Source organism: Sinorhizobium saheli (genome assembly GCF_001651875.1).
In the GTDB taxonomy this organism is placed as follows: domain Bacteria; phylum Pseudomonadota; class Alphaproteobacteria; order Rhizobiales; family Rhizobiaceae; genus Sinorhizobium; species Sinorhizobium saheli.
The window spans coordinates 1-55,024 of record NZ_LNQB01000096.1; the positions used below are offsets into that span (position 1 = coordinate 1).

A 55,024-nucleotide genomic window follows, 5' to 3' on the forward strand; every position below is an offset into this window, starting at 1 on the left:
CGCTTTTCTTGCAACACCGTGCCGCAGAAAACCGAAATTATATCGCACTATCAAAGACGTGCGGATAGTTCACGGGCGACGATACTGCAAACTACCTCAGGGCCGCACCGAATGGTCGCGTAGCGCAGCCTCGTGCGACGTCCGCAGGTCAACCGAATTTCGGAGTAATTATTGCGATAATGGCAACTCATTCGCAAGCAATATTGCAATTTTGCACAAGCGCAAATCACGCTACGTTTCCTTTCAGCAGCCGAGGCAACGAGTGATTGAAAGCATCGGTTTCGACCTACTCAGGGCCTTATGAGCCGTGTTCCAGGACATGGTGTCCGTCCGACAGGTCCTGCCCAGTTTATAACCCGCCGCATTCGCGGTCCAAACAACCGAAGAGGAAAATCTCATGTCCAAGCTCGAAGTTCTCACTCCCGCCAACAGCCAGCTCATCTTCATTGATCAGCAGCCGCAGATGGCCTTTGGTGTCCAATCGATCGACCGCCAGACGCTGAAGAACAACGTCGTCGGCCTCGCCAAGGCTGCCAAGATCTTCAATATTCCGACCACGATCACTACGGTCGAGACGCAATCCTTCTCTGGCAACACCTATCCCGAGCTGCTTGCCGTTTACCCGGAGAACGATATTCTCGAGCGCACCTCGATGAACTCCTGGGACGACCAGAATGTCCGTGACGCGCTGGCGAAGAACGCCGCCGAGGGCCGCAAGAAGATCGTCGTCTCCGGTCTCTGGACCGAGGTCTGCAACACCACCTTCGCACTCTCGGCCCTGCATGATGTTCCAGATTATGAGATCTACATGGTCGCGGATGCTTCCGGCGGCACGTCCTCCGACGCACACAAATACGCGATGGACCGGATGGTTCAGGCAGGCGTGATCCCGGTCACCTGGCAGCAGGTCCTGCTCGAGTGGCAGCGCGACTGGGCTCGCAGGGAGACCTACGATGCTGTCACCACCCTCGTGAAGGAGCATTCCGGCGCATACGGCATGGGCATCGACTACGCCTACACGATGGTTCACGGCGCAGAGGAACGCGTCAAGCACGGCAAGCGCATCGGACCGAACCCCGCCAAGTAAGGGGCTTGATCAGGCCGCTCCGATAACCCCGTCGGAGCGGCCTTTCTCTGACCGTGGAGGACATCCCGTGAAAATCTATCTTCTTTCTCTCGGTGCAGGTCTGCTTGTGGGCATCGTCTACAGCCTCCTGAACGTCCGCTCGCCGGCGCCGCCTATCATCGCCCTGCTCGGCCTTTTCGGCATTCTCGTCGGCGAACAGATTTGGAGCAGGGAGCCAGCAGCCGTCTCATGGCTTCATCAGATCAAGCCGCACATGTTCGGCCACCTGCCTAAAGGCGGCGATCTTATCGACCTCGCCCATCAGGCGGGGGCGAAAGCGGAGGAGCGGAGCTGATGACGACTCGTCGATCCTTTCTTGGGGGCGCGTCGAGTCTGGCGTTCTCGATCCTCTTCTCCCCCGCGAAAGCCGCCGATCCCAACCAGACCGGAGTAGACACCATGCATCCCGACCTGATCCTCCACAACGGCCGCGTGACGACCCTCGACCGAACCAATCCGAACGCCACGGCGATCGCCATCAAGGATGGCCTGTTTCTCGAAGTCGGATCCGACAGCGAGATCATGGCGCTGGCTGGTTCTGGCACTAAGATCGTCGACCTCAGGGGCAAGCGTGTTCTGCCTGGCTTGATCGACAACCACACCCACGTCGTTCGGGGTGGCCTGAACTACAACATGGAGCTGCGCTGGGATGGCGTTCGGTCGCTCGCCGATGCGATGGACATGCTGAAGCGCCAGGTGGCGATCACGCCCGCGCCGCAATGGGTGCGCGTCGTCGGCGGCTTCACCGAACACCAGTTCGCGGAAAAGCGCCTCCCGACAATCGAGGAGATCAACGCTGTCGCGCCCGACACGCCCGTGTTCCTTCTGCACCTTTACGACCGTGCGCTGCTCAACGGCGCCGCTCTCCGCGCAGTCGGCTACACCCGGGACACCCCGAACCCGCCCGGAGGCGAAATCATGCGCGATGCCAACGGCAACCCGACAGGCATGCTGCTGGCCAAGCCGAATGCGGGCATTCTCTATTCGACTCTTGCCAAGGGCCCGAAGCTGCCTTTCGACTATCAGGTCAACTCGACCCGCCACTTCATGCGCGAACTGAACCGCCTTGGAGTGACAGGCGTGATCGACGCGGGTGGCGGGTTCCAGAACTATCCTGACGACTACGCGGTCATTCAGAAGCTGTCCGACGAGAACCAGATGACGGTGCGGCTGGCCTACAACCTCTTCACCCAGAAGCCGAAGGAAGAGAAGCAGGACTTCCTGAACTGGACGCAGTCGGTCAAATACAAGCAGGGCAACGACTACTTCCGCCATAACGGTGCCGGCGAGATGCTCGTCTTCTCCGCTGCCGATTTCGAGGATTTCCGCCAGCCCCGTCCTGAGATGGCCCCGGAAATGGAAGGCGAGCTGGAAGAGGTCGTCCGCGTGCTTGCGGAGAACCGCTGGCCCTGGCGTCTGCATGCCACCTACGACGAGACGATCTCCCGTGCGCTCGACGTTTTCGAGAAGGTCAACAAGGACATCCCGCTCGAAGGACTGAACTGGTTCTTCGATCATGCGGAAACCATTTCGGATCGCTCGATCGACCGTATAGCCGCACTTGGTGGCGGCATCGCCACGCAGCACCGCATGGCTTATCAGGGCGAGTACTTCGTCGAGCGCTACGGCCATGGCGTTGCGGAAGCAACACCACCAATCAGGAAGATGCTCGAAAAGGGCGTGAATGTCTCGGCCGGCACGGATGCGACCCGCGTTGCCTCCTACAATCCGTGGGTCTCGCTGTCTTGGATGGTGACTGGCAAGACGGTCGGCGGCATGCAGCTCTATCCCCGCGCCAACTGCCTCGACCGTGAAACCGCGCTTCGCATGTGGACGGAAAAGGTCACGTGGTTCTCCAACGAGGAGGGCAAGAAGGGCCGCATCGAAAAGGGCCAGTTCGCCGACCTCGTCGTACCGGACAAGGACTTCTTCTCGTGCGCCGAGGACGAGATCTCCTTCCTTACCTCCGAACTGACCATGGTCGGCGGCAAGATCGTCTATGGCGCGGGAGACTTCAAGACACTCGACGAGAACGACATCCCGCCCGCGATGCCCGACTGGTCTCCCGTACGCAAGTTCGGCGGCTACGCGGCCTGGGGCGAACCGGAGGGCGCGGGCGCTCGATCCTTGCGCCGCACCGCCATCTCCACATGCGGATGCGCCAGCGATTGCGGCGTGCACGGCCACGACCATGCCGGAGCCTGGACATCCAAGCTTCCGATCGCCGACCTCAAGGGGTTCTTTGGCGCACTCGGTTGCTCCTGCTGGGCCGTCTGACGAGCCTTAGCTCGGGTGGGATCCAGTCACCCGAGCATCACTTCATAATTGCTCATTTTGCAATTAAATCGAAACTATTGCTGCAATTGTTGGTGCCGCTGCAACCAGTCAAGATCGCTCCATCAAAAGCAGCCGCTCGCGGCGAACATGCAGGAGCAGATTGTGACCCACCTATCCCCCGCGACGAACCCGATCCTAAGCGGCCTGACGCGCATCATGGCCTCTCCGATCACGCGAACCGTTTCACTGCTCGCACTCTGCGCTGCCTACATACAAGGTCCGCTTACCAAGATCTTCGACTTCAACGGCGCACTGGCTGAGATGGATCATTTCGGTCTTCATCCTACCGCGTTCTTTGCGGTCGCCGTCATCGTGTTCGAGCTGACGGCTTCAGCCATGGTGGTATCGGGCTTGTTTCGCTGGATCGGAGCGCTGGCGCTCGCTGGCTTCACGCTCATGGCAACGTTCATCGCCCTCCGTTTCTGGGAGATGGCTCCCGGCATGGACCGCATGATGGCGACCAACGCCTTCTTTGAACATGTTGGCCTCGCTGGCGCATTCCTGTTCGTCGCCGCATTCGACCTCACCAGGGGAGCAGGCAAATGAGCGCTGCAAAAGCATCCGGCGGAACATTCGCGCCACTCGCACAGCCTGTGTTTGCGGTTCTCTGGATCGCCACCGTCCTTGGCAATACCGGAAGCTTCATGCGCGACGTCGCAAGCTCCTGGCTGATGACGGATCTTTCGGCATCGCCGGCCGCGGTCGCCATGGTCCAGGCGGCCGGAACCCTGCCGATCTTCCTGCTTGCCATTCCTGCGGGCGTTCTCACCGACATCCTTGATCGCCGCAAGTTCCTGATCGCCGTCCAGCTCCTGCTGGCATCCGTCAGCATCTCGCTTATGGTCCTGTCCGAGACGGGCATGCTGTCGATCAGCGCGCTGATCGGTCTGACATTCCTCGGCGGCATTGGCGCTGCTCTGATGGGACCGACATGGCAGGCCATTGTTCCCGAACTGGTCAAACGCGAGGATGTCAGGAGCGCCGTGGCGCTGAACTCGCTCGGCATCAACATTGCCCGCTCCATCGGGCCTGCCGCAGGCGGCCTGCTTCTGGCAGCCTTTGGAGCCGGGATCACCTACGGCGCGGATGTCGCGAGCTACGCCGTGGTGATCGCAGCTCTGGTCTGGTGGCCACGGGCGAAGAATGCAAACGACGCGCTTCAGGAGAACTTCTTCGGTGCCTTCCGGGCCGGGCTTCGCTACACCCGCTCAAGCACACCGCTCCACGTCGTCCTCCTGCGCGCCGCGATCTTCTTCGCCTTCGCCAGCGCCGTCTGGGCGCTCCTCCCGCTCGTCGCGCGGCAGTTGCTGGGTGGTGATGCCAGCTTCTACGGCATCCTGCTCGGTGCAGTCGGTGCAGGCGCGATTGGTGGCGCCTTGGTCATGCCGAAGCTGCGCGAACGGCTGAGTTCCGACGGCCTGCTTCTCGGTGCCGCGCTGATCACCGCTGCCGTCATGGGTGTCCTGTCACTCGCTCCGCCGAAGATCGTCTCCATCATCGTTCTTCTGTTCCTTGGTGCGGCATGGATCACTGCTCTGACAACGCTCAACGGCGCGGCCCAGGCTGTTCTTCCGAACTGGGTGCGTGGTCGCGGCCTCGCCGTCTACCTCACCGTCTTCAATGGTGCGATGACTGCCGGGAGCCTTGGTTGGGGCGCGGTCGGCGAGGCTGTCGGCATCCGATCGACCCTGCTCATCGGAGCCGCCGGACTGCTTGTAGCCGGGTTCATCATGCACCGCGTGAAGCTTCCTGCAGGCGATGCCGACATGGTGCCGTCCAATCACTGGCCTGAACCGCTTGTTGCGGAACCCGTTGCCCATGACCGTGGTCCGGTTCTGATCCTGATCGAGTACAAGGTCGAGAAGCAGCACCGCAGCGCATTCCTGCACGCCATCGATCATCTTTCCAACGAACGCCGCCGCGATGGTGCCTATGGCTGGGGTGTCACCGAGGACTCGGCTGACCCGGAGAAGATCGTCGAATGGTTCATGGTGGAATCCTGGGCTGAACATCTTCGCCAGCACAAGCGGGTCTCCAATGCCGACGCCGACCTGCAGGGCAAGGTGCGGGCCTACCATGCCGGTCCCGAGAAACCTGTTGTCCGTCACTTCCTGACGATCAATCGGCCTGGTGCCGCATAACGAAGACTTGAGCAGGGCGGCGGCTGCGACCGCCCAGCCCATTATGCCGCCACGCGCAATGAACTCGAAACAATTGATGCAATTGTGAAGCCGGCATCTGGCGTCAAAGCTGGAGCCACGTCGCGAGCAACGTCGCGGCAAGTAACAGAAATAGAGGTCAAGGAATGAAGCTTCCCTCGCTTCCTACCCTGCTGAGTTTCAATGGCGGCTACGTCGATACGCTCGGCTTCCTGGCTCTTTCAGGGCTTTTTACCGCGCATGTCACAGGCAACTTCGTGACATTGGGCGCAACGATGGCGCATGGCCTTGGCGGAGCATTGTCGAAGGTGCTGGTCCTTCCGATGTTCTGCCTGGTCGTCTTCGCGTCCCGGCTGGTGTGCCTGAAACTTCAAAACCGGAATCGCTCCCCCGTCCGGCCCATGCTGGTCGTAAAATTGATCCTGCTCGCCGCGGCCGCGGTCATTGCCATTATTTATGGTCCATTCCACGGCGACGAGAATGGCATCACGTTTGCAGTTGCGATGACACTGGTGTCGGCAATGGCCATACAGAACGGCCTTCACCGGTCCCATCTGTCGAAAGCGCCGCCGACCACCCTGATGACGGGTACGACGACACAGATCATGCTCGATCTTGCCGACATCCTTGCCAACTCGAAGGCCCAGGAAATCACCGTCGCAAAAGCACGGGTGAAAAAGATGGCCACCGCTGTCCTGACGTTTGCCATTGGATGCGGCGCCGGAGCGGCCGGCTACATGTTCATCCCCGCGGCCGCCTTTAGCCTGCCAGCTATAATCGCGGCCCTTGCTCTCTTCGCCAGCACGTCAGGTGCCGAGCCCAATTAACAGAAACTGGGAGTTAGGGCTTTCCAGTCTTATTACAGAGGATACTGAGATGGACATTGGCTCTCGCGCCGGTCCGTCGCCTGCTCTGCGCCGCACCCGCCTACATCGCCCGGCACGGCGCACCCAGAGAGATCGGCGACCTCGCGCACCACATCTGCCTGCCGGCCCACAACAATGAGAGTTGGAAACTGGAAGGCCCGGGCGGTTCCCTCGTCTATCGTCCGGAGGGACCGCTCGTCACCAATTCGTCGGAGATCATCCGCGCCGCGGTGATCGCCGGAGCGGGCATTGCGCCCCCGCTCAACCTGGGACGTCAGCGCGGAACTGCGTGACGGGCGCCTAATCCAAGTGCTGCCGGAGTGGGAGGGATCCCGCCAGCTGACGCTTTCGGCCGTCTACCCGAGCAGGCAGTTCCTTTCAGCGAAGGTGCGGCTCTTCGTCGATTATCTCGCCGCCCTCTACGGCGCCGTCCCCAGTTGGGAGCAGTAACCCACTCCGCGAGAGAGGTTTCTCACGCTCCGTCCATGCACCCCCTGATATGGTCTCCTTTGCGGCAGACCTAACAAAGGACGCGTCCGATCAAAGTGCAACTATCGAGCTCGGCTCGCAGATAGTCATTCTGCAGCTTCGACGAAGCGGTGGCGTTCGTAGAGGAACTTCAGCACCGCTTCGCGACATTTCAGGTAGGTTCGATCGGAGGCGAGCTCAATGCGCCGGCGCGGACGGGCGAGCGGCACATCGAGGATTTCGCCAATTCGTGCAGAGGGTCCATTGGTCATCATCACGATGCGGTCGGATAGCAGGACCGCTTCGTCGACGTCATGTGTGATCATCAGGACGGTATTGCTGAGGGTCGCGTGGATCTGCATGACCTGGTCCTGTAGATGCGCGCGGGTTAGTGCGTCGAGCGCCCCGAAGGGTTCGTCGAGCAGCAGCACCTTCGGTTCCATGGCAAGCGCCCGGGCGATGCCGACGCGCTGCTTCATGCCGCCGGAGATTTCCGAAGGGCGCTTGTCAGCTGCATGCGCCATCTGCACCAGCTCCAGGTTGGATATGGTCCACTCATGGCGTTCTTGCTTGCTGCGGGTCTTAGAGAACACCTTATCGACAGCGAGCCGGACATTTTCATAGACCGTCAGCCATGGCAGCAGCGAGTGGTTCTGAAAGACGACGGCGCGGTCCGGTGCGGGTTCGTCGACCATCTTGCCGTCGAGGAGTACGACGCCGCTCGTCGCCTGCGTCAGCCCACCGATGATGTTAAGCAGGGTCGACTTGCCGCAACCGGAATGGCCGATGATCGAGATGAATTCGCCCTTATCGACGGACAACGAGACTTGCTTCAGTACCTCGGTGCGCGTTCCGCCGCGTTCGAAGGTCTTGTCAATGAGTTCAAGTGAGAGATAGCTCTTGGGCATGAAAGCCTCCTTTTCTTCAGGCGTTTGCCGTGCCGCGCGTAACTGCGCGACCGATCAGCGCGATGATGCGATCGAGGAGGAAACCCACAATGCCGACATAGATCAGCGCCACGATGATGTCGCTGATCAACGACGAGTTCCAGGCGTCCCAGATGAAGAAGCCGATGCCGACACCGCCGATCAGCATCTCGGCGGCGACGATCGCGAGCCAGGAGAGCCCGATACCGATCCGCAGGCCCGTGAAGATGTAAGGGGCGGCCGCCGGCAGCATGATCTTATGGAAATATTCGAATCCGTTCAGTCGAAGCACCTTGGCGACGTTCCGGTAATCCTGCGGAATGTTGCGAATACCGACCGCGGTGTTGATGATGATCGGCCAGATCGCAGTGATGAAGATGACGAAAATCGCCGAGGGATTGCCGTCCTGGAAGGCGGCGAGCGAAAGCGGTAGCCAGGCGAGCGGCGGCACGGTGCGCAGCACCTGAAAGATCGGGTCGAGGCCGCGCATGGCCAGTGCGCTCTGGCCGACCAGCGTGCCGAGTGCTACGCCGACGGCAGCTGCCATCGTGTAGCCGAGCGCGACGCGCTGCAGGCTGGCGAAGATGTGCCAGAACAGGCCCTGATCCACGCCTTGGCCGGTGTAGAAGGGATGCACGATTAGCTCCCAACTCTCTTCAAGGACGCGCGACGGAGCCGGTAGGCTCGACTCGGGCGACGAGCAGATAAGCTGCCACGCGAGGATGAAGAGCGTCAGCGTGACGAAAAGCGGCAACAGATTCGTGACGGTCTGCGCGGCAAGGCGCCCCAGGCGACTGTCGGTGCCGGGGCGGCCCGGGTGCCCGAGAGCGATGACCTGAGCGGGAGGCTGCGGCGCCGCCTGCGGTTTGAGTTTGAGATTGGTGACGGACATGCCGTTCCTCCTAGGATTCGGGTCGAACGGCAGCCGGCTTTGAAACCCGGCTGCGGTAGGCGTCAGGCGATGCGGCTGATCGCCAGGCTCTTCAAATACGCCTCCGGATTTTCTGGATCGAAGACCTTGCCGTCGAAGAAGGTCTCCGGGCCACGCGACGTCGACGCAGGGATGTCGGTGACGCCGAGCTCCTTCGCCGCCTCGCGCCAGATATCCTCGCGGTTGACCTTGGCGATCAGCCCCTTGATGTCCGTATCCGGTGCGAACTTGCCCCATCGGATGTTCTCGGTAAGAAACCAGGCGTCATGGCTCTGGAAGGGGTAGGAGGCATGATCGCGCCAGAACTTCATGAAGTGCGGGCTGTTCTCGACGACCTTGCCGTTGCCATAGTCGTACTCGCCCTTCAGCCGGTCGATGATGTCCTTCGGCGGCACGTTGAACCAACTACGCTTGCCGACGATCTTGGCGAGCTCGTCCTTGTTGGCCATATCGTCGCACCATTGCGCGGCTTCTTCGACCGCCATGACGAGCGCCTTGGCGGCACGCGGGTTCTTCTCGACCCAGTCGGCGCGCATCGCGAAGGATTTCTCAGGGTGCCTCGCCCAGATCTCTGCGGTGTTGACGGCCGTGTAGCCGATCTTCTGGTTGACGAGTTGCTCGTTCCAGGGTTCGCCGACGCAGAAACAGTCCATGGTGCCGACCTTCATGTTGGCGACCATCTGCGGCGGCGGGACGACGATCGTCTCGACGTCCCTGTCCGGGTCGATGCCGCCGGCAGCGAGCCAGTAGCGGATCCAGAGGTCGTGCGTGCCGCCGGGGAAGGTCATGGCGACTTTCGCGGCTGCGCCTTCCGCCTTCTTCTTTGCAAAGGCTTCCTTGAGGACTGAGGCATCAAGGCCCGCCTTCAGATCGGAATAGGCGGCGCCGACCGAGATCGCCTGAGCATCGAGATTGAGGCGCGCGAGGATCACCATCGGCAGCGGCTGGTTGTTTTGCGTCACCTTGCCGGTCGAGATGAGATAGGGCATCGGCGTCAGAATATGGGCGCCATCGATGCCGGCGCCGGCAGAGCCGAGCACCAGATTGTCGCGCGTCGTGCCCCACGAGGCCTGTTTCACAACCTCCACTTCGGTCATGCCGTACTTTTCGAAGAAGCCCTTCTCCTTGGCGATGACGAGCGGGGCGGAATCGGTGAGCGCAATAAAGCCGAGGACGGCCTTGGTGGTCTCGGGACCGGCGCCCTGAGCAAAAGCCCCGGATGGTAATAGCGTCTTGGCTGCGCCGACCATTGCGGCCGTCGCGGTCGTCTTCAGCAAGCTGCGGCGGGTCAGGCCACTGATCGAAGTCTTGGTCATGCGCAGGTTCCCTCGGTTGTTGGCCGGTCAAAACTGAAAAAACGCCGCTCGGAGATCGCGTTCCGGGAGGAATCCCTCTCGGAGGCAAAGTCCTTGCGACGTCGGTGTCTTTGACAGGCGCATCTGGCGTCTGTACTTGCTTCAATCGCCGTTGATTCAAAGCAATTCTTGGAGAGCAAGCAGCGTGCCAGTTTTGCGCTGTCACTCTATTGACTTGAATCCAATGAGGAAATGTAAGGTCAGGGGCGCGCCTAAAAAGTGAGGATTAGCACATCCTGATGATATATTGTGCGCGTCAGTACCAAGTTGAATTCTCATTCCGCTTAGAAAAGTGGCGCTGCCACTCAAATGTGGTCGAGCAAATTGAAGGGATGACGTCCCAGGGAGTGGTGTAGCTTCGGCGATCGCCGTGCTTTCCGGACGGAGCCGGGAATGGATCAGCTTGCCGCGGCGGGCAAGCTGATCCATTCCCGGCTCCGTCCGGAAAGCACGGCGATCGCCGAAGCTACACCACTCCCTGGGACGTCATCATTGAAGGCACCAGGGCACTGCAGCGTCACCGTCTTGCCGTGGATGTCATTCGCTTCGCGATAGCGCCAAGCTTGTCGATCTCGATGTGTAGAATCTTGCGCGGGGTGGCGACGGTCAGTGTCGATTTGAAACCGCCGGGCCTTGCCCGCAGAAATTGAGATTCATCGAACAGAATCAAGTACTTGTTGTTTGTGGATCGAAACTAGCTAGTCAAGCTGCGCGTGTGACGCATGAATAGGGGCGCCCGCAGTGCGCGCAGGTTGATTCGTACACGGGCCGTGGGTTCGTCGATACTCTTCCAGGATCGTCGACTGCTCTCAGCAGTGACGGCTGCATGCGTGCTAGTAGCGCGCCGACGAGCTTGACATCCTTGTTTCGCGGCAGGTGAACGATCCGGACGGCATCCAGTCGCTCATCAACAGAACGGGACGCGCGTTCGTTCCGCAGCGACTCATCGAAAGGCCGCAACAAACGCCGGCTCCATTCAGCGGTCGGCTATTTGAGCCCGCAACAGTTCGAGGATCAACACATCCGGCTGACTGGCAAATCAGAAGCCTGACCCATCTCCACCCCAAGGGGCGCACTCCACCGACTATGGCGTCCGCTTCGCCGAGCTCCCCTCCCACACACTTCGCACGAGGTCATCGGGCGGCGGCCAATGACGGTAAGGCATTTCGCCGCCCCGCGTTGCGCAGCGGCGTGCGATGCCGCCCGGTTCAGTCGGGAACCACAACCAGCTTGCCGACGAAGTTCTTCGCCATGAAATCCGTCTGTGCGCGATGAAATTCCGAGAGGCGATAGACTCCGCCGACCAGCGGACGGATCTTCTTCTCCTCGATATAGCGCACCAGCCGGCGGAAATCGGCGCGGCTGCCCTGGCTCGATCCGTGCAGTTCCAGCTGCTTCAGGTACATGGTCCTGAGATCGAGCTGGACGACCGGGCCGGCGATGGCACCGGCAGCCGTATAACGACCCTCCGGCCGCAGGATCTTCAGCAGGTCGTTGAAAAGAGGGCCGCCGACGAGGTCGGCGACGACGTCGATCGGTTCGCCGCGCACCGCCTCGTTGACCGTCTCGACGAGGTCGCTCCGGCCGCGGGTCACGACGGCTTCCGCGCCGATCTCGAGCATCGCGGCTTCCTTGCCCGGGCCGGCGACGGCGATCGGGATGGCGCCGCGGGCGCGGGCGAGCTGAATGATCGCCGAGCCGACCCCGCCGGAGGCGCCGGTCACCAGGATGCGTTCGCCGGCGGCAAGCCGCGCCCGCTCCAGCATGCGTTCGCCGGTGAGATAGGCGCAGCAGAAGGTGGCAAGCTCGACATCGGTCATGGCGGTGGCGACCACATGGGCATTTTCCGCCGGCAGCGCCATGTATTCGGCATAGCCGCCATCGCGGCCATGGCCCATGTAGTCGATGTCGGCGAGGCTGTCGTCGTCGCGGTTGTAGATCGAGAAGTCGACCATGACGCGCTCGCCGATGCGCGCCTCATCGACACCCTCGCCGACGGCAACGATGTGCCCGACCGTGTCGGTGCCCTGGATGCGCGGGAAGGTCAGCGTATTGCCTTGGCGCCGCCAGGTCGAGACGGCAGAGGGGTCGTCCTCGGTGCCGTAGGCGCCCTCGCGCACCCAGACGTCGGTGTTGTTCATGCCGCAGGCGCTGACCTTGATCAGCACCTCGCCGGCGGCCGCGGACGGGACCGGGACGTCGCGGCGATAGACAAGCTTGTCCAAGCCGCCGTGACCCGTCAGCAGCACGGCCGCCATCGTCTTCGGAACGGAATGCATCACGGTCGCTCCCTTCAGCCGAGGACGGACCGGATCGCGTCGGCCGCCGCCTTGACGACGATGTTGGCCTCGTCGCGCGTGAGGCAAAGCGGCGGGGCAAAGCCGAGGATGTCGCCCTGCGGCATGGCGCGGCCGATGACGCCGCGCTCGAGAAGCGCCGCCGCCACCTGCGGCCCGACTTTCCGCGCCGGATCGAAGAACTGGCGATCGTCACGGTCCTCGACGAACTCGATGGCGGCCATCATACCGTCGCCGCGCACTTCGCCGACATGGCGGTGGTCGCCGACGGCTTTTTCGAGTTCGGCGCGGAAATAGGCGCCCGTCAAAACGGCGTTCTCGACAAAGCCGAGCTCGTCGATCAGTTCGAGATTGGCGATGCCGGCGGCGGCACATATCGGGTGCGCCGAATAGGTCCAGCCGTGGCCGATGGCGCCAAGCTCGTCCGAGCCCTTCACCAGCACCTGCCAGACCTTGTCCGAGACGATCGTGCCGGAAAGCGGCGCATACGCCGAGGTCAGCCCCTTGGCGATGGTGATGAGGTCCGGCCTGATGCCGTAATGGTCGGAGCCGAACATGCTGCCGAGCCGGCCGAAGCCGGTGACGACCTCATCGGCGACGAGCAGGATATCGTATTTCTGCAGCACCGCCTGGATCTTCTGCCAGTAGCCCTTCGGCGGCGGCACGATGCCGCCGGTGCCGAGGATCGGTTCGCCGATGAAGGCGGCGACGGTGTCGGGCCCTTCGGCGAGGATCATTTCTTCCAGCTTGTCGGCGCAATACTCGGAGAACTGCTCCTCGCTCATCGAGCGGTCGGCACGGCGGAAATAATAGGGTGCCTCCGTGTGCAGGATCGGTGCCCGCGGCAGGTCGAAGGCGTTGTGGAAGAGGTGGAGGCCGGTCAGCGAGCCGGTCATCACGCCGGAGCCGTGATAGCCGCGCCAGCGCGAGATGATCTTCTTCTTCTCGGGGCGGCCGAGGATGTTGTTGTAGTACCAGATGAGCTTGATGTTGGTCTCGTTGGCGTCCGAACCGGAAAGGCCGAAATAGACGCGGCTCATGCCTTCCGGCGCCCGGTCGATGATCATCTTGGCAAGCCGGATCGACGCTTCCGTGCCGTGGCCGACATAGGCATGATAATAGGCGAGGTTCTTCGCCTGCGCCGCGATCGCATCGGCGATCTTCTCACGGCCGTAGCCGACATTGACGCAGTAGAGGCCGGCAAAGGCGTCGAGGCTGCGCTTGCCGTCGACATCGGTGATATAGACGCCTTCGCCGCCGCCGATGACGCGCGTCGGGCTCTCGCCGCGCGCATGCATGCCCATATGCGTCGACGGGTGGAAGAAGTGGTCGCGGTCCCAGGCGGTGAGTTCGTTGCTTCTTTCGAGCATGGTCATTCCTTTCATGAATTCGGTCTTTCGTGAAACCCGGTCAGGCGGCGGTGTCGATGCAGAGATATTTGAGCTCGGTGAAGGCCTCCATGCCGTGGCGCGAGCCCTCGCGCCCGAGGCCAGACTGCTTCCAGCCGCCGAAGGGGATCGGCCCGCCGGTGATCTTCACCCGGTTGATCGCCACCATGCCGTATTCGAGCGCCCGGGCGAGCCGCATCTGGCGGGCGCCGTTCTCGGTGACGACATAGGCGACGAGGCCGTATTCGGTGTCGTTCGCCCGGGCGATCACCTCGTCTTCAGTGTCAAAGGCGGTGACTGCCGCGACCGGGCCGAATGTCTCCTCGCGCATGATGAGCGCATCGTCGGGCACATCGGTCAGTAACGTCGGCTCGAAGAACAGCGGCCCGGCCGGGTGGCGCTTGCCGCCGGTGGCAAGCGTGGCGCCGCGCTTCAAGGCGTCCCCAACCTGCTCCTCGACCTTGGCAATGGCGCGCTCGTGCATTAGCGGACCGATCTCCGCGCCCGGCTCGAGGCCGGAACCCACCTTCAGACGCGCGATCCGCGCGGCAAAGGCCGCACTGAACGCTTCGAGGCTCGGCCGCTCGACATAAATGCGGTTGGCGGCGAGGCAATCCTGGCCGGAGGTCGCGAACTTCGCGGCAATGGCGATATCGGCCGCCTTCTCGACATTGGCATCGGCAAAGACGATGAGCGGCGCATGACCGCCGAGCTCCATCACCAGCCGCTTCATCGTCGGTGCGCATTGGGAGGCGATCAGCCGGCCGATGCCGGTCGAGCCGGTGAAGCTCATGGCGCGGACGCGCGCGTCCTCGCACATGCGGCCGACGATCGTCGCGGCGTCGCCGGTGACGACGTTGAAGACGCCGGCGGGAAGGCCGGCGCGCTCGCCGAGTTCGGCCAGCGCCAGCGCTGAGAGCGGCGTCTCGGAGGAGGGATGGGCCACCACCGTGCAGCCGGCGGCGAGAGCGGCGGCCGCCTTGCGGGTGACCATCGCGGAGGGGAAGTTCCACGGTGTGACGATGCCGACGACGCCGAGGGCTTCGCGGCGCACGATCATCTCGGCGCCGGCAAGATGGCTCGTCACGCTTTCGGCATTGAGGCGCTTGCCCTCCTCGGCATACCACTCGATGAAGGAGGCGGCATAGTCGATCTCGCCGCGCGCTTCGGCGAGCGGCTTGCCCTGTTCCAGCGTCATCAGAAGGGCGAGATCCTCGCGGGCCGCAAGCATCAGCTCGTGCCACTTGCGCAGGATCGCGGCGCGCTGTTGCGGCAGCATATCGCGCCAGGACCTGAACGCCTTTTCCGCCGCATCGATCGCCTCGGCCGTCTGCGCTGCGTCGAGCGAGGCGACGAAGGCGAGAGTGTCCCCGGTCGCCGGGTCTCTCACTTCCAGGCTCTTCCCGTCGCGGCCAGAAATCCAGCGGCCGCCGACATAGGCGAGCTCGCGCAGCAATTGCCGGTCGTTCAGCTGCTTCAAGGCGTCGTGAAAGGCCGTGCGCGCAAAGATGGCGGTCATGTCCAGATCTCCCTGTCCGTTGCGAGGAGATTGCCACCGTCGCCGCGAGAGATTGTCCATTCCGCCGCTCGGCCTGAGAGACTTTGACCAAAGTCGCGCCGGTTGCGAGAGAGATTGTCTGCGGAGGTCACCTGGACTGCCGGCTGCGCGGCGAGCACCCCCTCTGCCCGGACCCGGCTGCAGCGGAATGCTATCTGCTTGCTTTGCCGCGCGACGTCCGGTGATTCCACCGGACTGCAAAATGCTCTAGGCGGACGCCTGTGGCAGCAGCGAGCCGAGCGGCAGCACGGTCTCCTCCTTGATCGTCTTGGTGACGATATAGGTGAAATAGCGGTCGATGCCGAGTTCGCGGCCGAGCAGTTCGTCGACCAGCCGCTGATAGGCGTCGATGTCGGCGGCCACGACCTTGAGGATATAGTCGACCCCGCCGCCGACCGACCAGCAGGCGACGATTTCGGGGATCGCGGCGATGGCGCGCTCGAAGCGGTCGAAATCCGCCTGGCGGTGATTGCCGAGCGTCACCTCCATTAGGACGCTGGCGACCGGCGCGACACGACGCACGGCGACCCGCGCGTGATAGCCGGTGACGATGCCGGCCTTTTCCAGTTTCCTCAGCCGCATCCAGCAGGGCGTCGGCGACAGGCCGGCCCTTTCGGCGAGCGCCAGCTTGGTGATGCGCCCGTCGGCCTGGATCGCCTCCAGGATGCGCAGATCGATCGCGTCGAGTTTCATTCGGGGATGCCTTCCGTCGAGCCCCACTGCATGTCTCCTTAAATCGACCCCGATTCAAGGACGAAGACATGCAGCAATTCAAAAAGCTGCAGCGACCTTTGCGCGTCTGAGAAGACGCGCGGCGCTGCTGTCGCGTCAAAGTCCGGGAAAAGACATTGGGTGTTCACTTTTGCATTGTCAATTGAGCTGATTTTCATCACTGTTCAAATCATGACAAGTTGGACGCCCGACACGACACTCCTGCGCCGCCCGGCCTATCTCTCGCTCGCCGACCAGTTTGCCCGTGCCATCCAGGAGGGCAAGCTTCCAAACGGCGCGCGGCTGCCGACGCACCGCAAGCTGGCCGACGACCTGAAGCTTTCCGTCCAGACGGTGAGCCGGGCCTATGACGAGCTCATCCGGCGCGGCCTGATCTCCGGCGAGGTCGGCCGCGGCAGCTTCGTCCAGACGCAAGCGCGCGAGCCGGAGCCGCCCTATCTGCCGGAGCGGCTTGGAGAGCTGATCGACCTCTCGATCTTGAAGCCGGTATGCGAGCAGATCCATCTAGAAAAGATGCGCCAGGGCTTTGCCTGGCTTGCCGAGAACCTGCCGGCGAGTTCGGCACTGTCCTTCCGGCCGAACATGGTGTTCCCGCGCCATCGCAATGTCGCCGCGCAATGGCTGTCGCATTGCGGCCTCGAGATATCGCCGCTCAATATCAGCCTCACCAACGGCGCGACCTCGGCCATGACGGTGGCGCTGATGAGCGTGGCGCCGCCCGGCTCGACGGTTGCGACGGAGGCGATCAGCCACCACACGCTGGTGCCGCTTTCGACCTATCTCGGCATTCATCTCCAGGGCCTGCCGATCGATCACGACGGCATGATCCCGGAAGCGCTGGACGAGGCCTGCCGCAAGGGCGTCATACGGGCGATCTTCCTGCAGCCGTCGGTGATCAACCCGACCGCGACGCTGATGAGCGCCGAGCGGCGGGCGGCGCTCGCCGCGGTGGCGCGCCGTCACGACGTCGCCATCATCGAGAACGACATTCTCGGGCCGCTCGTGGAGGAGCGGCTGCCGCCCGTCGCCGCGCTCGCGCCGGAACGCACGCTTTATGTGACGAGCTTCACCAAGATCACCGTGCCGGGGCTCAGGATCGGCTATCTTGCCGCACCCGACCGCTATGTTGCGGCCGTCGCCAACCGGCACCTCGTGTCGAACTGGATGGCGACGCCCTCGATCGCGGAGATCGCCACCCGTTGGGTGAGCGACGGCACGGCGATGGAGCTCGTGAACTGGCAGCGCCGGGCTCTCGCTGCCCGCCATGCGATCGCCAAGGAGGCGCTCGGCGGCCTCGCCTACCGCGATCACCCGCAGAGCCTGCATGTCTGGCTTCCGCTGCCCGAGGGGCATTCGGAGGACGCCTTCGTTTCGCAGGCGCGCCTGCGCGGGGTCGCGATTGCGCCGGGGGCATCCTTCCGGACCGTCGACAGCGGCTGGCAGCCGGCCGTCCGGATATCGCTCGGCTCGACGACCGAGCAGGAACTGAAGACCGGGCTCGGCATCGTCGCGTCGCTGGCGCTCGGAGATCCGGAGGCATTGCTGCTGGCGATCTGAAGCCAATGCCCGCGTTTTTGGCATTGATCGAATTATTGTCATGATATTATTATTCGGATTGACATGATTTGGGAACCGGATCATCGTTAGGACATTAACGCCTGGGACCGGAGTGCGTGCGCTTCTTCCCGCCGTGCGCGCCAGGTCTCGAGGGAGAGAGAGACGCGAATGTCCGAGCCGATCATCCGCATCGACAACATCGTCAAGAAATACGGGCCGCTGACGGTGCTCGACAAGCTGTCGATGGAGGTGATGCCCGGGGAGAAGCTTGCGCTGATCGGCCCGTCGGGCTCGGGCAAGACGACGATCCTTCGCATCCTGATGACCCTGGAGAGGATCAGCGATGGCTTCATCGAGGTCGATGGCGAGCATCTCTACCACATGAAGAAGGACAGACAGCTCGTCCCGGCCGACGAGCGGCATCTCCACCTGATGCGCGAGAAGATCGGCATGGTCTTCCAGCACTTCAATCTCTTCCCCCACAAATGCGTGCTCGACAATGTGACGCTGGCGCCGATGCTGACCAAGGGCATGGCGCGCGCCGCGGCCGAAAAGCGCGCGATGGAGCTCCTCGACATGGTCGGTATGGCCGACAAGGCGAAAAGCATGCCGGCCCAGCTTTCGGGCGGCCAGAAGCAGCGTGTCGCCATTGCGAGAGCGCTGGCGCTGTCGCCGAAGATCATGCTGTTCGACGAGGTGACCTCGGCGCTCGATCCGGAACTGGTCGAAGAGGTGCTGAACGTCATGCGCCGGCTCGCGGACGAGACGGACATGACGATGCTGCTCGTCACCCACGAGATGGGTTTCGCCCACGACTTCGCCGACCGGGTGCTCTTCTTCGACCGCGGCAAGATCGTCGAGGAGGGAAAGCCCGGGGATATCTTCCGGCATCCGAAGCAGGAACGCACGCAGGCCTTCCTGCGCAAGATCATAGCGGCAGGGCACCGCGTCTGAGCCTCAAGGCGCCGACATTGCCTCGGACAAGAACCTCAAGAGAACAACAGAGGAGTTGGGAACGATGAGACTCAAGGATTTGATGGCAATGGCGGCCGGTGCCACCGCATTGATGGCGATTGCCGCGGCCGCGCCCGCCGCCGCGGACGAGAACAAGCTCGAGGAACTGAAGGAGCAGGGCTTCGCGCGCGTCGCGATCGCCAACGAGCCGCCCTTCACCGCGGTCGGCGCCGACGGCAAGGTTTCCGGCGCCGCACCGGACGTCGCCCGGGAAATCTTCAAGAAGCTGGGCGTACCGGAAATCGTCGCCTCGATCTCCGAATACGGCGCGATGATCCCCGGCCTGCAGGCCGGCCGCCATGACGCGATCACCGCCGGCCTGTTCATGAAGCCGGAGCGCTGCGCCGCGGTTGCCTATTCCGAGCCGATCCTCTGCGATGCCGAGGCCTTCGCGCTGAAGAAGGGCAATCCGCTCAAGTTGAAGAGCTACAAGGACATCGCCGACAATCCGGATGCGAAGATCGGCGCGCCCGGCGGCGGCACCGAGGAGAAGCTGGCGCTCGAAGCCGGCGTGCCGCGCGACCGCGTCATCGTCGTGCCGGACGGTCAGAGCGGCATGAAGATGCTGCAGGACGGTCGCATCGACGTCTATTCGCTGCCGGTTCTCTCGATCAACGATCTCGTTTCCAAGGCGAATGACCCGAACATCGAAGTGGTCGCGCCGGTCGAAGGCGCGCCGGTCTATTGCGACGGCGCCGCCTTCCGGAAAGGCGACGAGGCGCTGCGCGACGCCTTCGACGTCGAGCTCGCCAAGATGAAGGAGTCGGGCGAGTTCGCGAAGATCATCGAGCCCTACGGCTTCTCGGCCAAGGCCGCGATGTCGACGACCCGCGAAAAACTCTGCGCCGCGAAGTAAGCCCTGGCTGGGGCTGCCGCCGCCTTCCATTCGCCGAATGCGGGCGGAAGGCGGCGTGGACGGCGCAAACCTCTCCGGAATTCTGACTGGAACGACGAAGCGATGATCGACTGGTCCGGCTATATCGGATTGATACTCCAGGGTGCGTGGGTGACCGTCGAGCTGACGCTGATGGGCTCGGCGCTCGCGCTGGTGGTCGCCTTTGCGGCGGGCCTCGGGCGCCTCAGCCGGTTCATGGCGGTGCGTTCGCTCGCCACGACCTATATCGAGTTCTTCCGCGGCACCTCGATCTTCGTCCAGCTCTTCTGGGCCTATTTCGTCCTGCCCTTCGCCGGCATCACGCTGACGCCGCTGCAGGCGGGCGTGCTGGCGCTCGGCCTGAACGTCGGCGCCTATGGCGCGGAGGTCGTCAGGGGCGCGGTCAAGGCGATCGGCCGCGAGCAGCGGGAGGCCTGCATCGCGCTCAATCTCACGCGCTATCAGGCGATGCGCCACATCATCCTGCCGCAGGCGCTGCCGCTGATGCTGCCGACCTTCGGCAACAATGCCATCGAGCTCCTCAAGGGGACCGCCGTCGTCTCGCTGATCTCCCTGACCGACATGACCTTCCAGGCGCAGGTGGTCAGGGCGCAGACGGGCAGCACGCTGATCCCCTTCGCCACCATCCTGGTGCTCTATTTCGTCATGGCCTGGGTCATCTCGCTCGGCATGCGCTGGCTGGAGCGGCGCGCGGGCCGCGGCCTCGACGGCGTGAGGGTCTGACCATGGAATGGGATTGGGAATTCGTCCGCCAGATCATGCCGACCCTCATCGATGGGCTGCAGATCACCATTCTGGCCACCATTCTCGGCGCGGCGGTCGCCGCGGTCGTCGGGCTCGTCTTTGCCATCCTGCGCATGGTGGCGCCGGCGCCGGTCGCGCGCGCCACCGGCTTCGCGGTGGAATTCATCCGCGGCACGCCGCTGCTGGTGCAGCTCTATTTCATCTTCTACGTGCTGCCGGACATCGGCATCCGCCTGCCGGCGCTGGTCGCCGGCGTCATCGGGCTCGGCATCCATTACGGCACCTATGCCGCCGAGGTCTATCGCGCCGGCATCGAGAACGTGCCGCGCGGCCAATGGGAGGCCGCCAAGGCGACGAATCTCACGGCCCGCCAGACCTGGACCCACGTGATCCTGCCGCAGGCGATACCGCCGATGATCCCGGCGCTCGCCAATTACCTGATCGCCATGTTCAAGGAGACGCCGCTGCTTTCGGCGATCACGGTGCTCGAACTCATGAACCAGGCGAAGAGCATCGCCAACAGCAACTATCGCTACATCGAGCCGATGACATTGGTCGGGGTGTTCTTCCTGATCATGAGCCTGATCTCCGTCTTCTTCCTGCGCTGGCTGGAAGAGCGTTACGCAAGAGTGGATGAACGCTGATGGAAAAGCCTGTCGCTCTCTCGGTGGCGCGGCGCGCCCCGCGCCTCGACGACCGGCCGCTCGAAAAGCGCATCGGCCTCGTCATCCTCGCCACGGACCATACGACCGAGGTGGACTTCCAGCGTTTGGTGGCGTCCGATCGGATTGGCGTCTATGTGGCCCGCATCCCCTATGCCAATCCGGTGACGCCGGAAAATCTGCGGGCGATGCAGCCTTCGCTGACGGCGGCAGCGGCACTGATCCTGCCGGACGAAGCGCTCGACGTCGTCATGTATTCCTGCACCTCGGCCTCCGTCGTCATCGGTGACGAGCAAGTGGCGGCGGCAATCAAGACCGCCAAGCCGGAAGCAGCCGTGGTGACGCCGACGGCCGCGGCCGTCAAAGGCTTGTGGACGCTCGGCGCCGGGCGCATTTCCGTGCTGACCCCCTATACGGTCGAGACCAGCCGGCCGATGGCGGACTACTTCGCCGCACTCGGCTTCGAGATAGACCGCTTCACCTGCCTGGGGCTCACCGACGACCGGGAGATGGCGCGGATCGCGCTTGCGGAAATCGTCGCCTTCGCCAGGGAGGCCACGGCACCCGAATCGGACGCGCTCTTCATCTCCTGCACGGCGGTGCGTGCGGCCGGCGTCGTTGCCGAGATCGAGGCGGCGATCGGCAAACCGGTCGTCAGCAGCAATTACGCCACCGCCTGGGCCTGTCTTCGCCTTTGCAGTGACCAGGAGGCCCGACCGCGCCTCGGCCGGTTGATGGCCTTGCCGCTGGAAGGGGAATGGCCGTGAGCGCGCCTCTCCCCGTGACGATCGAGGACATCGAAGCCGCGGCGCGGCGCATCTCCGGCCGCGTGCTCCCGACGCCCCTCGCGATTTCGCCATCGCTCGGCAAGCTCTGCGGCGAGCCGGTGGGCTTGAAGCTCGAGCACCACCAGACGACCGGCAGCTTCAAGCTGCGCGGTGCGACGAATGCGGTGCTTTCGCTTTCAGCCGAAGAGCGCGCGCGCGGCGTGGTCGCCGCCTCGACCGGAAATCATGGCCGGGCGCTTGCCCATGCGGCCAAGGCGGAGGGCTCGGTGGCGACGATCTGCATGTCGCGCCTCGTGCCGGAGAACAAGGTCTCCGAAATCAGGCGCCTTGGCGCCGCGGTGCGGATCGTCGGCCGGTCGCAGGACGAGGCGCAGGAGGAGGTCGAGCGGCTCGTTGCGGAAAAGCGCCTCGTCATGGTGCCGCCCTTCGACCATCCGGCGGTGGTCGCCGCGCAGGGGACGCTGGGGCTCGAAATCGTCGAAGCGATGCCGGACGTCACGACCGTGCTCGTGCCGGTCTCGGGCGGCGGGCTGGCGGCCGGCGTTGCGGCGGCGGTCAAGGCCCGCAGGCCGGCGGCGCGGGTGATCGGGCTGACGATGGAGCGCGGTGCGGCGATGAGGGCGAGCCTCGCCGCCGGCAGGCCGGTGCCCGTCGAGGAACAGCCGAGCCTTGCCGATTCGCTCGGCGGCGGCATCGGCCTCGACAATCGCGTGACCTTCGCCATGTGCCGGGAGCTCCTCGACGACATCGTCCTGCTGACGGAGGCGGAAATCGCCGCCGGCATGCGCCACGCCTACCGTGAGGAGCGCGAGATCGTCGAAGGCGCCGGTGCCGTCGGCATCGCGGCGCTCCTTGCCGGCAAGATCAGGGATATCACGGGCTCGATCGCGGTCGTTCTCTCCGGCCGCAATGTCGACATGGGCCTGCATCTCAGCGTGATGAACGGCGAAACGAACCCGTTTCGCGAGGAGGCGGCATGACACGGATGACGATTCTCACCGAGGCGGAGCTGCGCCGGATCGTGCCGCTCGATCGCGAGGCGGTCGCCTGCGTCGAGGATGCGTTCCGTGCGCTCGCCACCAGGGCGGTGGCGATGCCGCCGATCCTGAGGCTCGATATTCCCGAGCATCGCGGCGAGGTCGACGTGAAGACCGCCTATGTGCCGGGCCTCGACGGCTTCGCGATCAAGATCAGCCCGGGCTTCTTCGACAATCCGAAGATCGGCCTGCCGAGCACCAACGGCATGATGGTGCTCCTGTCGAGCCGCACCGGGCTGGTGCAGGCGCTGCTCATCGACAATGGTTACCTCACCGACGTGCGCACGGCGGCGGCCGGGGCGGTCGCGGCCAGGCACCTGTCGCGTGAAGACTCTTCCGTCGCGGCGATCTTCGGCGCCGGCATGCAGGCAAGGTTGCAGCTCGAAGCGCTCGCGCTCGTCCGCCCGATCCGCGCGGCGCGGCTTTGGGCGCGCGATGCAGCCAAGGCCGAAGCGGCGGCGCAGGCACTTGCCGAAAAGCTCGGCTTTCCGGTCACGACGACGACCGATCCGAAGGCGGCCGTCGCGGGTGCCGACATCATCGTCACCACCACGCCGTCGGCGGCGCCGATCCTCGAGGCCGAATGGCTGCAGCCGGGCCAGCATGTCACCGCCATGGGGTCGGACGCCGAGCACAAGAATGAGCTCGATCCGCAGGCGATCGCCCGGGCGACTTATGTCGCCGACAGGCTCAGCCAGACGCGCCGGCTCGGCGAACTGCACCACGCGATTGTTGCCGGGCTCGTCGCGCCGGATGCCGGCTTCGCGGAGCTCGGACAGGTGATCGCCGGGCAGAAGGCCGGACGGACGCGCGCCGACGAGATCACCATCGCCGACCTGACCGGCACCGGCATCCAGGATACCGCCATCGCCACGCTCGCCCATGCGCGGGCGCGTGCGGCGAACGCCGGAACGATATTCGAGAGTTGACGCCGGCACGGGCCGGAAAAACGAGGGAAGAGATATGACCCAACCCAACCTCAAATTCTCCCTTGGGGAATATGAAGCGCGGCTGAAGAAAACGCGTCAGGCGATGGAATTGAAGGGCGTCGAGCTGCTCATCGTCAGCGACCCGTCCAACATGGCCTGGCTCACCGGCTATGACGGCTGGTCCTTCTATGTGCACCAGGCGGTGATCGTGCCGCCGTCGGGTGAGCCGATCTGGTTCGGCCGCGGCCAGGACGCAAACGGCGCCAGGCTGACCGCCTATCTCGCTCACGAGAACATCATCGGCTATCCCGACCACTATGTGCAGTCGACCGAGCGTCACTCGATGGACTATCTCTCGGGGATCCTCGCCGATCGCGGCTGGGGTTCGCTTCGGATCGGCGTCGAGATGGACAATTACTGGTTCTCGGCCGCCGCCTTCGCCTCGCTGCAGAAGCACCTTCCGAACGCGCGCTTCATCGACGCGACCGCGCTCGTCAACTGGCAGCGCGCGGTCAAGAGCGAGACGGAAATCAAGTACATGCGCAACGCCGCCCGCATCGTCGAGGCGATGCATCAGCGCATCTTCGACAAGATCGAGGTCGGCATGCGCAAATGCGACCTGGTCGCCGAGATCTATGACGCCGGAACCCGCGGCGTCGACGGCATCGGCGGCGACTATCCGGCGATCGTGCCGTTGTTGCCCTCGGGCGTCGAGGCCTCCGCGCCGCATCTAACCTGGGACGACCGGCCGATGAAACGGGGCGAGGGCACCTTCTTCGAGATCGCCGGCTGCTACAACCGCTATCACGTGCCGCTGTCGCGCACCGTCTTCCTCGGCAAGCCGACGCAGGCCTTCCTTGACGCCGAGAAGGCGACGCTCGAGGGCATGGAGGCGGGGCTGGCGGTCGCGAGGCCCGGCAATAGCTGCGAGGACATCGCCAACGCGTTCTTCGCGGTCCTGAAGAAATACGGCATCGTCAAGGACAACCGAACCGGCTACCCGATCGGTCTTTCCTATCCGCCGGACTGGGGCGAGCGCACCATGAGCCTGCGCCCCGGCGACAGGACGGAACTGAAGCCCGGAATGACCTTCCATTTCATGACCGGCCTCTGGCTCGAGGACATGGGCTTCGAGACGACCGAGAGCATTCTGATCACCGAGACCGGCGTCGAGTGCCTGGCCTCGGTGCCGCGCAGGCTGATGGTCAAGGACTGAGGCGATGAGGGAGCAGCATCTGCGGCCGTCGCCGATCAGCGCCACCGTCGACTTCGAGGCAGACGGCGTCCAGCACGGTTTCTTGCGGCTGCCCTATAGCCGCGACGATTCGGCCTGGGGCTCGGTGATGATCCCGATCACGGTCGTCAGCAACGGGGAGGGCCCGACGGCCCTCCTGACGGGCGGCAATCACGGCGACGAGTATGAGGGGCCGATCGCGCTCTTCGATCTGGCGCTGAAGCTCGATCCCGCCGAGGTTCGCGGCCGGGTGATCATCGTTCCGGCCATGAACTATCCGGCCTTCCTCGCCGGCACGCGCACGTCGCCGATCGACAGGGGCAATCTGAACCGTAGTTTCCCCGGGCGCCCCGATGGAACCGTGACCGAGAAGATCGCGGACTATTTCCAGCGCGTCCTGCTGCCCTTGGCGGACATCGTGCTCGACTTCCACTCCGGCGGGAAGACCCTCGACTTCCTGCCCTTCTGCGCCGCTCATATCCTTGCCGACAAGCAGCAGGAGGCGAAAGCCTTCGAATGCGTCGCGGCTTTCGGCGCGCCCTATTCGATCAAGATGCTGGAGATCGATGCGGTCGGAATGTACGACACGGCGGCCGAGGAGATGGGCAAGATCTTCATCACCACCGAGCTCGGCGGCGGCGGCTCGGCAACGGCAAAAAGCGCCGGCATCGCCAAGCGCGGCGTTCTGAACGTGCTGCGCCATGCCGGGATCATCCGCGGCGAGATCGAGCCGCAGCCGACGGAGTGGCTGGACATGCCGGACGCCGACTGCTTCGCCTTTGCCGAGGAGCCCGGGCTCGTCGAATTCCTGGTCGACCTCGGCGATACGGTCGAGCGCGGCGCCGTCATCGCGCGGATCTATCCGACCGGGCGGACCGGCGCGGAGCCGTTCGAGGTGCACGCCAGGATGGACGGACTATTGATCGCGCGCCACCACCCGGGCCTGATCAAGGCGGGCGATTGCTGTGCCGTGCTGGCGGTAAGGGTATAGACCTCGCCGTACCGCGACCGACGAGCTGCCATGAGTGTCCGCTTCAGGCGGTCTCGAGCCGGGTGAAGCGGACCGGGATGAGTTGCCGCGTCTCGAAATGTCCTGCCGCATCCTTGTCGATGACGGTCAGCAACTGTTCGTCGGAGCCCAGGGGCAGAACCATGCGGCCCATCGGCTCGAGCTGCTCGAGCAGGGCCGGCGGCGGCTCGTCCGCCGCCGCGGTGACCAGGATCTTGTCGAACGGGGCATGTTCCGGCCAGCCGCGAGAGCCGTCGCCGACGCGAATGCCGACATTTGAAATGTCGAGGCTCTGCAGCAGCGTCTCGGCATGGCTTACGAATTCCTCGATGATTTCGACGCTCCAGACCTGCCCGGCGAGTTGGGCGAGGATCGCGGTCTGATAGCCGAGGCCGGTGCCGATCTCCAGCACCGCCTCATGCGGTTGGGGGGCAAGGAGATCGGTCATGAGCGCGACCATGAAGGGCTGCGACACGGTCTTGTCGAAGCCGATCGGCAGCGGCATGTCCTGGTAGGCATAGGGCGCGGCCGGAGCCGGCACGAAGAGATGACGGGGCACCCTGAGCATCGCCGCCATCACCCGCCGATCAAGGACTGCCTTGCCCAGTTCCGCGCTTGCAAGGTCGGCATAGATCTCGATCACCTCGACCATGTGCCTGCGCAGAACCGCCAGATGCTCTTCGTTCATTGGCTTCATGGGCGCGGGCTCCTCGGCCAGCTGGCCGCCAGATGGGCCTCCTACCATTAAAGGGCCATGGCCCCCCGATAGCAAGGTCAAAGGCGAACGACGCTCCGGCGATCGCCGTCGTGGGGCGCGGGCAGCTCCGCTGGGACGCGGCAAATCTTTGAAATTATCTGCTGAACCGACCCTCTATTTGGCAAAGCCAACTCTCGGATCGACCTATTCTGGTGACGCCCGACCAGCTCGGAGGCACATCGCTGGCTCACCGCGCCGGGCGGCAAAGCATCTGGCGCCCGCGCCGGAGGGGACTCAATCAGCCTCATCGATCCTGCACCCGCGAACCGAATAGGACCACGACATGTCATTGTTGATTACCATCGACACCGATCCGGACTTCACCCCGAAGGACGCGGTTCCCGCGCCGGACCGGCTCATTTCCGGCAATCCCTTCTTCAAGACCTGGGCGCAGGATGCCTCGAAGGGAGAGAAGGTGCTGACCGGCGTCTGGGAGGCGACGCCCGGCGAGCATCATTCGATCAAGGGGACCACCTACGAATTCTGCCACATCATCTCAGGCCTCGTGGAAATCGAGGAAAAGGACGGCGAGACGAAGACCTATCGCGCCGGCGACAGCTTCGTCATGAAGCCCGGTTTCGTTGGCGTCTGGCGTACGATCGAGACCGTGCGCAAGATCTACATCTGCGTTTACGAGTGACCGCAAAACTCAGGTGCGCCCGACCATGGCGCACCTGAGACTTCCGGATGAGGCGACTCTGAAACCGGGGCCGATATCCGGCGTAATCTGCGCCCGCCATCCCGACCGGGCGCACCGATCTTGCCGCTTCACTCGTTCGAGAAACCGACGATGCCCTTGATCTCGGTAAACTCGTGCAGCCCGAACTTCCCGTATTCCCGGCCGTTGCCGGATTGCTTGTAGCCGCCGAAGGGGGCGGCCGCGTCCCAGGCGGCGCTGTTGAGGCGAACCGTGCCGGCGCGCAGCCTGACGGCGAGCGCCTGCGCTTCCCTTGGATCGCCCTGGATGTAGGCGGCGAGGCCGTAGGGCGTATCATTGGCGATCGCGATTGCTTCCTCCTCGCTGTCATAACCGATGATCGACAGCACCGGGCCGAAGATTTCCTCCCGCGCAATCGTCATTTCGTTGGTGACGCGGGCAAATACCGTCGGGCGCACGTAATAGCCGGCATTGAGATGCGACGGGCGGCCGGGGCCACCGGCGACCAGCTCGGCTCCTTCCGCGATGCCGCGCTCGATCAGCGCCTGGATCTTGTCGAACTGGGCGGCGCTGACGACCGGTCCGAGGTCGGTGCGCGGGTCCGAAGGCGGACCGACGACGAGCGCATCCGCTTGCCTCGCGGCGATCGCGCCTGCTTCGTCCATTCGCTCCGTAGGCACCAGCATCCGCGTCGGCGCGGTGCAGGTCTGGCCGGAATTGCCGAAGCAGCGGCGTACGCCGGCGGCGACTGCGGCCGGGAAGTCGGCGCTGCGCAGGAGGACGTTCGGCGACTTGCCGCCTAGCTCCTGATGTACTCGCTTGACGGTCGGTGCCGCGGCCTGCGCCACGGCAATGCCGGCGCGGGTCGATCCGGTGAAGGACACCATGTCGACGCCCGGGTGGCTGGCGAGGGCCGCACCCACCGTCGGCCCGTCGCCCTGGACGAGGTTGAAGACCCCTTTTGGCACGCCGGCCTCATCCATGATCTCGGCGAAGAGCACGGCGTTGAAGGGAGCGATCTCCGACGGCTTCAGGACCATGGTGCATCCCGTGGCGAGCGCCGGAGCGACCTTGCAGGCGATCTGGTTGATCGGCCAGTTCCACGGCGTGATCATCGCGACGACCCCGACCGGTTCGTGCACGATGCGGGTAGAGCCGTGCAGGTAGTCGAAGGCAAAGGTGTCGAAGGCCTTGATCGCCTGCTCGAAATGGACGGCGCCGATGCCGGCCTGCTCGGCCCGGGCCATGGCGAGCGGCGCGCCCATTTCCCGCGAGATGATGTCGCCGAGCTCGTCATTGCGGCGCTTCAGGATCGTTACAATGCGCTCCAGCAGTTCGACGCGCTCTTGCCCCGGCGTCCGCGAGAAGGAGGCAAAGGCCCGCCTTGCGGCCGCGACCGCCTTCTCCACGTCGGCGGCACTGCCGAGCGCGATCGTCCCCATCGGCTGCTCCGTCGAGGGATCGATGACCTCGAGTGTCTTCGAGACGGAGGGTTCGACCCACTCACCGTCGATATAGAACTTGTCGGCACGTTTCATTGCTGGCTCCCATGTTTGGCATCCTGCGCCCCATCGGCGGCGCGTTCGACAAATCCGGCGACAGCGACGATGGCTGCCTCGGTGTGCGGCAGAGCGGCGAGCTCGTAGAGCGTCACCGGCTTGATGGGCGGGCGCAGCCGGTAGTAACCGACCTCGCCGGGCGCAACGCCGCGGCATTGCGCCAGCAGTTCAACCGCGGTCAGACCGCAGAGCCGGCCCTGGCACGGTCCCATTCCGCATCGGGTGAACGCCTTCATCTGGTTGGGGCCCGGCACGCCAAGCGCCGCGACTTCGCGCAGCTTGCCGGCCGTGATTTCCTCGCAGCGGCAGACGATGGTGCCGTCGTCCCCGGGCACGCGAAAGCTCTTGCCGGGCCGGAACCGATTCTCGATGAAAGTCCTGCCCTTGAGGGCTCGCGCGAGCTTTTGCGCGAGTTGGTTTCGGCGCCGTTCGTAGGCACCCTGGTCAAGGCGATTTAGATCGCGCGCCGCAGTGAGGCCCGCGAGTTCGCCCTGGTGAGCCGAGGCGACCGCCCCGACGATTCCCGCCGCGTCGCCGGCGATCGAAACCCCCGCAACCGAACTTGCGCCGCGACCGTCGACGGCCGGGCGGAAGGCCGCCAGGCGCTCGTCCCAGCCGTAGTCGCACCCGGCTGCGAGCGTGAGATTGAGGTTCGGTGCGATCCCCTGGTGCAGAAGCAGCAGGTCGCCTTCGATGTGCATGGACTTGATGCCGCGATGGACCCGCAAGGCCCCGAATTTCCCGGAACCGACCGCCTCGAGCGCGGTCACCCCGCGGATGACGCGGGTTCGACGGTGAACTTCGAAGAGGAGCCTCAGGCCCTTGAGGGCATAGGGCGATGTGGCAAAGCTCAAGAGGTGGGGCAGGGCCAGGCGCCAGTTCCCGACCGGCGTGGTATCGACCACCGCTGTTACCGACACGCCTGCCCGCAGGAGCTGGCTTGCCAGCAAGTACAGGAGCGGCCCGGTCCCGGCGAGGATGGTCCGTCCGGAGGGCACGAGGCCTGACGACTTCATCAGGATCTGCGCCGCTCCCGCCGCCATGACGCCGGGCATGGTCCATCCCGGGAACGGGAGCGGACGCTCGAGCGCGCCGGTTGCGAGAATCACGCGATGGGCGGCGATCGGCCGGGCGATGCCGCCGAGCGAAATCCCGACCTCGAGCGCATGGGCGCCGTCGCCGGTTTCCTCGTCGGCGGGCCCGACGTTCCACACCGTCGCCCGGCGGGCATAGCTCAAGTCCGCGCGCCGAAACCGCCCGATGAGCATCCGACCGGCAGCATAGTCCGGCCCCATGCGCGCAAGATCGGCATCCGAGGCACGCTCGACCGAGCGATAGATCTGGCCGCCGGGCGCTTCGTTTTCGTCGGCGAGCAAAACGGCGAGGCCGTGGGTCGATGCCTCGATCGCCGCCGAGAGGCCGGCGGGCCCGGCGCCAACAACGACGAGGTCATAGGCGGGCGCGAGATCGGCGGCGGACCGGATATCTCGAATCATTCTTCCTGCCCCGGCATGGCCGCGCCGTCCTGTGTTTCGACCCGCATGCCTTCCACCACGGTGGTCATGCAAGCCTGCCGGTTCGGCCGGCCATCGATCTTGACGAGGCACTCGAAGCAGACACCCATCAGGCAGTAGGGACCACGAGCGGCGCCGGAGACCGCGGTGCGCCGCGTGCTGCAATGTCCCGCGGCCAAGAGTGCAGCGGCGACGCTGTCGCCCTCGCGGGCCATGGTCGGCACGCCGTCGAATGTGAACGAGACCGACCTTGCTTTTCCGTCAGACAGCCGCCGGAACATGGAACCTCCGGGAATGAAATACGGCCAAATCCTCGGAAAGCGCCCCCGCCGAGATCTGCCGCGGCAGCACCAGCGCATGGTTCGCCGCCAGCGTCACGCCGGAATGGCAGGCGAATGCGAACGCACCCGGGAACCGCTCCGATTGCTCGTAAATGGGGTAGCCGTCGGGCGTCACCACGCGGAATGCGGCCCAGATCCGCACCGCCCTGGCGTCCCTGAGCAGCGGGAAGGTGCGCAGCGCGCGTTCGGCGAGAACCGCGGTGATGGGCCCTCGCGGCCGCTGATGATCGATCGTCGCCTCCTTGCTCTCGCCGATCAGCACAGAGCCCTCGTCTGTCTGCCGCAGATAGCCGGTGGCATGGCCGAGGAAAGGCTTCAGGCGCTCGGTGACGATGATCTGGCCGCGGCTCGGGGTGAGCGGAACGCTCAGCCCAACCATCGGGGCGAGCGCGGTATTGCCGATGCCGGCCGCAAGCACGACCTTGCCGGCACCGAGCCTCCATCCGTCGCCCGCTACTTCGAAGGCGCCGGCGCGATGGTGGATCGCCGCCGTCTTGCGATGCGGAAAATAGTGGACGCCACGCTGGTTAAGCGCCTTGTGAAAGCCGGCGAACAGCCGCAGCGGATTTGCGTGCCCATCGAGCGGGCTGAAAATCGCGCCGGCCACCGTCTCGCCGATGAGGGGCAGGCGGCGGCGCGTCTCCGCCTGGTCGAGCACCTCATACTCGAGCGGCGGCGTTCCCTCCGCGTCCATTCCCGGTTGGCCGGCGAGCTTCGCCATCGATGCGATCCCGCGTTGGAGCTCCGTTGGCGTCAGCCGGATCGAGAAGCCGCCCGACTGGACAAAGCCGGTATCGATGCCGGTTTCGGCCTTGAGTTCGGCTGCCAGCCGGTGCCAGTTCGCCGTCGAGGTTCGCGACCACCGCGAATAGGCGGCGTTGCCGAGGCCCTTGCTGGAGCTCCATACGAGACCGAAATTCGCGCGGGCGGCCCTGTTTGCCACATCGCCCTCGTCGACGATCGCTACCCTTTGTCCGCATCTCGACAGACCCCAGGCTATCGATACCCCGACCAGCCCGCCGCCGATGACGATTACGTCGTAATCCATCCCGCTAGCTTTCCTCGGCGCGTCGCTCCAACTGCTGTTCCCCGATCCGGCCTCAGATCAGATTGCGCCGACCTTGACCTTCGAACCATCAAGGAGGCGCGACAGGCGGAAAGGGGTGGGGTCGACACAGGGTGTATCATTGACAACCAGGTCGGCCGCGAGCCGGCCAATACCCGGACCGAGGCCGAAGCCATGGCCGGAGCAGCCCGCCGCCAGGTAGAGACCTTTCACACCGTCGGCCGGCGAGATGACCGGCACCGCGTCCGGCGTGAAATCCACGTAGGCTCCCCAACTGTCGGCGATTTCGACCCCCGCCAATGCAGGAAACTGCTCGGTGACCCGTTTCAAGATAGCCGCGATGGTGCGGCGGCTCGGCGGCGGGTCGAGAACACGCATTCGCTCGAAGGCCGACGGCCTGCTCTTGTTCAAGCTTCCCAATGCCTCCGGACCCTGGAGGAAGGATTTGCCGATGCCGAACTGCACCGCTTTCAGACGCTTCATGAACATCGGCATGAACCAGCGGGCGAAGCGAATGCCTTGCGGGGTGATGTCGAGCATCGCCCTGCCGCTGATCGCAAGCGTGTAGCTGCCATCCAACCGGCGGGTCAGCGCGCACTCCGGCGTATAGATCGCCTCGCCCAGATTCGCCGTCGGCCGCGTCCGAAGCGCCGTCTGGCGCACGCTCGCCTGCGGAAACAGAACGCCGTGCTGGCGACAAAACATCGACGTCCAGGCACCGCCGGCGCAGAGGACGGCTTGTGTCCGGATGGTCCCCTTTTCGGTGATCACGCCGGCCACCGCTCCGTTGACCAGCTCGAGGCCTCGCGCTGCGCATTTCTGGTGGATCGTCGCCCCGAATTTGCGGGCGCCGTTCGCAATCGTCGGCGCGGCGATGGCGGGTTCGCCCTTGCCGTCATCGATCGAATGGACCCCGCCAAGCCATTGGCGGCCGTTCGCCGGAATCGCGGCAGCCGCTTCCTTGGCGCTCAGCATCCTCGTATTGACGTTGAACTGCCGGGCCGTCTCGCGCCATGCTTCCCACTCCGCAAGCTGCCGCGGATTATCGGTAGCGTAAAGCAGGCCGCAGCGACGGAAGCCGACGTCCTCGCCTATTTTGGACTCGAACTCACCCCACAGCCGCAGGGCGACGCCCGAGAGCGGCAGTTCGCGCTCGTCCCGGTTCTGTTGGCGGCACCAACCCCAGTTGCGGCTCGACTGCTCGCAGCCGACATGGCCTTTTTCGACCAGGGCGACGGACAGTCCCCGCTCCGCGAGAAAGAATGCTGCCGTCGCACCAATGATGCCGCCGCCGATGACGACGACATCCGCCTTGGCGGGAACCTCTTGATCGCTGTGTATGCGTTTGACGATTGGAGACATGGGGAGACCTGGAATTACTTAGCGGCTGATCTATACGGCGCGATTTCCTGCCGTCGCGCCCTCGGTGAGCTCATGTGAAGCTACCGGAGGAAGGCGAGCAGCATGCATCGACTGGAGATAAAGGGACGGCTGAAAGTTCCGTTTTCGGCGGCGCGACGGTCAAATCTGCGGCCGTCGCGCGAGTATGCTACAGGGCGTCTGACGACAGTGGTTCTGACTTCCGGTCGAGCACGACAGGTGCCGCGATCGGCTTCATGTCACCCCTGCTGTCACAGGCTCAATTGAAGAGCGTGCACAATCAAAGACAGAGATTAAAGCCATGACGACCGGCACTCACGAGTCCCCTGCGCTTGCCATGATTCATACGGTCCCCGGCATCATCCCCGCGTTCAACGAACTCGTTGGCCGCCATCTCACCGGCTGGCGCCCGTTCAACATGCTGGATGAGAGCTTGCTGGGAAACACGATCCGCGATGGGACGCTGTCACCTCAGACCATGCGGAGGGTCGCGACTCACATCTGGTCGGCGGTGGATGCGGGCGCTTCGGCGGTCCTCGTCACCTGTTCCTCGCTCGGCCCTGCAGTGGATGCGGCAACGCCGCTCTGCCCCGTCCCCCTCTTCCGTATCGATGACGGGATGGCGATCGAGGCGATCCGGCGCGGGAACCGGATTGGCGTCCTTGCGACGCTGGCAACCACAATGGATCCGACGACCCGGTTGATTGAACGCCATGCGCAAAGAACGGGTCGCAACGTTTCCGTCACCGGCCGTCTCTGCGAGGGAGCCTTCGATAAATTGCGAGGCGGGGAGAGGGCGGCGCATGATGCGATGATACGCGAAGGCCTCGCTTCCCTCTTGGACAGCGTCGACGTGGTTGTTCTTGCTCAAGCATCTATGGCCAATGCCCTCAACGAAATGAGCGACATATCGGTACCCGTACTTACCAGCCCTGAACTCGGTGTGCTCCACATGTCCGCAGCACTGGAGCAATTTGCAGCCCGGTGAACCACGTGACCTCGGGCTCAATGCGGCCCATAACAGGCGTTCTCGCGGGATCGGGTCCCGAAGCGAGCCTGCTTCTCGATACTGGACATGCGGCAGCGGGGGGCTTTGACTATGTCCGGCTTCATCACGGTCTATGCGACCATCATCAGGTGAAATACGGAAACAGCCAATGAGCGCACCAAAAACGTCTCCCTTCCCCCTCGCGGCCTGCGCGGAAATGCTCTGGCCCGACAAGCCGATCGAATGGCGAGCCGCGCGCCTCAAGGAGATGGGCTTCGGCGTCGGCCTCTGGAACTGGCCGGAGCACGATCTCGACAAGCTGGAGGCGACCGGCGCGACCTTCACGATCATGAACGGCTATCTCACCGGCCGCCTCACGGACGACGAAGGGGCGGCAGAACTCCTGAGGACGGCGCGCGAGACAGCGCAGGTTGGAAAGCGGCTCGGCGTCGAGCGCCTCAACCTGCATGGCACGGGCCTCGGAGACGGGGGGTTGCCGGTCCAGCCCGTCGAGGTCGTCACGGGCGCGATGTGGCTGAAGGCGCGGGACACGCTCTGCCGTGTCGTGGACATGGCCGAGGAGGAAGACGTCGTCTTCACGCTCGAAAACCTCAACCTGCCGGTCGACCACCCCGGCGTGCCCTTCGGCCGTGCCGAGGATACGCTGGCGCTGGTTTCGAGCGTCGATCACCCGCGCCTCCGCCTCAATCTCGACCTCTATCATGCCCAGATCGGCGAGGGGAACCTGATCGAACTCTGCCGCAGGTGCCTCCCCTGGATCGGCGAGATCCAGGTGGCCGACGTCCCCGGCCGCTGTGAGCCCGGCACCGGCGAGGTCAACTGGAGCGGCATCGCCAGGGCGCTGAACGCCATGGGCTATACCGGCCCGATCGGCATGGAAGCCTGGGCTTCCAGCGACCCCGAGGCGGCGCTGGAGGCTTTCCGCGCCGCCTTCACCATCTGACACGATACGACCCGGACAGGGACCGATTCCTCGACGTTTGCACTGCGCAGCCCGTGTCCATCGTAGCCGCCGCTCGGCGCGGCGGGATCATCGAAAGGAGCGAAGGCGGCGCCGAGAAAACCTGCAGCGTTTCACTTCGATCCATGATGACGGCTCGTTTCCCGGCGGGTTGCATTCCTCAGGCTCGTCAGATGTCCTTGACGAGACGCAGCGCGTCGTAGATTGCCGCATGGGTGTTGCGGGCGGCGACGGCGTCACCGATCCGGAAGAGCTGAAAGCGCCCTTCCGGGTTGCGGACGACGGATTGCGGCGCACCGGCAATGAGCTGATCGTGCGAGATTTCGCCGTGATTGGTCGATTTCGGTTTGAGCTCGAAATAGACGTCATCGAGCGGGATCGTGCCGTGGTTGACGACGACCTGATCCACGGCTCGCTGCCTGGCGACGCCGCCATAGTCGCTGCCGACATGGGCGATCAGCTGGTTTCCCTCCTTTTCAACGGACTCGAGGCGGTAGGTCACCGTGAAGGTCACGTCCAGTTTCTGAAGCGACCGCATGTAAGGCACGAGATTCATGGCCATCACCTCCGGCGCAAAGGACCGGTCGGGCGTCATGATTTCGACCTTCGCTCCGGCCTTCGCGAGGAATTCGGCCGCCTGAAGCCCGGCATGATCGCCGGCGTCGTCGAAAATCAGCACGTTGGTGCCCGGCTTCACGTCGCCGGAAATGATGTCCCACGAAGAGACCACGAGCTCGTTGCCTCGCGTCAACACATCGGTATGCGGCAGGCCGCCGGTGGCGACGATGACGACGTCCGGATTTTCGGCCTCGACCGTGCAGGCCTCGGCCCAGCTATTGAAGTGGAAGGTGACGCCGTGCTTCTCGCACTGGGCCATGCGCCAGTCGATGATGCTCATCATCTCCCGGCGACGCTCGCTTTGCGCGGTGAGACGGATCTGCCCGCCGGGATCGTTCGCAGCCTCGAAGACGACCACGTCGTGCCCGCGCTCGCCCGCCACGCGGGCGGCCTCGAGACCGGCCGGACCGGCGCCGACGATGACGACTTTCTTCCGGACAGCCGCCTTGGCGACGATGTGCGGCATGGTGAGCTCGCGCCCCGTCGCCGCATTGTGGATACAATAGGCCGCACCACCCTGATAGATGCGGTCGAGACAGTAGTTGGCGCCGACGCAAGGGCGGATGTCCTCTTCCCGCTTCTCGACGATCTTCCGGACGATATGCGGATCGGTCATATGGGCGCGGGTCATCCCGACCATGTCGACCTTGCCCGACGCGATGGCGTGGCGCGCCGTCGCGACATCGGGGATCTTTGCGGCGTGGAAGGTCGGGAAGTTGGTGGCGGCGCGGATTTCGCCGGCGAAATCGAGATGGGGCGAGTTGGCCATGCCCTGGATCGGGATCACATCGGTAAGGCCGGCATCCGTATCGATATGCCCGCGGATGACGTTGAGGTAGTCGATCAGCCCGCTGTCCCTGAGGCGCCTGGAGATTTCAAGGCCCTCGGCCTTTCCCGTGCCTCCGGGCAGACATTCGTCGGCCGTGTAGCGAACGCCCAGGATGAAGTCGTCGCCGACCCTCTGGCGGATCGCCCTGAAGACGTCCATGCAGAAGCGCAGCCGGTTGTCGAGCGAGCCGCCATAGGGCTCATCGAGCTCGTTGGTGAGCGGGGAAGTGAACTGGTCGATGAGGTGGCCGTAGGCCTCCAGCTCGACGCCGTCCATGCCGCCCGCCTTCATGCGCTCGGCGGCGTCGGCGAAGTCCTTGATGATCCGCTCGATGTCCCAGTCCTCGAGCTTCTTGGGGAAGGCGCGGTGGGCTGCCTCGCGATGGTGCGAGGGGGCGACGACCGGAAGCCAATCGCCCTTGTCCCAGCGCGTGCGCCGCCCGAGATGGGTCAGCTGGATCATGATCGCGGCACCCTCCTCGTGGACGGCGTCGGTCATCTCCCTGATCCACGGCACGATCTCGTCCTTGTAGGCGAGCAGGTTGTTGAAGACCGGCGGGCTGTCCTTCGAGACGGCGGCAGAGCCGGCGGTCATCGTCAGCGCCACGCCGCCTCTGGCCCGCTCGACCGTATAGGCGCGATAGCGCTCCTTCGGCATGCCGTCCTGCGGATAGGCCGGCTCGTGCGCGGTGACGATGATGCGATTGCGCAGGGTCAGATGCTTGAGCTGGTACGGCTGCAGGAGGGGATCGTTCGACATGGCGCGGCCTTCGTATTAGAGCATCTTGCAGTCAGGTGGAGTGACCTGACGTATGCACAAATGCGGCAAAAACAAACAGATAGAGCGGTGGCGCGAATGAAGTGTGAGCGCATTCCGCTCCAGGAGTGGATGCGGAAAGAGGCTATGCGGAATGTACATAAGTGTCAATAAAAATCACAAATAGGTCTGGCTAGTTGACAATGATGTACATTTTTCTTGTCTTTCCTGCCTCGGCTTGTTAGGAGATCGTTCATGGAGCAAGTTTCAAACGACAGCGGCTGGCGTGGATCACCGGAGGGGTGGCTTGACGCCGCCTACGAGTCGCTGCTCGAGTCCGGCGTGGATTCGGTGAAAATCCTCCCGCTGGCCAAGAAGCTGAACCTGTCGCGGACCAGTTTCTACTGGTTCTTCAAGGACCGGGAAGAATTGCTGGCGGCGCTCATCGCGAAGTGGCGCGACAAGAACACCGGAAGCCTGATCAAGCAATCCGAGGCCTATGCGGAATCTCTCGCCGAAGCGATGCTCAACGTCTTCGATTGCTGGCTGAACAAGGACCTGTTCGACTCCAGGTTCGAGTTTGCCGTGCGCAGTTGGGCACTGCAGTCGAGCGACATCCTGGCCGAGGTTCGGAAAGCCGACCAGATCCGCCTGGAGGCCCTCAAGCGGATGTTCATGCGTTTCGGTCATTCGGAGTTCACCGCCGACGTCCGCGCCCGCACGACGTACCTCGTCCAGATCGGCTACATCTCGATGCAGACCCAGGAAGACATCGCGGTCCGCATGAAGCGCATCCCCGAATATATCGCGATCTATACGGGCCAGATACCGGAGCAGCGGGAGCTTGACCGCTTCTTCTTCCGGCACGGCTACAAGCCGGACTGAGAGGGCGGTGGAGACATGAGCGGCTCACCAAGGATTGGCATCATCGGCGGCGGCGGCTCGCTCGGCGGCGCCATTGCCGCCTCGATCCTCGATGCCGGTCTGGTCGGGCCGCATGATCTTTCGCTCTCCTATCGCCGCGAGCGACCCCACCGCTTTGCGGGCGCCTTCTGGACCACCGACAATCAGCTGCTGGCCGATCGCTCGGACGTCGTCATTGTTTCGGTGCGGCCCGCCGACTGGCCGCCGCTCGAGGTCAATGCCGCCGGCAAGCTCGTGGTCTCGGTCATGGCCGGGATCCGTTTGAGCCGATTGGCCGAACACCACAATACGGACCGGGTCGTCCGCAGCCTGCCCAATGCGGCGGCTGAGGTCCGCAAATCCTATACGCCGTGGATAGGCTCGGAAGCCGTGGACGAGAAAGACCGCTCCGCAGTCCGCGCGATCTTCAATGCGTGCGGTGGCGAGGACGAGGTCGCGAGCGAGAACGACATCGACTACTTGACCGGCCTTTCCGGATCCGGGCCTGCCTTCCCGGCTCTCCTGGCCGACGCGATGATGCGCGATGCCGTGGCGCGGGGCATCAACCCGGATGTCGCCCGGCGAGCCGTAACCGCCGTGCTGGTCGGCTCAGGGCGTCTCTTCGAGAAGAACGGCGAGTGTCCCGCAGATACGGTCGAAGCCTTTGTCAGCTACCGCGGGACGACCGCTGCGGCGATCGAAGCGATGCGCGCCGGCGGATTCGATGGTGCCGTTCGAGACGGGCTCGCGGCCGCCTTTCGGAAATCGCTGAAGATGGGAGAGCCCGCATGAATCGATCGGAGCAGGCGGTCGCGGCAGGCCGGTAGCCAGGGAGAGGAAATGCGCACATCCAAGGTCGTGCATATTGTGAGTTGCCATGCGGAGGGCGAAGTCGGCGATGTCATCGTCGGCGGGGTTCTCCCGCCTCCCGGGGCAACGGTGTGGGAGCAGTCGCGATGGATTGCGGCCGACCAGACCCTGCGCAATTTCGTGCTCAACGAGCCGCGCGGCGGCGTGTTCCGCCACGTGAACCTGCTGGTGCCGCCCAAGGATCCAAGAGCCCAGATGGGTTGGATCATCATGGAGCCGGAGGATACGCCGCCGATGTCCGGTTCCAATTCGATCTGCGTGTCGACCGTCCTCCTCGATACCGGGATCATTCCGATGCAGGAGCCGGTCACCCGCATGGTGCTCGAGCCGCCGGGCGGCCTGATCGAAGTCGAGGCCGAGTGCCGCAACGGAAAGGCCGAGAGGATCAGTGTCCGCAACGTTCCTTCTTTCGCCGGCAGGCTCGATGCGACGATCGAGGTCGAGGGCATGGGCACGCTGACGGTGGACACCGCCTATGGCGGCGACAGTTTTGTCATCGTCGATGCGGCATCCGTCGGGCTCGCCATCGAACCCGGCCAGGCCCGTGATCTGGCCGAAGCGGGAATGAAGATAACCCGGGCCGCCAACGAGCAATTGGGCTTCAGGCATCCGGAGAACGACTGGGATCACATCTCCTTCTGCCAGTTCACCAATCCCGTCGTCTTGAAGGACGGCGTGCTGACCGGCAAGAACGCAGTGGCGATCCGGCCCGGCAAGATCGACCGTTCTCCGACCGGCACCGGATGTTCGGCACGGATGGCGGTGCTCCACGCCAAGGGCCAGATGCAAGTCGGCGACAGATTTGTGGGCATCTCGATTCTGGATACGGAGTTCCACTGCAAGATCGATAGCGCCGTCGACCTCAAGGGCACGCCCGCGATCAGACCCATCATTTCCGGACGGGCCTGGATCATAGGCACCAAACAGTTGATGGTCGATCCCGCGGACCCGTTCCCGTCGGGCTACCGCCTTTCCGACACGTGGCCAATGGACATTTAGAGCAGTCAGTGTGACGGCCGGGAGCCGGGCCCCGCTCCACCTGTTTTTTGCTGTCTCGGATGCTATGTGCAGGTAATTACCTACATGGAGGTGAGCCGTGGGGATCACGACCCTTTCCAGCCGCGAGCTGAACCATGACGTCAGTCGCGCCAAGAAGGCAGCCAAAGGCGGCCCGGTCATCATAACCGACCGCGGCAGGCCTTCCCATGTCCTGATGACCTATGATGAATTCGAACGCTTGACGGGTAAGCACCGCAGTCTTGTCGGCGCTCTCGCCATGCCTGGCCTCTCGTCGATCGATTTTGAGCCGCAGCGCGTTGAAATCGGGCCGAAGTTGACCGTCTGGCCGTTCTGAACGCAAAAAAGAGAGGCGGTCGGAAACCCCCCAACCGCAGCCGGTGGAGGTTGGCCGCGGCGTGGAAAGTGGAGCCGTTCGGGGACGGCCTTCGGCGGCTTTTTGCATCCGGCGTCGATCACTTGCTCTCGGCTCTCGTCGGCATCGGCCGATCAGAATGGATGAGACAGTCGCCGGCCTGCTGCGGCTCGGCAGCGGCAGTCCAGAGATCGCGCGCGATCTGCCGCAGCAGCAGGGCCTCCGCCCATCGGTCGGTCGTGTCGTTGCCGTCCCGCCCGGTGATCGCATAGGGCTTGGGGCCGAGCTCGCAGGTGAAGACCAGTTCGGCGTCGTCGCCGGCGCGGGAACGCCAGTTCCGAAAACCGTAGTCCCACCACTCCCGGAAGAGATCGACCCAGGGGCGGTGGTGCGGAAAGGAGATCTCGATCTGCACCTGCTCGCGAGAGGCGACGCGACCATGAAAGGCCCGGGCATTCCGCAGGATGCGCCGGATCATTGCGTGATTTTCCGCGTCGACCGGAAAGGCGAATTCGCGGCCGACCAGGAAATGCGAGAGATCGGCGAGAAGCGGCAGGTCGGGCCTGTGGTCCAGTAGGTCCAGCGTGAAGAACAGGTCCGTGGTCATCCTGTCCCGATGCGTTTCGATGAACACCGGGATGCCCGCATCCTCGGCGAGCCGTATCCACCCGTCGAGGAGCGGCAGGCAATCCTCGATGCGGCGCGGGCGGACATCGGGTTGCAGGTTGATGTGGCTGACCGGAAATTCCGCGGCAAGTTCCAGCGGCAGGCGCAGGTCCTCGACCGAGCGCGGGAAGCAGACGCCTTCGATCTTCAACCCGGTGCCGCCAAGGGCCTCGTTGAGCCGCACGACATCGCGGCGGTTGGTGTAATGGGCGCTGACCCCGTCGAACCCAGCCCCGGCGATCATGGCGATGTTCTCGCCGAGACTGCGCTCGTGGCCGTCCGTGTGCCGGCGCTCCATTGCCCAGAGCGACTGGAAGATCAGCAGCTTCTGCATCATGCGGCTCGCGCGCTTTTCAGGAGGACTTTGAGGTTCACGCCCGGGTCGGCGAGTGCCGCGGGACTGGGGCTGATCCCCGCGGCGATCAGCATCTCGGCCAGCCTGATATCCTTGGCGAGGCTATTGCCGATGCCGAGGCCCGCCGCAGCCGCGAGGCGCCCGTCGTCCAAATAGAAGGCGAGCTCGCCGCCTGCGACAGGACGCACGACGCTCTGATGTGCGGGCCGGGGCAGCCCGGCCACCTGCAGGCCAAGATCATATTGATCGGACCAGAACCAGGGGATGGCGGCGAAGGTCTCGGCAGCGCCGGCGATGTTGCGCGCCGCGGTCTCGGCCTGCGCCCTCGCGTTCCGCCAGCTTTCATGGCGGATGTGCCCGCCGGCGGGCTGCGCCACCGCGGCGCAGTCGCCTGCCGCGAAAACGTTCGGCACGCTGGTGCGAAGGCGGCTGTCCGTCAGGATTCCGTTGTCGACGGCCAATCCGGCCGCTTCCGCCAGGGCGGTTTCAGGCAGAACCCCGATGGCACCGACGACAAGGTCGGCGGGCACCAGAGTGCCGTCGGTCAGGGTGACGCCTTCGTCGCCGACAGCCACGACGCCGCGCCCCAGATGAAACCGCACGCCTTCGGCCGCATGTCTCGCATGCAGCTTTTCGGCAAAGCGGGCGGGGACGGCGCGGCCGAGAGGTTTCGGTGCGGCTTCGATCACATCGACGGAGACATTCTTTCCGCGAAGCACCGCTGCAAGTTCCATCCCGATCAGACCGCCGCCGATGATTGCGACGCTCTGGCCTGCGGCAACATTGGAGAAGACCGTCTCGGCATCGGCATGGGTGCGGAAGTCGAGTGCGCGTTCCGCACCCGGACAGCCGAGCCGCCTCGGGCGCGCGCCGGTGGCGAGAAGCAGCTTTTCATAGCGCCGCACCCGGCCGTCGCTCAAGGTCACGGTTCCGGCGCCGGCATCGAGCTTCGAGGCGGACACTCCGGAAAGATAGTCGATGCCGGCCGCCTCCAACGCGTCCTTCGCGCAGATCAGCTTCATCTGCACCGCGCCGTTCATCGGCTTCGACAGCGGCGGCCGTTCATAGGGCAGGTGCGGCTCGGCCCCGACCAGCGTGACGGATCCGCGATAGCCTGCTTCGCGCAGGGCGAATGCCGCGCGGGTGCCGCATTCCCCGGCACCGATGATGACGATACCGTCCATCGTTTTCTCCACGTGAAAGATGGACCGGCGCATTCAGATGCGCCGGTGAGGAGGATCAGTTCTTCTGAGTGTACTGATCCATGTTCTCGGGGGTCACGAGTTCGAAGGGCACCCAGACCTCCTTGTCGACGCCCTTGCCCTGAGCGAGCGCGACGGCTGCGTCGACGGCACTGGCCGACTGCCCCTTCGCGTTCTGGAAGACGGTCACGTCCAGGTCACCCGCCGCCATCGCCGCAAGCGCATCCTGCGTCGCGTCGATGCCGACGACGATCACATCCTCCATCGACACGCCCGCAGCTTTCAGCGCCTGGATCGCACCGATCGCCATCTCGTCATTGTTGGCGAAGATGACGTCGATCGGCCGGCCGGCGGTGATCCAGTTCGTGGTCAGGTCCATGGCGTTCGTACGCGTCCAGGCGGCGGACTGCTCGTCGGCAATGGTCACGCCCTTGCAATCGCCTGCCGCCAGCGTTTCCTTCACCGATGAGGTGCGATCGCGCGACGCCTGGTGGGCCAGATCGCCCATCAGGATATAGGCCTGCGCATCGCCTGCCTTGCCCTTCTTCTTCAACAGCGCACAGGCGGCCTCGGCCCCGAGCCTTCCGGAATCGGTTTCCTTCGAGCCGACATAGACCTGCTTTTCGGGCAGCTTGTCGAGGTTTTCCGGCTGGAGATTGAGGTAGACGAGCGGAATTCCCGCCTTCTGCGCGGCCTCGCTGATGCCGGGGGCGGCGGAGGTGTCCGCCAATGTCATGATGATCGCATCCACGCCCGAGGCGATGAAGTTGTCCACCTGACTGCGCTGTTTGGAAATGTCGGTCTGCGCATCCTCGATCTGCAGATTGACCCCGCTCACCCCGGCGGCCCTTGCATCGAGCCCCTGGCGTAAGAGTGTCTGGAAGTTGTTGTCGAAGCTCTGCATCGAAACGCCGATCGTCTCGGCCAATGCCGTGCCCGCCATCAGGACGGCCAGGACGGCCGCCGCACAGATTGATTTCATGTCATCCTCCCTTGGGGCGCCGGGCCACCCGAATTCAATTCCCCGGGGGCCCGCCGCGCCCAACCCATGGTGGGCCGTCCTAGCCGAGCGCCACGCGAACTTCTCCGTCGATCACTTCGGCCGGATAGGTCTTGAGGTTCTCGCAGGCGGGAAGCCTGAGGGCTTCACCGGTGCGGTAATCGAAGGCGCCGGAATGCTTGGGGCACTCCACCTCGAAATCCATGACCAGCCCGTCGGCGAGATGGATCGCCTCGTGCGTGCAGAGACCGGCGGTGCAGTAGACGCTGTCGTCGGGGCCGCGGTAGATCGCGAAGGTGCGGCCGCCGTGATCGAAGCGGATGGCGCCTTCCTGTTCGATGTCGTCGAGCTTGCAGGCAGTAACCCAGGTCATTCAGCAGCCTCCCGGACTTCCATGCGCGCCTTGCGGGCCGCGAGTTTTTCCTTGCGTTTGCGGTAGCGTTCCTGCATCCGCGCCTCGCCCTCCGGAGAGCCGTCGTGCCAGGTGCCGAACCACTTATCGAGCGGGATCAGGGCGTCGCCGTAGTTCACCTCGAAATACTTGTGGTGCAGGTAGTGAGCATAGGCGTGGCTATCGACCAGCCTGTTCTCGCCGATCTCGACCTTGTCGAAGCCGACATGGCCGGGGATCGCGCCGAAACCCGCATAATGCAGCTGGTAGAGCATGAGGATCGGGTTGGAGGGCAGGATCAGGTGATAGAAGGCCGTTCCGAAGTAGAGCAGGTGCTCGACCGGATGCATCGATAACGACGACCAGGGCGATGGGTTCACCGAGTTATGGTGGACCGAATGCACCCACTTGTAGAGGAACGGCGTGTGGATGAGCCGGTGGATGCAGAAGAAGTGGAACTCGTGGATGATCGGCACCACCAGCGCAACGACGGCAAGCGTCCACGGCCTTTCCGCGAAGTTCAGCCACGGCGCGTAGCCATTGGCGTAGGCCCAGAGCATCGCGACCTCGACCGCCGTCCAGACGGTCACGCCCGAAAGGAAGGTGCGCAGGATGTTGTCGAGGTTCTGGCTTTCGAACCAGAACGCCTTGCTCTTCTGCTCCGCCGGGAACTTTCCGTTGTATTTGAAGCGGTTTTCCTGGCGCTTCAGCACGTAGAGATGAAGCTCGAAGGCGCCGTAGAAGAGAAAGACGCAGATCGCGTTCACGGCATAGAGCCAGGCGACCCAGCCGATGCCGATCGTCTGCATCGTCTCGATCGGCGGAATGACCCACGCCCAGTAGGCGACAGCCGAAGCCGCGAAGATCGCGTTCCAGGGTAAGAAGTAGTGCGGCAGCCATTTCAGGATCGCCATCAGCCGGGGAGGAAACAGGAACAGCGGTGCATTCTGAACGGGCTCGTTCGGCGCCCAGTCGCCGCGCTTGTTGCGCGTTCCATACTTCAGGTCGTCCATTGCGCTCTCCTCGGGCGGATCGCTCGCGCCCCCTGCAAATGTCTCTGGTCGAGGAGAGCGCTTGCGCGCCTTGTCCGGTGTCGCTCCGAGCGGACGCTCCGGCTCTCCTCCCTGACTTGAAATATCAGGTGGCCTTCCGAACGCCGAAGCCTTCCTTGATCTGATTAGATCAAAGGCCTTCCTTGGTGATGGTGATGAAGCGAATGGGAGCCTTGTCAGGCGCAATATCGGTGAGCCCGGTCCGATGCAGGATCAGGTCGAGCGCCCGGCGGGCCTGCGCCTCCGGCGCCTGGTCCAGAACCACATCCATGGTGCCGTCGCGTAGCGCCGCCCGCGTGTTTTCGGTCAGTTCGTGCCCGACGAAGAACACATCTCGACCGCGCGGATGCCGGCGCAGCACCTCGATCAAGGCGGAATTCGCGCCGCCGGCGTTATAGAGACCGGCAAGATCGGGATACATCTCGAGTGCCGACCACAGCCGGTCGGCGCTGACGCGCCCCTCGTCGCGACCGAATCCCAGCCATTCGAAGCTCGAACCGCTGGGGTTGTCACGAAAATAGTCAGAGAAGCCGCGGATACGGTCGCGATGCACCTGATAGATGGGATGGCAGATTGCGACGACCGGTCCGGTCCTGGGGGCCATTCGGCTGATATAGAGCGCCGCCGTCCGGCCGGCGGCATGATTGTCGATGCCGACGAATTCGCCAGCGCGGTCGGATGCCCGGGTCACCACGTGAACCACCGGCACACCTCGCGCGCTGACGCTTTCCACCGCGGCACCGATCGCCGGGCCGGTTGGCACCGCGAGGATCAGGCCGGCACGCGCCACGTCCGTGGACGCGATGCGCCGGGCAATCTCGTCCGGCTTCATCTCTTCGGCGAAGCTGCGCTGCACCACCACCAGCGGGTCGAGGGTGGCGGCTATTCTCTCGAACGCCTTGGAGAGCCGCTGGTAAAAAGTCGTTTCCGGACGAACCAGCAGCACTTCGATGCGCAGCAGGCCGCGATGCGCCTCGGGGAGCTTGCGCGGATAGTTCAAGGCGCGGGCGGCAAGAAGGACCTTCTCGACCAATCCGGGGCGAACACCTCCCCGCCCGTTCAGAACTCGCTCGACGGTTGCGGTTCCAACCCCCGCGTGGCGGGCTATGTCCCCATAGTTCGGCTTGCTCAAATTTGCGGACCCTCGAATCGGCTGACGCGACCGTGGTCGATTATACGCACGCCCGGTACTCGGGACCTAGCGGCGCCGTCAGTACCAGGCGTCCGGCATGCCGTTCTTGCGTCGGGCGACAAAGTCCATGAGCGCCTCGTCGATCGCCACGTCCAGTGGCGGCGCTTGGTATTCGGCGAGCGTCTTCTTCCAAAATCGGTTGGCGCGCAACGCCATGTCCGTCTCGCCCTGCTCGAACCATTTCTCGAACGGTTCGTTGTCGGAAAGGGCGCTGTCCCAGAAAGCGGTCTGGTAGTTGCGCATGGTGTGGTCGCAACCGAGGAAGTGACTGCCGGGCCCGACCTCGAGGAAGGCGTCCATCGCGAGCGTGTTGTCGTCGACGACGACGCCGGCGAGATAGGAGTGGAGCGCGCCGCAGAAGTCGGTGTCGATCACGAACTTCTCGTAGGACATGGCCAGCAGGCCGTCGACGAAGCCGGCCGAATGCAGGATGAAATTGGCGCCGCAATGCACCGCCGACAGCATCGACATCACGCCTTCCTGCATTGCCTGGGCGTCCGGGCGCTTCGCGTTGGAGAAGTTGCCGGCGCAGCGCAACGGCAGCCCGAGCCGGCGGGCGAGCTGGCCGACGACCATGCTGCCGATTGCCGGTTCGGGCGTTCCGAAGGTCGGCGAACCGGAGCGGAGCGACATGGAGGACAGGAAATTGCCGAAGATCACCGGCGTCCCCTTGCGCTCGAGCTGCGTCAGCGCGCAGCCGGCGAGCGTCTCGGCATAGGATTGCGCAATGGCGCCGGCATTGGTGACGGGCCCCATGGCGCCGCCGAGGATGAAGGGCACGATGACCGCCGCCTGGTTGGCGCGCGCATAGGCGCGCAGCGACTTCGTCATGGTTCCGTCCCAGACCAGCGGCGAGTTGACGTTGACATTGCCGAGGATCACGCAGTTCCTGTCGACGAAATCGGCACCGAAGAGGATGCGGGCCATCTCGATCGAGTCCTCGGCCCGCTCTTCCGCCGTGATCGAGCCCATGAAGGCACGGTCGGAATATTTGATGTGGCTGTAGACCATGTCGAGATGGCGTTTGTTGACCGGCACGTCGACCGGTTCGCAGATCGTCCCGCCGGAATGGTGCAGCCACGGGCTCGACTGGGCGAGCTTCACCAGGTTGCGGAAGTCCTCGATCGTGCCGTAGCGCCGGCCCTTGTCGAGGTCCATGACGAACGGAGAGCCGTAGGCCGGGCTGAAAACGACGTTGTTGCCACCGATCTCGACGCTGCGCGCCGGATTGCGCGCATGCTGGGTGAACTGCCGCGGCGCCGACGATACGATCTCCTTCAGCATGCCCGGTTCGAAGGTGACGCGCACGCCGTCGATCCTGGCACCGGCTCGCCGCCAGTGGTCGAGGGCCACGGCATCGTCGCGGAACTCGATGCCGACCTCGGCCAGGATGCGATCTGCGGTCCGCTCGATCCGCGCGAGGCTCTCCTCGCCGAGAATATCGTAGGTCGGTATGTTGCGGACGATATAGGGAACGCCGGGATTGCTGCCCGCTTCCCGTCGCTGTGCTCTCGCCCCTCGCGTTCGCCGCGGTGCTTCTCCCGCTCCGGCCGATACGGATTCCATTGCAACCTCCGTCACTCTCGATGATGCCTGTGGCGATCAGGATCCATGCAACCTGGAAAGATCCGAGTTATTTCATGGGCACTGCTCCTCATAGGCGCCGGACGCGCGTCGTGACGCAGCTGCCCGCCCTGGCGAGCCGGCAGGCAGGCACCGCGTAGGCCAAGAGTTCGTAGATTGCCGGCGATGTATGGAACGGCCGTTCGAGAGAATGGCCGGGAACGCGGCGCGCAAGCAGGCCATGGATGGCGAGGGTCTTGTCATAGGAAGATTCCATGCTCGGCATATTCAACTGTGCTCAAATCTTCTTGCCGCAAAACCCTTTTGGCAATAGCACTTATTTTCATGATGGCTTAGCTCAACTAAACTCACGAAGCGCTGGCCCCCGGCAGGTTCGGTTCTGAAAGATAGCTATGCCCCGGCCCTACGATCTCTCCTCCATGACCGCTCTCGTCTGCTTCGAGGCGGCGGCCCGAAATGCGAGCTTCAAGAAGGCCGCCGAGGAGATGAATGTGACGCCGGCGGCCATCAGTCACCAGATCAAGGCGCTCGAGACCGATCTCGGCTGCAGCCTCTTCCTGCGCCGCAGCCGCGGGGTCGAACTCACGGAGAAAGGGGCGTTTCTGTTCCTGGCGATCCAGCGTGGATTCGAGACGATCTCGGAGGCCGTCACGCAGATACGCGACCGGCAGGAAACGGTTGACGTGACCATCCGGACGACCACCGCGGTCAGTTCACTGTGGCTCACGCCGAAGATTTCAGCTTTCTGGAAAATCCATCCCGGCATCAGCGTCTCGCAGATCGTCAGCGACGTTCCGGGAACGACCGGCCGTTGCGATCTCAGCGTCCATTACGGCAATCCGCAGGAGAATGGCGTCGAATACCGCACGCTCTTTCAGGACCGCATCGTCGCGCTCGGCACACCGGCCTTCGCCGCCGAGCATCGCATTCACGGGGTCGAGGACCTCATCAACGCCCCCTTGGTTCACATGAGCAACGAGGAAACCGGCTGGACCACCTGGGCCGATTGGTTTCAGGCGCTCGGCCACCCGCTTCCCAAAGGCCGCAGCTTCTACGTCAACAACTACATGATTGCGCTTCAGGCCGCGCAGGACGATGTCGGGGCAGTGCTGGGCTGGGACGGGCTGGTAGGGAGCCTGATGCGGGAAGGGCGACTCGTCGAACTCGTGGGCGACAGCGTCCCGTCACCCGTGCCCTTCCATCTGAAGATCCATCCCAAGGCGACCTCCCAGGCGCGCCTGTTTGCGGATTGGCTGGTCAAGGCCGCCTAGCGCATTTTGCAGTCAGGTGGAATCACTTGACGTCGCAAATGCGGCAAAACAGGCAGATGGAGCGGTGGCGCGAACGCGTGTGAGCGCTTCCCGCTCTCGCTTCGTCCCGATGCTCGGGACTCACTCGCAGACGCTCGATGGAGCGTCAACCGCGCCGTGCCGCCTCGATTGCGGCGACGTCAATTTTCTTCATGGTCATCATCGCTTCGAAGGCGCGCTTTGCCTCGTCGCCGCCGGCCGCCATCGCGTCGGTCAATACGCGCGGCGTGATTTGCCAGGAAATGCCCCACTTGTCCTTGCACCAGCCGCAGGCGCTTTCCTGGCCGCCGTTGCCAACGATGGCGTTCCAGTAGCGGTCGGTCTCCTCCTGATCGTCGGTGGCGATCTGGAACGAAAAGGCTTCGTTGTGCTTGAAGGTGGGACCGCCGTTGAGGCCGATGCAAGGAATGCCCGCGACCGTGAAGTCGACCGTCAGCACGTCGCCCTCCTTGCCTGCCGGGTAGTCGCCGGGTGCACGGTGCACGGCAATCACCCTGCTATCGGGAAAGACCTCCGCGTAGAAGCGAGCGGCAGCCTCGGCGTCCTTGTCGTACCAGAGGCAGATCGTATTCTTTGCCATTGCGCATTCCTTTCGCCTTGAACCGGTTCGTTTCCATCACCACCGTCCAGATAGGGGGCAAGCCGTGTTTCTCCACCCCCGAAGTGCCCGTGTCGCCCGGGCGGACGCAAGTCCGCAACCGGACGGTCAAGGCCAACGCAAGCAAGTCTTTCGACCACACAGTCTGTAACCGTCAGACCAAGATCCGATCGAGAGCGTCCTTCACTCTTGTCCTTTCTCTATGTGGCAAGGGGAGGATCGGTCGCGGCGGCGCCGCCTCGCAGAGGCCGAGCACATCGGCGATCGCGTACATGACGCGGAAGCTGCCGAACGCCTTGAACAGGCTCCACAAGGGCTGGAAGCTCTCATCCAGGCGCCTGGCTTCGGACGTGTTGCGGGTATTGGCAGCCCGCGTCAGGGCAAGGGCTTCGGAAGGCAGAAGACCGGCGACCACGCTGTACCAGGCGTCGCAGCCGGCGAGCAGGGCATCCGCCGCTCCCCAATCGCCGCTGTACCCGATGGCAAAACCGTCCGGCGTCCGCGAGCGCAGGCGCCGAAGCTCCCCCTCGAAATCCCCGTCGGCGGGGAGCGGCATCTTCACGGCGGCAATGTTCGGCACGGCCGCGAGGCGGGCGAGCAGATCGTCGGTGAAGGTGAAGCGGGTGGTGCTCGGATTGTTGTAGATGCACAGCGGCAGTTCGCCCGCTTGCGCAACGGCAGAAATGTGCTGGAACACTTCTTCTTCCGTCAGGGGCGTGTAGGACATGGGCGCCAGCAGGAGGCCATTCGCCCCGGCCTTCCGCGCATCGCGGGCGAGGGCCTGCGCTTCGTCGGTCCTCAGCGCGCCGACGCCGACGATCACCGGTATCCTGCCGCCGACGCATTCCATGGCTGCTTCCACTGCACGCTGCCGTTCGTGCCTCGACAGGAAGGCATAAGCGCCGGTGCTTCCGAGCAGCCCGATCGAGTCGGCCCCCGCCGCAGCTATCCGTCCGAGGAGCCGGGCGAGCGCAGCCGTATCGACGTGCCCCGAGGGATCGGCGGGTGTGATGGAAAAGGCCGAAAGGCCGGTGAACAATTTCATGGCGCTCCCCTTCAGAGCGGGATGGGCTCACATGCGCTCGCGCCACCCCTCTATCCGTTTGTTTTTGCCGCATCCGTGCGACGTCAGGTGAACCCACCTGACTGCAAAATGCTTGAGAGCGGGATGCGCTCACATGCGTTCGCGCCACCGCTCTATCCGTTTGTTTTTGCCGCATTTATGCAGACGTCAGGTGATTCCACCTGACTGCAAAATGCTCTAGGCCCGCGACAACAAGAGCCGGAGACCGGCGAAGCCGAAACACACGGCAAGGAGCCCTTCGATCCAGCGCCGCGCGCGCCGGTACAGCCGTATCATGGGGGCGGTGGAGAAGATGATCGCATAACCGCAGAAAATGGTGACGCTCAGGACCGCGCAGCCGCCGAGGATCGCAGCGAGCGTATGCCACGACGAGTCCGGCCCCAGGCCAAGCGTTACAAGGGCGATCCAGGCAAGAATCGATTTCGGATTGCTGAGATGCATGAGCAATCCGCGCCGGTAGAGGTCTGCCCCCGACAAAGCGGCACCATTCGGCCTCGCATCGGCAGCAGTCTCCGCGTCGGAAGCAAGCGCCGCCTTGCCGGCCTTCGAGGCGAGATAGAGGAGATAGAGGCCGCCGACGATCTTGAGAAGGATGAGCGCTTCCGCATAGCGCGTCAGGACTGCGGACACACCCGTTGCGGCCATCGCACCCCAGAAAATCGAACCGCTGACGACGCCGGCAGCAAGTGTGAGGGCCGCACGTCTTCCGTTATGCATCGCCACGCCCATGATCCGCATATTGCTGGGACCGGGGCTCCCGGCGGCGATCACATAGGCGGTATAGACGAGGAGGAGATGGTGAAGTTCGCCGGTCAATCTGAGGCCCGATCCTGCTGTTGGTGATTCATGACGGTCGGAGCATATAGCGCGCAAACCGGCTCCCGCGTCTACCTCAATAGTTTGAAGGCGATCATCCACATCGTAAGCGCGACGAGGGTCTCCAGAACGCGCCAGGCTGTCGGTTTGAGGAAGATCGGCCGCAACAGGGTCGCGCCGTAACCAAGCGAGAAGAAGAACAGGAAGGACGCCGTCGCTGCACCGGCGGCGAACGAGACCTCGTGTCCCGTGAACCGGGTCGAGATGGTGCCGAGCAGCACGACCGTGTCGAGGTAGACATGCGGATTGAGCCAGGTGAGCGCAAGGCAGGTGATGAGGGTCGCGCGCAGGCCTGATGCGCCTGCCTCCTGCACCGCGAGCGCTTCGGACGAGCGGAGGGCCGAATAGAGGCTCCTTGCGCCATAGCAGATCAGGAACGCCGCTCCTGCGAAACGCATCAGCGGATCGAGCCAGGGCAGCAATGCGGCGATCTGCCGGAAACTGGTGACCCCCAGCGTGATCAGCACCGCGTCGGACAGCGCACAGGCGAGGCAGACGGGGAAGACATGCTCGTTGCGCAGGCCCTGGCGCAGCACGAAGGCGTTCTGCGCGCCGATGGCGACGATCAGGCTGAGCCCCATCATGAGCCCGGTCGTAAAAATCGGAAAATTCATGCCCGCAGGCTCCCGAAAACTCCAAGAGTGTTTCCGCTATCCCCTCTTTCGAATTTAGGGTAGTTAATGTTGCTAACACCGAGTAAGCACAGCTAAGGACATGCTCGATTATTCCGCACTCAGAGCCGTTTCGGCGGTGGTCCAGACAGGCAGCTTCGAAAAGGCCGCGGGCCTTCTCAACGTCACGCCTTCGGCCGTGTCGCAGCGCGTCAAGCAGCTCGAGGAACGCCTCGGCATGGTCCTGATCGCGAGGGGCAGCCCCTGCACCGCGACGGAGAAGGGAGAATGGCTTTGCCGGCACATGGAGAATGTCGGCATGCTCGAGGCCGAGCTGTTCGGGCATCTGCCGGGCCTAGTCGATCCGGCGGAACCCGAACCGAGGGTGACGCTCCATATCGCGACGAATGCCGACAGTCTCGGCACCTGGTTCCTGGCGCCGGTGTCCAATTTCGCCAGACGCTCCGGCTATCTCCTGAACATAGCGATCGACGAGGACCATACTGCCGACTGGTTGCAGCGCGGGCGGGTGATCGCGGCCGTCACCAGCCTGGAAAAACCGGTCCAGGGCTGCCGGCGCATGGCTCTCGGCCCGCTTCGCTACTACGCGACGGCGAGCCCCGATTTCATTGCCCGGCATTTTCCCGAGGGCGTCACGGCCGAGGCGATCGGCAACGCGCCCGCCTTGACCTTCAATCAGAAGGACAGGCTGCAGAGCCGGTGGGTTCGTCGGGTCTTCGGCGAAGACCTCACGCCCCCGACGCATTGGCTGCCCTCGACGCAAGGCTTCGTCGAGGCCAGCCTTTCCGGCATGGGATGGGGCATGAACCCGGCCCCGCTCGTGCGCGAGCACCTCAACTCCGGCCGGCTCCTGGAGCTGATCCCGGAGACGCCGCTCGATGTTCCGCTGTATTGGCAGATCAACCGCCTCGCCGCCGACCGGCTCATCGACCTGACGCGCGAGATCACGGCCGCGGCGACTGCATGTTTCAATGCTTCGTGAACTTCATGGGACCGTTGCCGTCGGCGGCCTCAACCGTGGACGACCCAGGCTCCGAGCACGAGCAGGATGAGCGGCGGGCCGAGCAGCAGTCCGCCGAAAAGCAGCGCCACCTTCTGTACGTCCCTGCCGGTTTCAATGCGCCTCGAAGTCTCGTCCGGCGCGACAGACATCCCGTCAGATACGGCCGCCACTTCCCTCATGGCTGCCAGTTCGCGCTCGGCTTTCCAGCCGTCTGCGATCACCGTCCAGGCCTTGACGAAGACGGAGCCGCCATCCGCCACGTCCCGCCGCCGACCTTCGACTTCGATGTAGACGACGAGTGTCGCCATCCAAAGCAAAGAGGCGATCAGCCAAAGTCGAAAAAGGCCGCGTAGAAAGGTCATCTCGTGCCTGCCCGATAGACCTAGAATAGCACAGCGGCCGCACTGTTGACTGCATGTCTTCCTGAATCGATCTCGATTTGAGGAGAGATGCCGCAGTTCGCGCCGGCCCTGCGAAGCCCGTCGGGCGAGGGCGACCGGCTTTAGAGCGGAATGCGCTCGCATAGGTTCGCGCCACTGCTCTATCCGCTTGTTTTTGCCGCATTCGTGCGACGTCAGGTGATTCCACCTGACTGAGAATGCTCCTAGTGCAAATGCCTCAGCTTGTCAGGGTTGCGCACCACATAGATCGCGGTGACCTGGCCGTGCTCGATATCGAGGGCGGTGGTCTGGATCTCGCCGTCGGCTTCGAGCGTGACGAAGCCGGGCAGTCCGTTGACGAAGCCGATACGAAGAAGTTTGGAGCCATTCGCCTGGAAAAGCCTTGCCAGGCCCTCATGCATCTTCATCACCGCATCGAACCCGATGATCGGTCTGTTGGCTGCGGGGCGTTTGCCGCCGCCGTCGGCATGGACGCTGACATCGGCCGCCAGCATCGCGCCGAGCGTCTTCATGTCGCCGCTGCGCGAGGCGGTGAAGAAGGCCTCGGCCAGTTCGAGCCCGCGCTCCTTCTCCACCCGGAAGCGCGGCCTTGCCTCGCGGACATGGCTGCGCGCGCGGGCGGCGAGCTGGCGGCACGCGGCTGCGTCGCGCTGGATGGTCGCCGCGACTTCCTCGAATGAGAGTCCGAACACGTCGTGCAGCAGGAACGCCGCCCGTTCGAGCGGCGAAAGGCGTTCCAGTGCCAGCATCAGCGGCAGGGTGACGTCTTCCTCTTCCTCCTCTTCGACGACGGGATCGGGAAGCCACGGCCCGACATAGGTCTCGCGCTGGCGTCTGGCCGATTTCAGCTGGTCCAGGCACAGCCGGGTGACCGTGCGGCGCAGGAAAGCCTCGGGCTCGCGCACCGCGGCCCGGTCGGCCCCCATCCAGCGGATGAAGGCCTCCTGCACCATGTCTTCGGCATCGGCAACCGAGCCGAGCATGCGATAGGCGACGCGTATCAGCTTCGGACGCAGCGGGTCGAAACTCGCCGCTGCATCCTCATGCGCGCTCGCAACCATCAGGCGACCGCC

55 protein-coding genes and 1 pseudogene (1 of these 56 cut by a window edge) are annotated in these 55,024 nt (G+C 64.2%); 26 read left to right on the forward strand and 30 right to left on the reverse strand.

The features are described 5' to 3' along the window. The first annotated feature begins 397 nt into the window (after positions 1-397). The 7 genes and pseudogenes from ATB98_RS24390 to ATB98_RS24420 all read left to right on the forward strand — a co-directional run. The gene (locus ATB98_RS24390) at positions 398-1,087 is read left to right on the forward strand and encodes a hydrolase (RefSeq protein WP_066878400.1); all 690 of its coding nucleotides are present in this window, start codon (positions 398-400) and stop codon (positions 1,085-1,087) included. Positions 1,088-1,154: 67 nt separating this feature from the next. After that, a complete protein-coding gene (locus ATB98_RS24395; RefSeq protein WP_066878401.1) occupies positions 1,155-1,421 on the forward strand; it encodes a XapX domain-containing protein in 267 nt (88 codons plus the stop codon). Next, positions 1,421-3,403 (forward strand): amidohydrolase, encoded by a 1,983-nt coding sequence (locus tag ATB98_RS24400; RefSeq protein ID WP_066878403.1) that lies wholly within the window; start codon positions 1,421-1,423, stop codon positions 3,401-3,403. The genes ATB98_RS24395 and ATB98_RS24400 overlap by 1 nt, the downstream gene beginning before the upstream one ends. A 147-nt stretch (positions 3,404-3,550) precedes the next feature. Then, the gene (locus ATB98_RS24405) at positions 3,551-4,009 is read left to right on the forward strand and encodes a DoxX family protein (RefSeq protein WP_153436001.1); all 459 of its coding nucleotides are present in this window, start codon (positions 3,551-3,553) and stop codon (positions 4,007-4,009) included. Further along, positions 4,006-5,604 (forward strand): MFS transporter, encoded by a 1,599-nt coding sequence (locus tag ATB98_RS24410; protein WP_066878405.1) that lies wholly within the window; start codon positions 4,006-4,008, stop codon positions 5,602-5,604. Before ATB98_RS24405 ends, ATB98_RS24410 begins: the two co-directional genes overlap by 4 nt. Before the next feature lie 164 nt (positions 5,605-5,768). Continuing rightward, positions 5,769-6,449 carry a YoaK family protein gene (locus tag ATB98_RS24415; RefSeq protein ID WP_066878407.1) on the forward strand — a complete coding sequence of 227 codons (681 nt, stop codon included), beginning with the start codon at positions 5,769-5,771 and terminating at the stop codon, positions 6,447-6,449. Between the two features lie 62 nt (positions 6,450-6,511). Next, positions 6,512-6,938, forward strand: a pseudogene (locus ATB98_RS24420) (substrate binding domain-containing protein); the annotation flags it as partial. 125 nt (positions 6,939-7,063) lie between these two features. On the opposite strand, the gene ATB98_RS24425 reads toward ATB98_RS24420, so the two are convergent. The 8 genes from ATB98_RS24425 to ATB98_RS24455 form a co-directional block, all read right to left on the reverse strand. After that, positions 7,064-7,864 (reverse strand): ABC transporter ATP-binding protein, encoded by an 801-nt coding sequence (locus tag ATB98_RS24425; protein ID WP_066878409.1) that lies wholly within the window; start codon positions 7,862-7,864, stop codon positions 7,064-7,066. A gap of 16 nt (positions 7,865-7,880) precedes the next feature. Beyond that, complete coding sequence (gene ntrB, locus ATB98_RS24430; RefSeq protein WP_066878411.1) at positions 7,881-8,774, reverse strand: nitrate ABC transporter permease; 894 nt, start codon at positions 8,772-8,774, stop codon at positions 7,881-7,883. A 62-nt stretch (positions 8,775-8,836) separates the two neighbouring features. Then, positions 8,837-10,129, reverse strand: coding sequence for a CmpA/NrtA family ABC transporter substrate-binding protein (locus ATB98_RS24435; RefSeq protein WP_066878413.1), 1,293 nt, complete (start codon positions 10,127-10,129; stop codon positions 8,837-8,839). 201 nt (positions 10,130-10,330) lie between these two features. Continuing rightward, positions 10,331-10,597: a hypothetical protein gene (locus tag ATB98_RS29230; RefSeq protein ID WP_157111076.1), complete on the reverse strand. Its 267-nt coding sequence runs from the start codon at positions 10,595-10,597 to the stop codon at positions 10,331-10,333. 779 nt (positions 10,598-11,376) lie between these two features. Next, positions 11,377-12,447: an alcohol dehydrogenase family protein gene (locus tag ATB98_RS24440; protein WP_066878415.1), complete on the reverse strand. Its 1,071-nt coding sequence runs from the start codon at positions 12,445-12,447 to the stop codon at positions 11,377-11,379. Between the two features lie 14 nt (positions 12,448-12,461). Then, the gene (locus ATB98_RS24445) at positions 12,462-13,835 is read right to left on the reverse strand and encodes an aspartate aminotransferase family protein (RefSeq protein WP_066878516.1); all 1,374 of its coding nucleotides are present in this window, start codon (positions 13,833-13,835) and stop codon (positions 12,462-12,464) included. Positions 13,836-13,875: 40 nt separating this feature from the next. Beyond that, complete coding sequence (locus ATB98_RS24450) at positions 13,876-15,372, reverse strand: NAD-dependent succinate-semialdehyde dehydrogenase (RefSeq protein WP_066878417.1); 1,497 nt, start codon at positions 15,370-15,372, stop codon at positions 13,876-13,878. Between the two features lie 246 nt (positions 15,373-15,618). After that, positions 15,619-16,104 carry an Lrp/AsnC family transcriptional regulator gene (locus ATB98_RS24455; RefSeq protein WP_066878419.1) on the reverse strand — a complete coding sequence of 162 codons (486 nt, stop codon included), beginning with the start codon at positions 16,102-16,104 and terminating at the stop codon, positions 15,619-15,621. Positions 16,105-16,314: 210 nt separating this feature from the next. On the opposite strand from ATB98_RS24455, the gene ehuR reads away from it, so the two are divergent. The 10 genes from ehuR (at position 16,315) to doeB (ending at position 25,994) form a co-directional block, all read left to right on the forward strand. After that, positions 16,315-17,700 (forward strand): MocR-like ectoine utilization transcription factor EhuR, encoded by a 1,386-nt coding sequence (ehuR, locus tag ATB98_RS24460; RefSeq protein ID WP_066878518.1) that lies wholly within the window; start codon positions 16,315-16,317, stop codon positions 17,698-17,700. Positions 17,701-17,868: 168 nt separating this feature from the next. Beyond that, positions 17,869-18,654, forward strand: coding sequence for an ectoine/hydroxyectoine ABC transporter ATP-binding protein EhuA (gene ehuA / locus ATB98_RS24465; protein WP_066878421.1), 786 nt, complete (start codon positions 17,869-17,871; stop codon positions 18,652-18,654). 64 nt (positions 18,655-18,718) lie between these two features. Continuing rightward, positions 18,719-19,570: an ectoine/hydroxyectoine ABC transporter substrate-binding protein EhuB gene (gene ehuB, locus ATB98_RS24470; RefSeq protein ID WP_066878423.1), complete on the forward strand. Its 852-nt coding sequence runs from the start codon at positions 18,719-18,721 to the stop codon at positions 19,568-19,570. A gap of 102 nt (positions 19,571-19,672) precedes the next feature. Continuing rightward, positions 19,673-20,332: an ectoine/hydroxyectoine ABC transporter permease subunit EhuC gene (gene ehuC / locus ATB98_RS24475; protein WP_066878426.1), complete on the forward strand. Its 660-nt coding sequence runs from the start codon at positions 19,673-19,675 to the stop codon at positions 20,330-20,332. A 2-nt stretch (positions 20,333-20,334) separates the two neighbouring features. Further along, a complete protein-coding gene (gene ehuD / locus ATB98_RS24480; RefSeq protein ID WP_066878428.1) occupies positions 20,335-20,997 on the forward strand; it encodes an ectoine/hydroxyectoine ABC transporter permease subunit EhuD in 663 nt (220 codons plus the stop codon). After that, positions 20,997-21,782 (forward strand): ectoine utilization protein EutA, encoded by a 786-nt coding sequence (gene eutA, locus ATB98_RS24485; protein ID WP_066878430.1) that lies wholly within the window; start codon positions 20,997-20,999, stop codon positions 21,780-21,782. The genes ehuD and eutA overlap by 1 nt, the downstream gene beginning before the upstream one ends. Then, entirely contained in the window at positions 21,779-22,783 is a 1,005-nt protein-coding gene (eutB, locus tag ATB98_RS24490; RefSeq protein WP_066878520.1) for a hydroxyectoine utilization dehydratase EutB, read from the forward strand. Before eutA ends, eutB begins: the two co-directional genes overlap by 4 nt. Continuing rightward, positions 22,780-23,769: an ectoine utilization protein EutC gene (gene eutC / locus ATB98_RS24495; RefSeq protein ID WP_066878432.1), complete on the forward strand. Its 990-nt coding sequence runs from the start codon at positions 22,780-22,782 to the stop codon at positions 23,767-23,769. Before eutB ends, eutC begins: the two co-directional genes overlap by 4 nt. A gap of 34 nt (positions 23,770-23,803) precedes the next feature. Then, positions 23,804-24,985, forward strand: a complete 1,182-nt coding sequence (doeA, locus tag ATB98_RS24500) for an ectoine hydrolase DoeA (RefSeq protein WP_066878434.1) — start codon at positions 23,804-23,806, stop codon at positions 24,983-24,985. A 4-nt stretch (positions 24,986-24,989) separates the two neighbouring features. Next, a complete protein-coding gene (gene doeB / locus ATB98_RS24505; protein ID WP_066878436.1) occupies positions 24,990-25,994 on the forward strand; it encodes a N(2)-acetyl-L-2,4-diaminobutanoate deacetylase DoeB in 1,005 nt (334 codons plus the stop codon). Positions 25,995-26,037: 43 nt separating this feature from the next. Here the strand turns inward: doeB and ATB98_RS24510 are convergent, their stop codons facing one another. Continuing rightward, positions 26,038-26,709 (reverse strand): protein-L-isoaspartate(D-aspartate) O-methyltransferase, encoded by a 672-nt coding sequence (locus ATB98_RS24510; protein WP_066878438.1) that lies wholly within the window; start codon positions 26,707-26,709, stop codon positions 26,038-26,040. 343 nt (positions 26,710-27,052) lie between these two features. Here ATB98_RS24510 and ATB98_RS24515 point away from each other — a divergent pair, with 343 nt between their 5' ends. Next, positions 27,053-27,409: a cupin domain-containing protein gene (locus ATB98_RS24515; RefSeq protein ID WP_066878440.1), complete on the forward strand. Its 357-nt coding sequence runs from the start codon at positions 27,053-27,055 to the stop codon at positions 27,407-27,409. A gap of 128 nt (positions 27,410-27,537) precedes the next feature. On the opposite strand, the gene ATB98_RS24520 is transcribed toward ATB98_RS24515, so the two are convergent. From ATB98_RS24520 to ATB98_RS24540, 5 genes are read right to left on the reverse strand one after another with little or no spacing between them, the layout of a single operon-like run. Then, positions 27,538-28,965, reverse strand: a complete 1,428-nt coding sequence (locus ATB98_RS24520) for an aldehyde dehydrogenase family protein (RefSeq protein ID WP_066878442.1) — start codon at positions 28,963-28,965, stop codon at positions 27,538-27,540. Next, a complete protein-coding gene (locus tag ATB98_RS24525; RefSeq protein WP_066878444.1) occupies positions 28,962-30,482 on the reverse strand; it encodes an NAD(P)/FAD-dependent oxidoreductase in 1,521 nt (506 codons plus the stop codon). The genes ATB98_RS24520 and ATB98_RS24525 overlap by 4 nt, the downstream gene beginning before the upstream one ends. Continuing rightward, positions 30,479-30,781, reverse strand: coding sequence for a (2Fe-2S)-binding protein (locus tag ATB98_RS24530; protein ID WP_066878446.1), 303 nt, complete (start codon positions 30,779-30,781; stop codon positions 30,479-30,481). Before ATB98_RS24530 ends, ATB98_RS24525 begins: the two co-directional genes overlap by 4 nt. Continuing rightward, complete coding sequence (locus tag ATB98_RS24535; RefSeq protein ID WP_066878448.1) at positions 30,762-31,889, reverse strand: NAD(P)/FAD-dependent oxidoreductase; 1,128 nt, start codon at positions 31,887-31,889, stop codon at positions 30,762-30,764. The genes ATB98_RS24530 and ATB98_RS24535 overlap by 20 nt, the downstream gene beginning before the upstream one ends. 57 nt (positions 31,890-31,946) lie before the next feature. Continuing rightward, a complete protein-coding gene (locus ATB98_RS24540) occupies positions 31,947-33,269 on the reverse strand; it encodes an NAD(P)/FAD-dependent oxidoreductase (protein WP_066878450.1) in 1,323 nt (440 codons plus the stop codon). A gap of 319 nt (positions 33,270-33,588) precedes the next feature. Here ATB98_RS24540 and ATB98_RS24545 point away from each other — a divergent pair, with 319 nt between their 5' ends. Both ATB98_RS24545 and ATB98_RS24550 read left to right on the forward strand, forming a co-directional pair. After that, entirely contained in the window at positions 33,589-34,275 is a 687-nt protein-coding gene (locus ATB98_RS24545) for an aspartate/glutamate racemase family protein (protein ID WP_066878452.1), read from the forward strand. A gap of 169 nt (positions 34,276-34,444) precedes the next feature. Continuing rightward, entirely contained in the window at positions 34,445-35,239 is a 795-nt protein-coding gene (locus tag ATB98_RS24550) for a hydroxypyruvate isomerase family protein (protein WP_066878454.1), read from the forward strand. A 187-nt stretch (positions 35,240-35,426) separates the two neighbouring features. On the opposite strand, the gene ATB98_RS24555 is transcribed toward ATB98_RS24550, so the two are convergent. Beyond that, complete coding sequence (locus ATB98_RS24555; protein WP_066878456.1) at positions 35,427-37,463, reverse strand: NADH:flavin oxidoreductase; 2,037 nt, start codon at positions 37,461-37,463, stop codon at positions 35,427-35,429. A gap of 252 nt (positions 37,464-37,715) precedes the next feature. On the opposite strand from ATB98_RS24555, the gene ATB98_RS24560 reads away from it, so the two are divergent. From ATB98_RS24560 to ATB98_RS24575, 4 genes are all read left to right on the forward strand, one after another. Next, complete coding sequence (locus ATB98_RS24560; protein WP_066878458.1) at positions 37,716-38,345, forward strand: TetR/AcrR family transcriptional regulator; 630 nt, start codon at positions 37,716-37,718, stop codon at positions 38,343-38,345. A 15-nt stretch (positions 38,346-38,360) separates the two neighbouring features. Next, on the forward strand, positions 38,361-39,155 hold the full coding sequence (locus tag ATB98_RS24565) for a pyrroline-5-carboxylate reductase family protein (RefSeq protein WP_066878460.1): 795 nt from the start codon (positions 38,361-38,363) through the stop codon (positions 39,153-39,155). Between the two features lie 48 nt (positions 39,156-39,203). Further along, a complete protein-coding gene (locus ATB98_RS24570; protein ID WP_066878462.1) occupies positions 39,204-40,232 on the forward strand; it encodes a trans-3-hydroxy-L-proline dehydratase in 1,029 nt (342 codons plus the stop codon). A gap of 97 nt (positions 40,233-40,329) precedes the next feature. Then, complete coding sequence (locus ATB98_RS24575; RefSeq protein ID WP_066878464.1) at positions 40,330-40,587, forward strand: type II toxin-antitoxin system Phd/YefM family antitoxin; 258 nt, start codon at positions 40,330-40,332, stop codon at positions 40,585-40,587. Positions 40,588-40,705: 118 nt separating this feature from the next. Here the strand turns inward: ATB98_RS24575 and ATB98_RS24580 are convergent, their stop codons facing one another. The 8 genes from ATB98_RS24580 to ATB98_RS24615 form a co-directional block, all read right to left on the reverse strand. After that, positions 40,706-41,608: a sugar phosphate isomerase/epimerase family protein gene (locus tag ATB98_RS24580; RefSeq protein WP_234782017.1), complete on the reverse strand. Its 903-nt coding sequence runs from the start codon at positions 41,606-41,608 to the stop codon at positions 40,706-40,708. Continuing rightward, complete coding sequence (locus ATB98_RS24585) at positions 41,605-42,810, reverse strand: NAD(P)/FAD-dependent oxidoreductase (RefSeq protein ID WP_066878467.1); 1,206 nt, start codon at positions 42,808-42,810, stop codon at positions 41,605-41,607. Before ATB98_RS24585 ends, ATB98_RS24580 begins: the two co-directional genes overlap by 4 nt. A gap of 55 nt (positions 42,811-42,865) precedes the next feature. Beyond that, entirely contained in the window at positions 42,866-43,810 is a 945-nt protein-coding gene (locus tag ATB98_RS24590) for a substrate-binding domain-containing protein (protein WP_066878469.1), read from the reverse strand. 79 nt (positions 43,811-43,889) lie between these two features. Further along, positions 43,890-44,201: a MocE family 2Fe-2S type ferredoxin gene (locus ATB98_RS24595; RefSeq protein WP_066878471.1), complete on the reverse strand. Its 312-nt coding sequence runs from the start codon at positions 44,199-44,201 to the stop codon at positions 43,890-43,892. Continuing rightward, positions 44,198-45,232, reverse strand: coding sequence for a sterol desaturase family protein (locus ATB98_RS24600; protein WP_066878473.1), 1,035 nt, complete (start codon positions 45,230-45,232; stop codon positions 44,198-44,200). The genes ATB98_RS24595 and ATB98_RS24600 overlap by 4 nt, the downstream gene beginning before the upstream one ends. Before the next feature lie 169 nt (positions 45,233-45,401). After that, complete coding sequence (locus ATB98_RS24605; protein WP_066878475.1) at positions 45,402-46,403, reverse strand: LacI family DNA-binding transcriptional regulator; 1,002 nt, start codon at positions 46,401-46,403, stop codon at positions 45,402-45,404. A gap of 78 nt (positions 46,404-46,481) precedes the next feature. After that, positions 46,482-48,029 (reverse strand): trimethylamine methyltransferase family protein, encoded by a 1,548-nt coding sequence (locus tag ATB98_RS24610; RefSeq protein ID WP_066878477.1) that lies wholly within the window; start codon positions 48,027-48,029, stop codon positions 46,482-46,484. A gap of 88 nt (positions 48,030-48,117) precedes the next feature. After that, positions 48,118-48,303, reverse strand: coding sequence for a hypothetical protein (locus ATB98_RS24615; protein ID WP_066878479.1), 186 nt, complete (start codon positions 48,301-48,303; stop codon positions 48,118-48,120). A 136-nt stretch (positions 48,304-48,439) separates the two neighbouring features. On the opposite strand from ATB98_RS24615, the gene ATB98_RS24620 reads away from it, so the two are divergent. Next, on the forward strand, positions 48,440-49,318 hold the full coding sequence (locus ATB98_RS24620) for a LysR family transcriptional regulator (RefSeq protein ID WP_066878481.1): 879 nt from the start codon (positions 48,440-48,442) through the stop codon (positions 49,316-49,318). Between the two features lie 145 nt (positions 49,319-49,463). Here ATB98_RS24620 and ATB98_RS24625 read toward each other — a convergent pair whose 3' ends face one another. The 4 genes from ATB98_RS24625 to ATB98_RS24640 form a co-directional block, all read right to left on the reverse strand. Next, complete coding sequence (locus ATB98_RS24625) at positions 49,464-49,937, reverse strand: VOC family protein (protein WP_066878483.1); 474 nt, start codon at positions 49,935-49,937, stop codon at positions 49,464-49,466. A gap of 172 nt (positions 49,938-50,109) precedes the next feature. Next, positions 50,110-51,000 carry a dihydrodipicolinate synthase family protein gene (locus tag ATB98_RS24630; RefSeq protein ID WP_066878484.1) on the reverse strand — a complete coding sequence of 297 codons (891 nt, stop codon included), beginning with the start codon at positions 50,998-51,000 and terminating at the stop codon, positions 50,110-50,112. A 216-nt stretch (positions 51,001-51,216) separates the two neighbouring features. Beyond that, a complete protein-coding gene (locus tag ATB98_RS24635; protein ID WP_066878486.1) occupies positions 51,217-51,855 on the reverse strand; it encodes a LysE family translocator in 639 nt (212 codons plus the stop codon). Between the two features lie 71 nt (positions 51,856-51,926). Then, positions 51,927-52,529 (reverse strand): LysE/ArgO family amino acid transporter, encoded by a 603-nt coding sequence (locus ATB98_RS24640; RefSeq protein ID WP_066878487.1) that lies wholly within the window; start codon positions 52,527-52,529, stop codon positions 51,927-51,929. 100 nt (positions 52,530-52,629) lie between these two features. Here ATB98_RS24640 and ATB98_RS24645 point away from each other — a divergent pair, with 100 nt between their 5' ends. Beyond that, a complete protein-coding gene (locus ATB98_RS24645) occupies positions 52,630-53,529 on the forward strand; it encodes a LysR family transcriptional regulator ArgP (RefSeq protein WP_066878489.1) in 900 nt (299 codons plus the stop codon). Positions 53,530-53,558: 29 nt separating this feature from the next. On the opposite strand, the gene ATB98_RS24650 is transcribed toward ATB98_RS24645, so the two are convergent. The 3 genes from ATB98_RS24650 to ATB98_RS24660 form a co-directional block, all read right to left on the reverse strand. Beyond that, complete coding sequence (locus ATB98_RS24650) at positions 53,559-53,912, reverse strand: hypothetical protein (protein ID WP_066878491.1); 354 nt, start codon at positions 53,910-53,912, stop codon at positions 53,559-53,561. A 242-nt stretch (positions 53,913-54,154) separates the two neighbouring features. Beyond that, positions 54,155-55,012, reverse strand: coding sequence for a sigma-70 family RNA polymerase sigma factor (locus ATB98_RS24655; RefSeq protein ID WP_066878493.1), 858 nt, complete (start codon positions 55,010-55,012; stop codon positions 54,155-54,157). Further along, positions 55,012-55,024 carry the 3' portion of a carboxymuconolactone decarboxylase family protein gene (locus tag ATB98_RS24660; protein ID WP_066878495.1) on the reverse strand. Its footprint extends 461 nt past the window's final position, so the window shows 13 of its 474 coding nt (coding positions 462-474); its start codon lies off the right edge, out of view; the stop codon is at positions 55,012-55,014. Before ATB98_RS24660 ends, ATB98_RS24655 begins: the two co-directional genes overlap by 1 nt.

What these genes read in the sequence shown, in the direction of transcription:
- ATB98_RS24445 (WP_066878516.1), bottom strand. Translation starts at nt 13,835, where the DNA reads ATGCTCGAAAGAAGCAACGAACTCACCGCCTGGGACCGCGACCACTTC.
- ATB98_RS24510 (WP_066878438.1), bottom strand. Translation starts at nt 26,709, where the DNA reads ATGAAGCCAATGAACGAAGAGCATCTGGCGGTTCTGCGCAGGCACATG.
- ATB98_RS24415 (WP_066878407.1), top strand. Translation starts at nt 5,769, where the DNA reads ATGAAGCTTCCCTCGCTTCCTACCCTGCTGAGTTTCAATGGCGGCTAC.
- ATB98_RS24525 (WP_066878444.1), bottom strand. Translation starts at nt 30,482, where the DNA reads ATGATTCGAGATATCCGGTCCGCCGCCGATCTCGCGCCCGCCTATGAC.
- ATB98_RS24545 (WP_066878452.1), top strand. Translation starts at nt 33,589, where the DNA reads ATGACGACCGGCACTCACGAGTCCCCTGCGCTTGCCATGATTCATACG.
- ATB98_RS24550 (WP_066878454.1), top strand. Translation starts at nt 34,445, where the DNA reads ATGAGCGCACCAAAAACGTCTCCCTTCCCCCTCGCGGCCTGCGCGGAA.
- ehuD (WP_066878428.1), top strand. Translation starts at nt 20,335, where the DNA reads ATGGAATGGGATTGGGAATTCGTCCGCCAGATCATGCCGACCCTCATC.
- ATB98_RS24535 (WP_066878448.1), bottom strand. Translation starts at nt 31,889, where the DNA reads ATGGATTACGACGTAATCGTCATCGGCGGCGGGCTGGTCGGGGTATCG.
- ATB98_RS24555 (WP_066878456.1), bottom strand. Translation starts at nt 37,463, where the DNA reads ATGTCGAACGATCCCCTCCTGCAGCCGTACCAGCTCAAGCATCTGACC.
- ATB98_RS24520 (WP_066878442.1), bottom strand. Translation starts at nt 28,965, where the DNA reads ATGAAACGTGCCGACAAGTTCTATATCGACGGTGAGTGGGTCGAACCC.
- ATB98_RS24450 (WP_066878417.1), bottom strand. Translation starts at nt 15,372, where the DNA reads ATGACCGCCATCTTTGCGCGCACGGCCTTTCACGACGCCTTGAAGCAG.
- ATB98_RS24600 (WP_066878473.1), bottom strand. Translation starts at nt 45,232, where the DNA reads ATGGACGACCTGAAGTATGGAACGCGCAACAAGCGCGGCGACTGGGCG.
- ATB98_RS24650 (WP_066878491.1), bottom strand. Translation starts at nt 53,912, where the DNA reads ATGACCTTTCTACGCGGCCTTTTTCGACTTTGGCTGATCGCCTCTTTG.
- ATB98_RS24435 (WP_066878413.1), bottom strand. Translation starts at nt 10,129, where the DNA reads ATGACCAAGACTTCGATCAGTGGCCTGACCCGCCGCAGCTTGCTGAAG.
- ATB98_RS24655 (WP_066878493.1), bottom strand. Translation starts at nt 55,012, where the DNA reads ATGGTTGCGAGCGCGCATGAGGATGCAGCGGCGAGTTTCGACCCGCTG.
- ehuR (WP_066878518.1), top strand. Translation starts at nt 16,315, where the DNA reads ATGACAAGTTGGACGCCCGACACGACACTCCTGCGCCGCCCGGCCTAT.
- ATB98_RS24410 (WP_066878405.1), top strand. Translation starts at nt 4,006, where the DNA reads ATGAGCGCTGCAAAAGCATCCGGCGGAACATTCGCGCCACTCGCACAG.
- doeB (WP_066878436.1), top strand. Translation starts at nt 24,990, where the DNA reads ATGAGGGAGCAGCATCTGCGGCCGTCGCCGATCAGCGCCACCGTCGAC.
- ATB98_RS24625 (WP_066878483.1), bottom strand. Translation starts at nt 49,937, where the DNA reads ATGGCAAAGAATACGATCTGCCTCTGGTACGACAAGGACGCCGAGGCT.
- doeA (WP_066878434.1), top strand. Translation starts at nt 23,804, where the DNA reads ATGACCCAACCCAACCTCAAATTCTCCCTTGGGGAATATGAAGCGCGG.
- ATB98_RS24590 (WP_066878469.1), bottom strand. Translation starts at nt 43,810, where the DNA reads ATGAAATCAATCTGTGCGGCGGCCGTCCTGGCCGTCCTGATGGCGGGC.
- ATB98_RS24405 (WP_153436001.1), top strand. Translation starts at nt 3,551, where the DNA reads ATGCAGGAGCAGATTGTGACCCACCTATCCCCCGCGACGAACCCGATC.
- ATB98_RS24610 (WP_066878477.1), bottom strand. Translation starts at nt 48,029, where the DNA reads ATGGAATCCGTATCGGCCGGAGCGGGAGAAGCACCGCGGCGAACGCGA.
- ATB98_RS24530 (WP_066878446.1), bottom strand. Translation starts at nt 30,781, where the DNA reads ATGTTCCGGCGGCTGTCTGACGGAAAAGCAAGGTCGGTCTCGTTCACA.
- eutC (WP_066878432.1), top strand. Translation starts at nt 22,780, where the DNA reads ATGACACGGATGACGATTCTCACCGAGGCGGAGCTGCGCCGGATCGTG.
- ATB98_RS24620 (WP_066878481.1), top strand. Translation starts at nt 48,440, where the DNA reads ATGCCCCGGCCCTACGATCTCTCCTCCATGACCGCTCTCGTCTGCTTC.
- ATB98_RS24565 (WP_066878460.1), top strand. Translation starts at nt 38,361, where the DNA reads ATGAGCGGCTCACCAAGGATTGGCATCATCGGCGGCGGCGGCTCGCTC.
- ATB98_RS24615 (WP_066878479.1), bottom strand. Translation starts at nt 48,303, where the DNA reads ATGGAATCTTCCTATGACAAGACCCTCGCCATCCATGGCCTGCTTGCG.
- ATB98_RS24390 (WP_066878400.1), top strand. Translation starts at nt 398, where the DNA reads ATGTCCAAGCTCGAAGTTCTCACTCCCGCCAACAGCCAGCTCATCTTC.
- ATB98_RS24515 (WP_066878440.1), top strand. Translation starts at nt 27,053, where the DNA reads ATGTCATTGTTGATTACCATCGACACCGATCCGGACTTCACCCCGAAG.
- eutA (WP_066878430.1), top strand. Translation starts at nt 20,997, where the DNA reads ATGGAAAAGCCTGTCGCTCTCTCGGTGGCGCGGCGCGCCCCGCGCCTC.
- ATB98_RS24595 (WP_066878471.1), bottom strand. Translation starts at nt 44,201, where the DNA reads ATGACCTGGGTTACTGCCTGCAAGCTCGACGACATCGAACAGGAAGGC.
- ATB98_RS24560 (WP_066878458.1), top strand. Translation starts at nt 37,716, where the DNA reads ATGGAGCAAGTTTCAAACGACAGCGGCTGGCGTGGATCACCGGAGGGG.
- ATB98_RS24455 (WP_066878419.1), bottom strand. Translation starts at nt 16,104, where the DNA reads ATGAAACTCGACGCGATCGATCTGCGCATCCTGGAGGCGATCCAGGCC.
- ehuC (WP_066878426.1), top strand. Translation starts at nt 19,673, where the DNA reads ATGATCGACTGGTCCGGCTATATCGGATTGATACTCCAGGGTGCGTGG.
- ehuA (WP_066878421.1), top strand. Translation starts at nt 17,869, where the DNA reads ATGTCCGAGCCGATCATCCGCATCGACAACATCGTCAAGAAATACGGG.
- ATB98_RS24570 (WP_066878462.1), top strand. Translation starts at nt 39,204, where the DNA reads ATGCGCACATCCAAGGTCGTGCATATTGTGAGTTGCCATGCGGAGGGC.
- ATB98_RS24425 (WP_066878409.1), bottom strand. Translation starts at nt 7,864, where the DNA reads ATGCCCAAGAGCTATCTCTCACTTGAACTCATTGACAAGACCTTCGAA.
- ATB98_RS24585 (WP_066878467.1), bottom strand. Translation starts at nt 42,810, where the DNA reads ATGGACGGTATCGTCATCATCGGTGCCGGGGAATGCGGCACCCGCGCG.
- ATB98_RS24540 (WP_066878450.1), bottom strand. Translation starts at nt 33,269, where the DNA reads ATGTCTCCAATCGTCAAACGCATACACAGCGATCAAGAGGTTCCCGCC.
- ATB98_RS29230 (WP_157111076.1), bottom strand. Translation starts at nt 10,597, where the DNA reads ATGGATCAGCTTGCCCGCCGCGGCAAGCTGATCCATTCCCGGCTCCGT.
- ehuB (WP_066878423.1), top strand. Translation starts at nt 18,719, where the DNA reads ATGAGACTCAAGGATTTGATGGCAATGGCGGCCGGTGCCACCGCATTG.
- ATB98_RS24645 (WP_066878489.1), top strand. Translation starts at nt 52,630, where the DNA reads ATGCTCGATTATTCCGCACTCAGAGCCGTTTCGGCGGTGGTCCAGACA.
- ATB98_RS24400 (WP_066878403.1), top strand. Translation starts at nt 1,421, where the DNA reads ATGACGACTCGTCGATCCTTTCTTGGGGGCGCGTCGAGTCTGGCGTTC.
- ntrB (WP_066878411.1), bottom strand. Translation starts at nt 8,774, where the DNA reads ATGTCCGTCACCAATCTCAAACTCAAACCGCAGGCGGCGCCGCAGCCT.
- ATB98_RS24440 (WP_066878415.1), bottom strand. Translation starts at nt 12,447, where the DNA reads ATGCATTCCGTTCCGAAGACGATGGCGGCCGTGCTGCTGACGGGTCAC.
- ATB98_RS24580 (WP_234782017.1), bottom strand. Translation starts at nt 41,608, where the DNA reads ATGATGCAGAAGCTGCTGATCTTCCAGTCGCTCTGGGCAATGGAGCGC.
- ATB98_RS24630 (WP_066878484.1), bottom strand. Translation starts at nt 51,000, where the DNA reads ATGAAATTGTTCACCGGCCTTTCGGCCTTTTCCATCACACCCGCCGAT.
- ATB98_RS24640 (WP_066878487.1), bottom strand. Translation starts at nt 52,529, where the DNA reads ATGAATTTTCCGATTTTTACGACCGGGCTCATGATGGGGCTCAGCCTG.